This window comes from Streptomyces himalayensis subsp. himalayensis (genome assembly GCF_013778455.1).
In the GTDB taxonomy this organism is placed as follows: domain Bacteria; phylum Actinomycetota; class Actinomycetes; order Streptomycetales; family Streptomycetaceae; genus Streptomyces; species Streptomyces himalayensis.
Map to the genome: position 1 here is coordinate 1 of NZ_JACEHE010000039.1, position 57,070 is coordinate 57,070.

52 protein-coding genes and 2 pseudogenes (1 of these 54 cut by a window edge) are annotated in these 57,070 nt (G+C 69.6%); 26 read left to right on the top strand and 28 right to left on the bottom strand.

The genetic code is table 11. The features are described from left to right. Window positions 1-214 precede the first annotated feature (214 nt). The gene (locus H1D24_RS36450; protein ID WP_181662020.1) at window positions 215-1,522 is read right to left on the bottom strand and encodes a glycoside hydrolase family 32 protein; all 1,308 of its coding nucleotides are present in this window, start codon (window positions 1,520-1,522) and stop codon (window positions 215-217) included. 134 nt (window positions 1,523-1,656) lie between these two features. On the opposite strand from H1D24_RS36450, the gene H1D24_RS36455 reads away from it, so the two are divergent. From H1D24_RS36455 to H1D24_RS36520, 14 genes are all read left to right on the top strand, one after another. After that, a complete protein-coding gene (locus tag H1D24_RS36455) occupies window positions 1,657-2,685 on the top strand; it encodes a LacI family DNA-binding transcriptional regulator (protein WP_181662021.1) in 1,029 nt (342 codons plus the stop codon). A gap of 219 nt (window positions 2,686-2,904) precedes the next feature. Further along, window positions 2,905-4,200 (top strand): ABC transporter substrate-binding protein, encoded by a 1,296-nt coding sequence (locus H1D24_RS36460; protein WP_181662022.1) that lies wholly within the window; start codon window positions 2,905-2,907, stop codon window positions 4,198-4,200. 102 nt (window positions 4,201-4,302) lie between these two features. Further along, a complete protein-coding gene (locus tag H1D24_RS36465) occupies window positions 4,303-5,283 on the top strand; it encodes a carbohydrate ABC transporter permease (protein WP_181662023.1) in 981 nt (326 codons plus the stop codon). Then, window positions 5,280-6,212, top strand: a complete 933-nt coding sequence (locus tag H1D24_RS36470; RefSeq protein ID WP_258564613.1) for a carbohydrate ABC transporter permease — start codon at window positions 5,280-5,282, stop codon at window positions 6,210-6,212. The genes H1D24_RS36465 and H1D24_RS36470 overlap by 4 nt, the downstream gene beginning before the upstream one ends. A 113-nt stretch (window positions 6,213-6,325) precedes the next feature. Then, window positions 6,326-7,960, top strand: coding sequence for a glycoside hydrolase family 13 protein (locus H1D24_RS36475; protein ID WP_181662024.1), 1,635 nt, complete (start codon window positions 6,326-6,328; stop codon window positions 7,958-7,960). A gap of 286 nt (window positions 7,961-8,246) precedes the next feature. Next, the gene (locus tag H1D24_RS36480) at window positions 8,247-8,984 is read left to right on the top strand and encodes a hypothetical protein (protein WP_181662025.1); all 738 of its coding nucleotides are present in this window, start codon (window positions 8,247-8,249) and stop codon (window positions 8,982-8,984) included. A 51-nt stretch (window positions 8,985-9,035) separates the two neighbouring features. Further along, on the top strand, window positions 9,036-9,572 hold the full coding sequence (locus H1D24_RS36485; protein WP_181662026.1) for a GNAT family N-acetyltransferase: 537 nt from the start codon (window positions 9,036-9,038) through the stop codon (window positions 9,570-9,572). A gap of 89 nt (window positions 9,573-9,661) precedes the next feature. After that, entirely contained in the window at window positions 9,662-11,158 is a 1,497-nt protein-coding gene (locus H1D24_RS36490) for an ABC transporter substrate-binding protein (protein ID WP_181662027.1), read from the top strand. Between the two features lie 40 nt (window positions 11,159-11,198). Beyond that, entirely contained in the window at window positions 11,199-13,091 is a 1,893-nt protein-coding gene (locus H1D24_RS36495; RefSeq protein WP_181662028.1) for an ABC transporter permease subunit, read from the top strand. Further along, on the top strand, window positions 13,088-14,413 hold the full coding sequence (locus H1D24_RS36500) for an MDR family MFS transporter (RefSeq protein WP_181662029.1): 1,326 nt from the start codon (window positions 13,088-13,090) through the stop codon (window positions 14,411-14,413). Before H1D24_RS36495 ends, H1D24_RS36500 begins: the two co-directional genes overlap by 4 nt. Before the next feature lie 43 nt (window positions 14,414-14,456). Then, the gene (locus tag H1D24_RS36505; protein ID WP_181662030.1) at window positions 14,457-15,443 is read left to right on the top strand and encodes a phosphotransferase family protein; all 987 of its coding nucleotides are present in this window, start codon (window positions 14,457-14,459) and stop codon (window positions 15,441-15,443) included. 320 nt (window positions 15,444-15,763) lie between these two features. Next, complete coding sequence (locus H1D24_RS36510; RefSeq protein WP_181662031.1) at window positions 15,764-16,261, top strand: (2Fe-2S)-binding protein; 498 nt, start codon at window positions 15,764-15,766, stop codon at window positions 16,259-16,261. Next, on the top strand, window positions 16,258-17,250 hold the full coding sequence (locus H1D24_RS36515; protein WP_181662032.1) for an FAD binding domain-containing protein: 993 nt from the start codon (window positions 16,258-16,260) through the stop codon (window positions 17,248-17,250). Before H1D24_RS36510 ends, H1D24_RS36515 begins: the two co-directional genes overlap by 4 nt. After that, window positions 17,247-19,457: a xanthine dehydrogenase family protein molybdopterin-binding subunit gene (locus H1D24_RS36520; RefSeq protein ID WP_181662033.1), complete on the top strand. Its 2,211-nt coding sequence runs from the start codon at window positions 17,247-17,249 to the stop codon at window positions 19,455-19,457. The genes H1D24_RS36515 and H1D24_RS36520 overlap by 4 nt, the downstream gene beginning before the upstream one ends. Before the next feature lie 102 nt (window positions 19,458-19,559). Here H1D24_RS36520 and H1D24_RS36525 read toward each other — a convergent pair whose 3' ends face one another. Further along, window positions 19,560-20,180 carry an L-threonylcarbamoyladenylate synthase gene (locus H1D24_RS36525; protein WP_181662034.1) on the bottom strand — a complete coding sequence of 207 codons (621 nt, stop codon included), beginning with the start codon at window positions 20,178-20,180 and terminating at the stop codon, window positions 19,560-19,562. A 289-nt stretch (window positions 20,181-20,469) separates the two neighbouring features. Between H1D24_RS36525 and H1D24_RS36530 the strand changes: the two genes are divergently transcribed. After that, the gene (locus H1D24_RS36530; RefSeq protein ID WP_181662035.1) at window positions 20,470-20,763 is read left to right on the top strand and encodes a zinc-ribbon domain-containing protein; all 294 of its coding nucleotides are present in this window, start codon (window positions 20,470-20,472) and stop codon (window positions 20,761-20,763) included. 91 nt (window positions 20,764-20,854) lie between these two features. On the opposite strand, the gene H1D24_RS36535 is transcribed toward H1D24_RS36530, so the two are convergent. Next, window positions 20,855-21,331 carry a MarR family winged helix-turn-helix transcriptional regulator gene (locus tag H1D24_RS36535; protein WP_181662036.1) on the bottom strand — a complete coding sequence of 159 codons (477 nt, stop codon included), beginning with the start codon at window positions 21,329-21,331 and terminating at the stop codon, window positions 20,855-20,857. An 80-nt stretch (window positions 21,332-21,411) separates the two neighbouring features. Here H1D24_RS36535 and H1D24_RS36540 point away from each other — a divergent pair. Beyond that, window positions 21,412-21,906 (top strand): annotated as a pseudogene (locus H1D24_RS36540) (GTP cyclohydrolase II); the annotation flags it as partial. A 69-nt stretch (window positions 21,907-21,975) separates the two neighbouring features. Here H1D24_RS36540 and H1D24_RS36545 read toward each other — a convergent pair. The 6 genes from H1D24_RS36545 to H1D24_RS36570 form a co-directional block, all read right to left on the bottom strand. After that, a complete protein-coding gene (locus H1D24_RS36545) occupies window positions 21,976-24,414 on the bottom strand; it encodes a SpoIIE family protein phosphatase (protein WP_181662037.1) in 2,439 nt (812 codons plus the stop codon). Between the two features lie 153 nt (window positions 24,415-24,567). Then, window positions 24,568-25,827, bottom strand: coding sequence for an amidohydrolase family protein (locus H1D24_RS36550; protein WP_181662038.1), 1,260 nt, complete (start codon window positions 25,825-25,827; stop codon window positions 24,568-24,570). 3 nt (window positions 25,828-25,830) lie between these two features. Beyond that, entirely contained in the window at window positions 25,831-27,234 is a 1,404-nt protein-coding gene (locus H1D24_RS36555) for a glutamine synthetase family protein (protein WP_181662039.1), read from the bottom strand. 454 nt (window positions 27,235-27,688) lie between these two features. Continuing rightward, window positions 27,689-28,411 (bottom strand): FAD:protein FMN transferase, encoded by a 723-nt coding sequence (locus H1D24_RS36560; protein ID WP_181662040.1) that lies wholly within the window; start codon window positions 28,409-28,411, stop codon window positions 27,689-27,691. 1 nt (window position 28,412) lies between these two features. Next, window positions 28,413-28,871 carry an FMN-binding protein gene (locus H1D24_RS36565; protein WP_181662041.1) on the bottom strand — a complete coding sequence of 153 codons (459 nt, stop codon included), beginning with the start codon at window positions 28,869-28,871 and terminating at the stop codon, window positions 28,413-28,415. 10 nt (window positions 28,872-28,881) lie between these two features. After that, a complete protein-coding gene (locus H1D24_RS36570; RefSeq protein WP_181662042.1) occupies window positions 28,882-30,225 on the bottom strand; it encodes a ferredoxin reductase family protein in 1,344 nt (447 codons plus the stop codon). Between the two features lie 161 nt (window positions 30,226-30,386). Between H1D24_RS36570 and H1D24_RS36575 the strand changes: the two genes are divergently transcribed. Then, window positions 30,387-31,076: a response regulator transcription factor gene (locus H1D24_RS36575; protein WP_181662043.1), complete on the top strand. Its 690-nt coding sequence runs from the start codon at window positions 30,387-30,389 to the stop codon at window positions 31,074-31,076. Further along, on the top strand, window positions 31,073-32,509 hold the full coding sequence (locus tag H1D24_RS36580) for a sensor histidine kinase (RefSeq protein ID WP_181662044.1): 1,437 nt from the start codon (window positions 31,073-31,075) through the stop codon (window positions 32,507-32,509). The genes H1D24_RS36575 and H1D24_RS36580 overlap by 4 nt, the downstream gene beginning before the upstream one ends. Window positions 32,510-32,581: 72 nt before the next feature. On the opposite strand, the gene H1D24_RS36585 is transcribed toward H1D24_RS36580, so the two are convergent. After that, complete coding sequence (locus H1D24_RS36585; RefSeq protein ID WP_181662045.1) at window positions 32,582-33,436, bottom strand: LysR family transcriptional regulator; 855 nt, start codon at window positions 33,434-33,436, stop codon at window positions 32,582-32,584. A 216-nt stretch (window positions 33,437-33,652) separates the two neighbouring features. On the opposite strand from H1D24_RS36585, the gene H1D24_RS36590 reads away from it, so the two are divergent. Together H1D24_RS36590 and H1D24_RS36600 are read left to right on the top strand one after the other, a co-directional pair. Then, window positions 33,653-34,456, top strand: a complete 804-nt coding sequence (locus tag H1D24_RS36590; RefSeq protein WP_181662070.1) for an EamA family transporter — start codon at window positions 33,653-33,655, stop codon at window positions 34,454-34,456. A gap of 301 nt (window positions 34,457-34,757) precedes the next feature. After that, a complete protein-coding gene (locus H1D24_RS36600; RefSeq protein ID WP_258564614.1) occupies window positions 34,758-35,081 on the top strand; it encodes an Ldh family oxidoreductase in 324 nt (107 codons plus the stop codon). A gap of 80 nt (window positions 35,082-35,161) precedes the next feature. On the opposite strand, the gene H1D24_RS36605 is transcribed toward H1D24_RS36600, so the two are convergent. Continuing rightward, a complete protein-coding gene (locus tag H1D24_RS36605; RefSeq protein ID WP_181662071.1) occupies window positions 35,162-36,112 on the bottom strand; it encodes an alpha/beta hydrolase fold domain-containing protein in 951 nt (316 codons plus the stop codon). Window positions 36,113-36,305: 193 nt separating this feature from the next. Further along, window positions 36,306-37,379, bottom strand: a complete 1,074-nt coding sequence (locus H1D24_RS36610) for a maleylacetate reductase (protein ID WP_181662046.1) — start codon at window positions 37,377-37,379, stop codon at window positions 36,306-36,308. Window positions 37,380-37,713: 334 nt separating this feature from the next. Between H1D24_RS36610 and H1D24_RS36615 the strand changes: the two genes are divergently transcribed. Further along, window positions 37,714-38,442: a 4a-hydroxytetrahydrobiopterin dehydratase gene (locus H1D24_RS36615; RefSeq protein ID WP_181662047.1), complete on the top strand. Its 729-nt coding sequence runs from the start codon at window positions 37,714-37,716 to the stop codon at window positions 38,440-38,442. 183 nt (window positions 38,443-38,625) lie between these two features. Here H1D24_RS36615 and H1D24_RS36620 read toward each other — a convergent pair whose 3' ends face one another. After that, entirely contained in the window at window positions 38,626-40,080 is a 1,455-nt protein-coding gene (locus tag H1D24_RS36620; protein WP_258564615.1) for an MFS transporter, read from the bottom strand. Window positions 40,081-40,319: 239 nt separating this feature from the next. Here H1D24_RS36620 and H1D24_RS36625 point away from each other — a divergent pair, with 239 nt between their 5' ends. Continuing rightward, complete coding sequence (locus tag H1D24_RS36625) at window positions 40,320-41,798, top strand: MFS transporter (protein WP_181662049.1); 1,479 nt, start codon at window positions 40,320-40,322, stop codon at window positions 41,796-41,798. A 98-nt stretch (window positions 41,799-41,896) separates the two neighbouring features. Here the strand turns inward: H1D24_RS36625 and H1D24_RS36630 are convergent, their stop codons facing one another. From H1D24_RS36630 to H1D24_RS43145, 9 genes are all read right to left on the bottom strand, one after another. Further along, window positions 41,897-42,250 carry an STAS domain-containing protein gene (locus H1D24_RS36630; RefSeq protein WP_181662050.1) on the bottom strand — a complete coding sequence of 118 codons (354 nt, stop codon included), beginning with the start codon at window positions 42,248-42,250 and terminating at the stop codon, window positions 41,897-41,899. A 365-nt stretch (window positions 42,251-42,615) separates the two neighbouring features. Next, window positions 42,616-43,344, bottom strand: coding sequence for a maltokinase N-terminal cap-like domain-containing protein (locus tag H1D24_RS36635; protein ID WP_181662051.1), 729 nt, complete (start codon window positions 43,342-43,344; stop codon window positions 42,616-42,618). A 286-nt stretch (window positions 43,345-43,630) separates the two neighbouring features. Continuing rightward, window positions 43,631-44,233: a LysE family translocator gene (locus tag H1D24_RS36640; protein ID WP_220137642.1), complete on the bottom strand. Its 603-nt coding sequence runs from the start codon at window positions 44,231-44,233 to the stop codon at window positions 43,631-43,633. A 182-nt stretch (window positions 44,234-44,415) separates the two neighbouring features. After that, window positions 44,416-44,715: a hypothetical protein gene (locus H1D24_RS36645; protein WP_181662053.1), complete on the bottom strand. Its 300-nt coding sequence runs from the start codon at window positions 44,713-44,715 to the stop codon at window positions 44,416-44,418. Window positions 44,716-44,897: 182 nt separating this feature from the next. Next, window positions 44,898-45,518, bottom strand: a complete 621-nt coding sequence (locus tag H1D24_RS36650) for a hypothetical protein (protein ID WP_258564616.1) — start codon at window positions 45,516-45,518, stop codon at window positions 44,898-44,900. Window positions 45,519-45,600: 82 nt separating this feature from the next. After that, window positions 45,601-45,765, bottom strand: a complete 165-nt coding sequence (locus tag H1D24_RS36655) for a LuxR C-terminal-related transcriptional regulator (RefSeq protein ID WP_181662054.1) — start codon at window positions 45,763-45,765, stop codon at window positions 45,601-45,603. 71 nt (window positions 45,766-45,836) lie between these two features. Then, complete coding sequence (locus H1D24_RS36660) at window positions 45,837-46,604, bottom strand: class I SAM-dependent methyltransferase (RefSeq protein WP_181662055.1); 768 nt, start codon at window positions 46,602-46,604, stop codon at window positions 45,837-45,839. 503 nt (window positions 46,605-47,107) lie between these two features. Then, entirely contained in the window at window positions 47,108-48,913 is a 1,806-nt protein-coding gene (locus H1D24_RS36665) for a DUF2207 domain-containing protein (protein ID WP_181662056.1), read from the bottom strand. Between the two features lie 142 nt (window positions 48,914-49,055). After that, the gene (locus H1D24_RS43145; RefSeq protein WP_258564617.1) at window positions 49,056-49,427 is read right to left on the bottom strand and encodes a hypothetical protein; all 372 of its coding nucleotides are present in this window, start codon (window positions 49,425-49,427) and stop codon (window positions 49,056-49,058) included. Window positions 49,428-49,447: 20 nt separating this feature from the next. On the opposite strand from H1D24_RS43145, the gene H1D24_RS36670 reads away from it, so the two are divergent. Together H1D24_RS36670 and H1D24_RS36675 are read left to right on the top strand one after the other, a co-directional pair. Then, the gene (locus H1D24_RS36670; RefSeq protein WP_258564618.1) at window positions 49,448-49,951 is read left to right on the top strand and encodes a hypothetical protein; all 504 of its coding nucleotides are present in this window, start codon (window positions 49,448-49,450) and stop codon (window positions 49,949-49,951) included. A 95-nt stretch (window positions 49,952-50,046) separates the two neighbouring features. Continuing rightward, complete coding sequence (locus H1D24_RS36675) at window positions 50,047-50,880, top strand: LLM class flavin-dependent oxidoreductase (protein WP_181662057.1); 834 nt, start codon at window positions 50,047-50,049, stop codon at window positions 50,878-50,880. A gap of 277 nt (window positions 50,881-51,157) precedes the next feature. Here the strand turns inward: H1D24_RS36675 and H1D24_RS43150 are convergent. Further along, window positions 51,158-51,343, bottom strand: a pseudogene (locus tag H1D24_RS43150) (alpha/beta hydrolase); the annotation flags it as partial. A 431-nt stretch (window positions 51,344-51,774) separates the two neighbouring features. On the opposite strand from H1D24_RS43150, the gene H1D24_RS36680 reads away from it, so the two are divergent. Beyond that, entirely contained in the window at window positions 51,775-52,362 is a 588-nt protein-coding gene (locus H1D24_RS36680; protein WP_181662058.1) for a site-specific integrase, read from the top strand. A gap of 637 nt (window positions 52,363-52,999) precedes the next feature. Further along, window positions 53,000-53,326 carry a hypothetical protein gene (locus H1D24_RS36685; RefSeq protein ID WP_181662059.1) on the top strand — a complete coding sequence of 109 codons (327 nt, stop codon included), beginning with the start codon at window positions 53,000-53,002 and terminating at the stop codon, window positions 53,324-53,326. Between the two features lie 151 nt (window positions 53,327-53,477). On the opposite strand, the gene H1D24_RS36690 is transcribed toward H1D24_RS36685, so the two are convergent. The 5 genes from H1D24_RS36690 to H1D24_RS36710 form a co-directional block, all read right to left on the bottom strand. Beyond that, window positions 53,478-54,020 (bottom strand): NAD(P)H-dependent oxidoreductase, encoded by a 543-nt coding sequence (locus H1D24_RS36690; RefSeq protein WP_181662060.1) that lies wholly within the window; start codon window positions 54,018-54,020, stop codon window positions 53,478-53,480. Window positions 54,021-54,041: 21 nt separating this feature from the next. After that, window positions 54,042-55,022: an aldo/keto reductase gene (locus H1D24_RS36695; RefSeq protein WP_181662061.1), complete on the bottom strand. Its 981-nt coding sequence runs from the start codon at window positions 55,020-55,022 to the stop codon at window positions 54,042-54,044. A 184-nt stretch (window positions 55,023-55,206) separates the two neighbouring features. After that, entirely contained in the window at window positions 55,207-55,689 is a 483-nt protein-coding gene (locus tag H1D24_RS36700) for a nitroreductase family deazaflavin-dependent oxidoreductase (RefSeq protein ID WP_181662062.1), read from the bottom strand. A 10-nt stretch (window positions 55,690-55,699) separates the two neighbouring features. Next, window positions 55,700-56,545, bottom strand: a complete 846-nt coding sequence (locus H1D24_RS36705; protein WP_181662063.1) for an SDR family oxidoreductase — start codon at window positions 56,543-56,545, stop codon at window positions 55,700-55,702. Between the two features lie 111 nt (window positions 56,546-56,656). Continuing rightward, on the bottom strand, window positions 56,657-57,070 hold the 3' portion of the coding sequence (locus tag H1D24_RS36710; RefSeq protein ID WP_181662064.1) for an SDR family NAD(P)-dependent oxidoreductase. 351 nt of this gene lie beyond the right edge of the window; only the last 414 of its 765 coding nucleotides appear in the window; the start codon falls outside the window, past its right edge; it ends in the stop codon at window positions 56,657-56,659.

Here is a 57,070-nt window from a genome sequence, read left to right on the forward strand (position 1 = left end):
GCCCCTATGTCAACCACCTTGTCCTAGAGCCCGTTTGGAGAATTTTCGGGTGGTCAACCTGGCACCGCTTGGCGTGTCGGTGTCACCGTCGGCACCAGCCCTCGGCATGCAGGGGTAGTGATCGCCATGCCTCTGTGTGGGATGAACGCGGGGCGCAGTGGCGCAGGGGCGCGGTTGTCCCGCTCGCCCCTGCTCACCGCCGGTGTACGCACCCTTATCCGGCGTCGGGCCAGGCCGCCGGGCCGGCCAGGCGCTCCGGTCGGGCGAGCTCCCACACTTCGGCCAGGCCGCCCGCCGCAGCCGCGTCACCGTCCAGCCGCAGTTCGGCGACCTCGGTGACCCGCAGGTCGGACCACGTCCCCACCACGCCGCCGCGGAAGACCTCGACGATGCCCGCGTCCCAGAACAGCCGCAGTGGTCCGTCGAGTCCGGCGAACGCCGCCAGGTCGACGGTCATCTCGGCGCCGTCCGGGGCACGAAGGGCGACTGTCCCCATGCCCTCCGCCGCCGAGGCGTCAAGCACCAGCTCACCGGCAATCCTTCCCTCCTCGAGGCCGGATGCACCGGCCACCGGTACCGGCGTCGAGGTCAGCCGAAGCAGGCTCAGCTCGGCGGCGGGCTCGCAGTGCAGGCGCCCGTGTCGCAGCGAGAGCTCGCGCGGCAAGGTCATGAAGCCGGTCGCCGGGCGGCCGAGGCCGGCCGGGTCCTGATGGGTGCGTATCCAGCCGAACTGGATGCGTCGGCCGTCAGGCGCCCAGTACGACTGCGGGGCGTAGAAGCGGTCGCCCACATCCGCCACGCCCGTCTCGCGCACCTCGAAGCCGGCATCCGACGCGGTGCCGGTCATCCACCACACCGCGGGCCCCTCCTCGCCGTCCTCGTGGATGACCGAGACCAACAGTGCCCCCGCACCCTCCATGGCGAAGTAGTCCGGGCACTCCCACACCGCTCCCGGCACCTTCGAGGCGGCCCGGTCCACGAAGACACCGTCGTAGTCCCACGCTCGCAGGTCGGCTGAGGACAGCGCGAACACCGAGCCCCCGTGCTCCCGGCGCGCGCCCGCGACGAGCTGCCGCCAGCGGCCGCCCTCGTGCCACACGCTGTGGTCGCGGAATTCGGTGATGTCGGCGGCGGGCGGAGCGGGCAGGAGAGGGTTGGCCGGGTCCTTGACGAAGCCCGACAGCCCGTCGTCGGCGGCACGCGCCAGGCAGGGGAGCTGGGCGTCGCCGAGTACGCCGGTGTAGAGGATCGAGACACCGCCATCGTGTTCGAACGCGCAGCCGGAGAAGCAGGCCGTCGCGTCGTATGGCGCGGTCTGAGCCGGGCCGGGAAAGAGTGCCACCTCGTGCTCGGTCCAGGTGAGCAGGTCCGGGGAACTGGCATGGCCCCAGTGCTGGTTGGTGAACTCGGTGCCGTCCGGGTTGTACTGGTAGAAGAGGTGGTGCCGCCCTTGCCAGTGGACGAGCCCGTTGGGGTCGTTCATCCAGCCTTTCGCGGGGGCATAGTGGAGCCATGCAGGCATATCGAATGTTCCTCTCATTGCGTATGAAGTGTGATGAATGACGCACGGATTGATTGGCGCGGTGGACGGTTCTCAGGGGTGGGGGCGTCTCGTACTCTTGCGGCGTGTCAACCCATGAAGATCACCGACCGAAGGTGAGAAGACCGCGCCGTGCCGATGTCGCGCGCCTGGCCGGTGTCTCGCCCGCGACCGTCTCCTTCGTGCTCAACCGGACCGCCGGGCAGACGATCAGTGACGAGACGCGGCAGCGGGTCCTTCAGGCGGTCGCCGAACTCGACTACCGCCCGAACAGGGCCGCGCAGGGGCTGCGTCAGGGACGAAGCGCGACCATCGGCTTCGTCAGCCACGACGTGGACTTCGGCGTGTTCGCGGCCTCCGCGATCAAGGGGGCGCACGAGGTGTCCATACGCCACGGCAATCTGCTGCTCCTGGTCAACACCGGTGGCTCGAACCGCCAAGCGGCGCAGCTGGTCGGTGAGCTGCTCGACCGGCAGGCCGACGCGCTGATCTTCGCCGCGTCCGGCACCAGGTCGGTGGTGCTCCCGGAGGGTGCCGGGCGGGTCCCGACGATCCTGCTGAACTGCTTCGTCCCGGATGACCCCACTCCGGCGATCCTGCCCGATGAGGTACGCGGCGGACGGGAGGCCACCCAGGCGCTGCTCGACCTCGGGCACCGGGACATCGCCTACCTCACCGGCACGGTCAGCGCCTGGGCCACCAAGGCCAGGCTGCGCGGCTTCCGCGAGGCGCTGCGCGGTGCGGGACTCAATCCGCGCGATCACACCGTGCTGTCCGGCAACTACCACGCCGACTCCGGTCACGAGCTGGTGCGGAAGCTGCTGCGGCGCGGCCTCCGGCCGACCGCGATCATGTGCGGCAACGACCGGATGGCCGTCGGTGCGCTCCTGGCGCTGCTGGAGGCCGGAATCCGCGTGCCCGAAGATGTGTCGGTCATGGGGTACGACGACCAGTTCCAGCTCGCGGCGGAGATCCGCCCGGCGCTGAGCACCGTAAGGCTGCCGTACGACGCGATGGGCCGCCTGGCCGCCGAGCAGCTGGCTGTGGGCGGGCCCGGCGTGCAGACCGGGCGCACCCTCGTGCACTGCCCGCTCGTGATGCGCGACTCCACAGCGGCCCCGGCCGGCGGGCCCGCCGGGGCCTGAGCCAGGCCGGCCCGGCGAACACACGCGGACATCCACGGATAACTCCCTCGTAACAACTTCTTGACGCATGAACAGGGGGCGGCTAACTTTCGGGCCACTAACCCGAATTAGTAGCCCGCCCCGGTGGGCTGGTGCAAGACCCGCGCCCGGCAGGCGAGGTCACCTCAGGTGAACGATGACGGCTGCCCCGCTGCCAGTTCACCCGCCAAGGAGGAACACATGCCCACACGGAAGCTGGTTCTCGGCGTGAGCGCACTCAGCGCGCTCACGCTGCTCGCCACTGGTTGCTCATCCGGCTCCGACAGCAGCGCAAGCGGCCCGAAGACCATCACGATCTGGTCGAGTATGGACCAGCCGATCATCGACGGCCTCAAGGCCAAGCTCAATCCCCGGGCCAAGGCGCAGGGCATCACCGTCCAGTGGCGCAGGGTCGACAACATCAACCAGATCATCGTGCAGAAGGTGCAGGCCAACGACGCACCCGACATCGCGCTCCTGCCGCAGCCGGGCATCATCAAGGACTTCGCGGCCAAGGGCAAGGTCACCGCGCTGGACGACGTCCTCGACCTCCCGGCACTGCAAAAGAGCATGACTGCGGGCACGTTGGACGTCGCCAAGGTCAATGGCAAGACCTACGGCCTGATGGTCAGCATGAACGTCAAGGGCCTGGTCTTCTACCCGAAGAAGGCGTTCGAGGCCGCCGGCTACACCGCTCCGAAGACCCTCGACGAGCTCAACACCCTCACGACGAAGATCAAGGCCGATGGGAAGACGCCCTGGTGCCTGGGCATCGAGTCCGGCACGGCAACCGGCTGGCCCGCCACCGACTGGTTCGAGAACCTGGTCCTGAAGTACGGCGGCATCGACAAGTACAACGAGTGGATCTCACACAAGACCAAGTTCGACTCGCCGCTGATACGCCAGGCCGCCGCTCAGTTCCAGAAGATCGCCTTCACCGACGGCAACGTGCTCGGCGGCCGCAAGTCCATCGCCAGCAACGCCTTCGGCACCGCCGGCAACGCGATGTTCAAGAGCAAGCCCGGCTGCTACATGTACCAGCAGGGCAGCTTCATCACCGGCTTCTTCCCCAAGTCCGTCCAGAAGAACCTGGACTCCGAGGTCGGCGTCTTCGGTCTGCCTCCGGCGACGGCCGGCGGCGAGAACCCCGTCGAGGGCGGCGGCGACACCGCCTCCATCTACAAGGACAGTCCTGCCGCTCGGAAGGTCATGAAGCTGCTCGCGGCCACCGACCTCGGCACGACCGCGGCGAGCAACGGCTCTTCCTTCATCTCCCCGCACAAGGACTTCCCGCTCGGCGGCTACCCGCTGAAGACCACCCAGTCTATCGCCAAGGTCGCCTACGACTCCACCGGCTTCGCCTTCGACGCCTCCGACGCGATGCCTGCCGCGGTCGGTTCCGGAACATTCTGGAAGGAGATGACGGCCTGGATCTCCGGCCAGGAGTCGCTGGACGACGCCCTGAAGAACATCGACGCCAGCTGGCCGGCCAGCTGATCACCACGCGGAAGGGCCACGGAGGGCGGCCGCAGTCGCGTCCGCCCTCCGTGGCCGCCGAACCGACCCGACAACAACTGGTGTTCGAGGAAAGGAACCGCCGTGGTCAGCCAAGTGCTCTCGACGGTGCTCACGGTGCTGGCGGGCATCGCCGCCGCCCTGGCCGTCTACTGGGTGCTCAACAAGCTCGCCGAGGCCCTGCCGGGCCGCTGGGAGAACCTGGTCAAGCCCTATTTCTACGTCGCGCCGGCGGTCGCGGCGATCGGGGTCTACCTGGTGTACCCCACGGTCATCACCGTCATCAACAGCTTCAAGAGCAGCGACGGCTCGCGCCTCGTCGGCCTGGACAACTTCGGCAAGCTCCTCGAGACACCGGCCTTCCGTCAGACCCTCCTCAACACACTGCTGTGGATAGCCATCGTCCCCGCCGCCTGCATAGTGGTGGGCCTGCTCGTCGCCACGCTCGCCGACCGCCTGACACCCCGGGCCGAGAAGGCGGCCAAGACCATCATCTTCATGCCCATGGCCATCAGCGCCGTGGGCTCTGCCACGGTATGGCGCTTCATGTACGCTACCCAGCCCGCCGGCACTCCGCAGACCGGCCTGCTGAACGGCATCGTCACCGCCTTCGGCCACGACCCCGTTCCCTGGCTCCAGCAGAGCACCCTGCACGCCAACAGCCTGCTGCTCATGGTCATGCTGCTGTGGGGACAGGCGGGCTTCTCCATGGTGCTGCTGTCCGCGGCCATCAAGGGCGTCCCCGCTGAGACCCTTGAGGCGGCCCGCCTGGACGGCGCGGGCGAGCTGCGGATCTTCTGGCGGATCATCATCCCGCAGATCCGCGGGACGGTCATCACGGTGTTCGTCACCATCCTCATCACCGTCATGAAGATCTTCGACGTGATCTACGTGATGACCAACGGGGCCTTCAACACCAACGTCGTCGGCCTTGAGTTCTTCAACCAGCTCTACACGAACTACAACTACGGCTACGCGTCGGCGATCGTCGTCATGCTGCTCATCGCCATCGTGCCGATCATGATCTACCAGATTCGCCACTTCAGGGCGGAGGAGTCGGCATGACCACCCAGACGACCCCCACGATCACTCCGGCGGCACCGCGCCGCGGCCGCCTCATCCGGCGAGACGCCCAGGCGTCCCGCGGCATGACCGGCAGGCGCAGCCCCTTCCCGGTCAAGCTGAGCGTGCTGTTCGTGTGCGCCCTGTGGATCGTGCCCACCCTCGGGGTGGTCATCACGTCCTTCCGCAGCGTCGACGCCGCGAACTCCAGCGGCTGGTGGACCCTGCTGGCCCACCCCGGCGGACTGGCCGACCTGACCACTGGCAACTACTCGAAGGCCATCGAGCAGGGCGAACTCGGCTCGGCCTTCTTCAACAGCGTAGCCATCACGCTCCCGGCCGTCTTCCTGCCGATCCTCATCGCCGCCTTCGCCGCCTACGCCTTCACCTTCATGACGTTCAAGGGACGTGACGTCCTCTTCATCGTCATCGTGAGCCTGCTCGTCGTACCGAACTACGTCGCGTTCGTCCCGATCATCAAGCTCTACTCCTCCGTGCACCTGAACGGCACCTTCCCTGCCGCCTGGCTCGCTCACATAGGCTTCGCCATGTCGCTGGCCATCTACATACTGCGCAACTACATGGCGACCCTGCCCAAGGACGTCGTCGAGTCGGCCAAGATCGACGGCGCGAGCCACTTCCAGACCTTCTACCGGCTGATCCTGCCGATGTCGGCTCCCGCGCTGGCGTCCTTCGCGATCTTCCAGTTCCTCTGGGTCTGGAACGACCTGCTCGTCGCCCTGATCTTCGTGGGCCCCGGCGACAAGCAGCCGATCACGATCGCGGCCAACAGCCTGCTGGGACAGCAGGGCACGGGATGGGAGCTCGTGACGGCCGGCGGCCTGTTCTCCATGCTCGTTCCGATCCTGGTCTTCCTGACCCTGCAACGGTACTTCGTCCGCGGCCTCACCAGCGGAGCCGTCAAGGGCTGAGACGAGCCGTGGCTCCTGGCACCGAACGGACGGTGCCGGGAGCCACGTACGACGCTGCCGCAGTCTCCGTCCTCACCCCCACACGCACACCGAACAGTCAGGAACCCAGCAAAGTGCGCACCACAACCGACTCCTGGTGGCGCTCCGCCGTGATCTACCAGGTGTACATACGCAGCTTCGCCGACGGTGACGGCGACGGCACCGGCGACATCGCCGGCCTCCGCTCTCACCTGCCCTACCTGGCCCACCTCGGCGTGGACGCCATCTGGATCAACCCCTGGTACCCCTCACCGCTGGCCGATGGGGGCTACGATGTCTCGGACTACCGCGACATCCACCCTGACTTCGGCGCTCTCGACGAGGCCAAGCAGCTGATCGTGGAGGCTCACGAACTCGGCCTGCGCGTGATCCTGGACATCGTCCCCAACCACACCTCGGACCAGCATTTCTGGTTTCAGCAGGCGTTGGCCGCGAGGCCCGGCTCCCCGGAGCGGGAGCGGTACATCTTCCGCGAGGGGCGAGGCGAGGACGGCTCCCTGCCGCCCAACGACTGGCACGCGGCCTTCGGCGGCCCCGCCTGGACCAGGACTTCCGACGGCCAGTGGTACCTGCACCTGTTCGCCCCCGAACAGCCCGACCTGAACTGGGACAACCCCGAGGTCCGCGCCGAGTTCGAGTCGATCCTGCGCTTCTGGTTCGATCTCGGCGTCGACGGTTTCCGCATCGACGTCGCCCACGGCATGGTCAAGGACCCCGCCCTGCCGGAACTCGGCCTGCCGGAGTTCTGCGTTATGCCAGATGAGGGTCAGGAAAACCACCCGCACTGGGACCGCGACGGCGTCCACGACATCTTCCGCAGTTGGCGCGCTGTCGCCGACAGTTACCCCGACCGCCGCGTCTTCGTCGCCGAGGCCCACGTCCGCCCCGGCCGCCTCGCCCATTACCTCCGCCCTGACGAACTCCACATGGCCTTCAACTTCGACTTCCTCAAGTCTCCCTTGGATGCCGACAAGTTGCGTACGGTCATCGACCGCAGCATCAACGACCTCGCCGCCGTCGGCGCCCCCGCCACCTGGGTCCTGTCCAACCACGACGAGACTCGCCACGTCACCCGCTACGGCCGCGCCTACACCGGCGTGACGACGCGGATGCGCGACCAGGGACACCCCTCCTCCGACCGCACCCTGGGCACCCGCCGCGCCCGCGCCGCCGCCCTGCTCATGCTGGCCCTGCCCGGCGGCGCGTACATCTACCAGGGCGAGGAACTGGGCCTGTACGAGGTCGAAGACCTCCCCGAGTCGGTCCTCCAGGACCCCACATGGGAACGCTCCGGCCACACCGTACGAGGCCGAGACGGCTGCCGCGTCCCCCTCCCCTGGACCGGCGACACCCCGCCCTTCGGCTTCGGCCCAGCCGGGTCCACCCCCTGGCTCCCGCAGCCCGAGGACTGGAAGTCCTACACCGCCGAAGCCAACCAGGCCGACCCCACCTCCATGCTCCACCTCTACCGCGACGCCCTGCGTCTGCGCCGCACCAACGCGGGCCTGAGCGGCGAGGAGTTCCGCTGGCTGGACAGCCCGGACGGCACGCTCCTCTTCGGACGAGGCAACGGCCTGCTGTGCGCGGTCAACCTCTCCGACGAGCCGGTCCCGCTCCCCGGCGCCTGCAGTCCCCTCCTCGTATCAGAACCGCTCGACGACAACGGGCTACTGCCTCCGGACACCACGATCTGGCTGTACGAGGACTGATGAACCACAACGGCGGGGCGCACCTGCCGACATCCGCGCGCACCCAGATCTGGCCGAATCCGCCAAGGCCTGTCCGGTGTTCCTCCCTGCCCACGAACGGGGCATGCCCGCGGCGCCGGTAATTCAGTAGCTCATGCCCCACCTGGGCGATACGGTCCACCCATGCGCTGATCTCCTGGGCGGCGGCCGAGTGCCGCCGCGGACGGTGCGGGTGCGACCCCGGCAGACCGGGGCCGTCCCTGCAGGTACGCCCCCGTCGCCTTCCTTGCACTCCGGAGATCACCCGATGGCTATTCAGCAGCCCTTCACCTATGACTCATTCGTCGAACTCGCGACCGCCGACTCCGCAGTAGTCGGTCTCGTCCTCAAAGGTTCCCACGCCCACGAGGGCATGACGACGGAGCACTCGGACCATGACCTGTATGTGGTCGTCGCGGATGGCGCCACCACGGATCTCACTCGGTTCGCCGGCCACCGCACGGCCGCACTCGACCTCATCGTCCTCACCCTCTCCGAATTCCGTGAAGCCGGAATGCCAGGCTTCGAGCGCTACGCCCTCGCCCGCGCCCAGATCGTGCTGGACCGGCTCGACGGAGGAATCGCTCAGATCCTGGCCGCCAAAGCGCGGCTCGACGCCGATGAAGCATTCCGCGACGCGGACGGGTGGCTCGATGCCTATGCCAACTCCCTCTACCGCTCCGTCAAGAACGACCGTGACGGGCATGCACTCGCCGCCCGCCTCGACGCCGCCGACAGCATCCGGTTTCTGCTCGAACTGCTCTTCGCGCTCGACCGTCGCCCCCGCCCCTACAACAAGTACCTGGAGTGGGAACTCGCCTGGTATCCGCTGCCGGACTGGGGCGCCGACCTGCTGCTCGAGGCCGTGGACCGCATCTCTGCCACGGGTGACGTGTCTCTGCAACGGCGCCTCTTCGCCCGTGTCGAGGCAGCGGCCCGGGGCGCAGGACACGATGCCGTCCTGGACGCGTGGGGTGAGGACCTGATGCTGATGCGACCGCAGTAGCGCGCCCAAGCCGCCTATCGAACACACACCCTTAATGCATATGATGTGCAGGTGCGTGATTTCAGCATTAGAGCGGCGACCCTCGACGACCTCGACGGCGCGCGCGTCGTGATGCTCGACACCGTCTACCGCGACTTCGGCACGGGATACATCCCGCGCTGGCACCGCGACATCATCGATCTGCAGGGCGCATATCTCGCGCCCGCGCGGCACACTCTGCTGGTCGCGGTCGACGAGCGGAACGGTGCGGTCGTCGCGACCGGGGCGCTGGACTCCCGAGGGCCGGCCCATCCGCCGAATCCGCGGTGGCTGGCCGAGCGCTACCCGTCGGGGGAGACCGCTCAACTGCGGCGGGTGTACGTACGTCCCGAGCACAGGCGGCGCGGGCTTGCCCGTCAACTGGTGGGTGAACTGCTGGACTTCGCGGCTGCGGAGGGCGGCTATCGGGCGGTGTACCTGCACACGGATCCGGCCGTGCCGGGCGCCGAGGCCTTCTGGCGATCGCTCGGCAAGGTGGTGTGCGACGAGCGACAGGAGCAGCCCGACGGCGGGCAGCGGATCGTCCACTTCGAGGTTCCCATCGCTTGATGAGACCAACTTCCAAGCGTTCCGATGCCGGTTCGCCCTCCACAGCCGCTTCCCGACAGCGATCCCACCCCTGCAAACGAACGAGGACCATGCGCTCTGTCCGCCGTCGCCGGCTCATCGCCGGCCTGCTGCTTTCGCCACTTCCCTCCGGCTGTTTCGCCTCAGGCGGCGACGCCTCGTCAGCCGATTCCCCTGACGGCGGGCGCCTGCGCGTGGCGCTCGCCTTCCCGCCCGCCGAGCGCTTCTCCCCGTACGGCGCCGACGCCACTCTCCTCAGTCGGCTCGGCGTCACCGAGGGGCTGACCAAGCTCGACGCCAACGGCAGCGCGGCACCCGCACTAGCCGAGTCCTGGAAGCGGGAAAGCGACCGCACATGGGTGTTCACCCTGCGCGAGGCGACGTTCCAGGACGGCACCGACGTCACGTCGTCCACCGTCGCCGCCTCCCTCACCCACGCGACCCAGGCCAGGCCCGCACCCGCCGCGCTGGCCGGCGCCACGCTCACCGCGAAGGCCGCGGCCGACCAGCAGGTGCGGGTCACCACCGCGGATCCCGACCCGGTCCTGCCGCTACGGCTGTCCAGCCCCGGTCTGGCGGTGCTGTCGGCAGGGGCGTACGAGAAGAAGGGCGCCGTCAGTCCGGTCGGCACGGCCACCGGACCCTTCGAACTCACCAAGGTCAACGGCACGACCGCGGCCACCCTCGACCGCTTCGACGACTACTGGGGCGGCCGCGCCCAGGCCTCCGGGATCGACGCGACGTTCACCGCCGACGGCATGGCCCGTACGAACGCCCTCCGCACCGGCGAGGTGGACATCGCCGAGGCGATCCCTGTCTCCCAGGCCGCGTCTCTCGACGAGGGCACCGGCCGCGAGACGGCCACGATGCGCACCACGAGCCTGCTGTTGAACACCACGTCCGGCCCGTTCGCCGACGAGAAGCTGCGGGCCGCCGCCCGCGAGGCCGTCGACACCTCCGCGCTCGCCAAGGGCGTGTACGAGGGACACGCGGACCCCGGCCAAGGCATCTTCGGACCGGCCCTGACCTGGGCGGAAGGCAAGCGCGTCACGCCGTCCGGCCGCGTGCGGGCAGCGGACCCCAAGGGCACCTCGATCACCCTGGCCACGTACGACAACCGGCCCGAACTGCCCGAGGTCGCCCAGGTGCTCGAGCAGCAGCTGGAGGGGGCCGGCTTCACGGTGAAGCTGGAGGTCCGCGAGTACTCACGCCTCGAAAGCGACGTACTGGCCGGGAAGTTCGACGCCTTCGTCTCCGCCCGCAACACCATGCTCGACACCGGTGACCCCGTGTCGATCCTCGCCGGCGATTACACCTGCGACGGCAGCTACAACCTCGCGCTGCTGTGCGACAAGAAGGTCGACCAGGCCGTCGCCCGGGCCGAGGGTGAGGCTGACACCGCCAAGCGCCAGGACGCGACGATGGCGGCCGAGGCCGCGATTCTCAGCACCGACGCCGTCGTTCCGCTCGTCCACCAGCGGATCGTCACCGGCGTTCACGCCTCCGTGCGGGGCGCGATGCTCGACCCGTACGAGCGCACGCTCGTCGGCACCGGCACCCGACCCTGAGCAGCGCACACGACGAACAATGCGGATACGCGACGAAACCATGGGCATACGGACGACGCTGCGGACATGCGCCCGGGGTGGCGGGCCGGTACTGATCTGGCGCATCGCCCTCGCGACCCTCTTGTTGTGCGGCATCGGCCTGCTGCCCTGGCTGACGCGCACCAACCCGGCGCTCACGGTGCTCAAGGCACGGTCGGCGGAACGCGCCCCGACTCCTGAGGTGCTGACGGCCATCCGCGACGAACTCGGGCTCGACGCAGGACCGTTGCAGATACTCGGGCAGTGGCTCGGCGGACTGCTGCTGCACGGCGACGCGGGCAGCTCGTGGATCTCCGGCGCCGAGGTACTGCCCTCCGTCGTCCAGGCCCTCGGCGCGTCGTTGTTGCTGATGGCCGGTGCGCTGGCGGTCGCGGGCGCCACGGCACTCGTGCTGTGCGCTCGCACCCTGTGGCTCGGCTCGCGGGGCCGGCTCGCCCGGCGCCGGACCGGTGGGAGCGGAGCCGCTCTGCTGGCCGCACTGCCGGAGTTCCTGACCGCGTCCGTGCTCGCCACCATCGTCGGCGTCCAGCTGGGCTGGCTGCCCGCACTCGGCTGGTACGGGCCGCAGTGGATGGTCCTGCCTGCGCTCTCGCTCGGCCTGCCCGCCGGAGCGGTGCTCGGCCGCATGCTCGACGACCTGCTGCCGGGCGCCTTCGCCGAGCCGTGGGCCCTGGCCGCCGCCGCCCGAGGACTGCCCGGCCGGAGCATCGCCCGTCAGGCGCTGCGCCGCTGCGTCCCCGGAGTTCTGCCGAACCTCGGGCTGTTCGTCGTCGGCCTGACCGGAGGCGCGGTCGCCGTCGAGCAGATCTTCGACATCCCCGGGCTCGGACGGTCCACCCTGCAGGCCGCTGTCGCCCAGGACCTGCCCGTCCTCCAGGCCGGAGCCCTGGCCCTCGTCCTGCTGGCCGCGGCCTCCGGGGGACTCGTCCGCCTCGTGGTCCGGCTCCTGACCGGCCCGGCACTGCGGGACGGCGCCCTCCAGTCACTTCACCGCCCTTCCCCGCCCGCACCCCGGGTGCTGCCTCTGCTCTACGGCGCCGCACTGCTCGCCGTCGTCGCCCTCGGTCTGCCTCGCGATCCACTGGCCCTCGACACCAAGGCTCGCCTTCAACACCCTTCTGCGGAACACCCGTTCGGCACCGACGCCCTGGGGCGCGACGTACTGGCCCGCGTCGCCCACGGCGCCCTCGACACCCTCACACTCGCCCTCGCGATCAGCGCCGTCGCCCTCCTCACCGGCGTCGTGCTGGGCTTTCTGCCCCGTCTCTCCGGGCCACTCGTCGACACCGTCAACGCGATCCCGCCCGTACTCGCCGCACTTCTCGTCACCGCAGTCGCAGGCAGCGGCCCGGCGACGCCCGCCCTGGCCGTGGCGGCCGTCGCCTGGGGGCCCCTCGCCGCACACACCTCCGCCCTGCTGCAACAGGAGCGCGCCACCACGCACCTGCTCGCGACCCACGCCCTCGGCGCAGGCCCGCTCCACCTCCTGCGCTACGAGTTGCTGCCCGCCGTACTGCCGCCCGTCACCCGCCACGCCCTGCTCCGGCTTCCCGGAACCGCCCTGGCCCTCGCCGCCCTGGGCTTCCTCGGCCTGGGCGCCGGGCCGCCAACGCCTGAGTGGGGCCTGCTCCTCGCCGAGAACCAGCCCTACGCCGAACGTGCCCCCTGGGCGGTCCTGGCCCCGGCCGCCGTCCTCGCCCTGCTGGGCGCACTCGCGGTGACCGCGGCGGACGGCGTGCGGTGGCCGCGGCCGCCCCGGCGGGCAAGGCCACCCCGGGAGCGCCGCCCGGGCACCCTCCCCGACCGGATTCTGTCCGAGCCCGACCAGCCGCACGCCGGGGCGACACCGACGCCCCGGAAAGAAGCCGCCACCGTACGAGAGGGTGCCCGATGACCGAACAGCCCGCCCGAGCCCTTGCCCGCCTTCGGCCGGGACGCGGTGCGCCCGCCGCCACCACGCGCACGGCCGACCGCGCCAAGCCGCACCGCGAGCGCACCTGGCGCACCCTCTCACCCCTCCTGCGCCTGCTGATCCTGACCCAACTCGCCTTCAACATCGGCTTCTACGCCGTGCTGCCCTTCCTGGCCGAACACCTCGGCACGGCCATCGGGATGGCAGGCTGGCTGGTCGGCCTCGTGCTCGGGCTGCGGACCTTCAGCCAGCAGGGACTGTTCGTCGTGGGCGGCGCGCTGACCGACCGGTACGGTGTCCGGCCGGTGGTGCTGACGGGCTGCGTGCTCCGCATCGCCGGCTTCGCCTGGCTGGGATACGCGGAACAGACCTGGTCGGTCATCGGAGCCGTCCTGCTGATCGGCTTCGCCGCCGCGCTGTTCTCACCGGCCGTGGAGTCCGAGGTGGCGCGGCAGGCCCTGCGCCGGGAGGAGGCGGGCGGCGGCTCCCGTACGCACGTACTCGCCCTGTTCACCGTCGCGGGCCAGGCCGGCGCGTTCGTCGGCCCGTTCCTCGGCGCGATGCTGCTGTCGGCGGACTTCCTCGCGGTGTGCCTGGCCGGCGCAGGGGTGTTTGTACTCGTTCTGTCCGGGCACCTGTGGCTGCTCCCGCGGCACACTCCCGGACGGGCGGAGCGGCCGAAGGTGTCCGGCGGCACGGCGACCCTGCTGCGCAACCGCCGCTTCATGCGCCTGTGCGGCGCATACGGTGCCTATCTGCTGGCGTACAACCAGCTCTATCTCCTCCTCCCCGACGAGGTGGAGCGCGCGGCGGGCTCACAGGCGCCGCTGGCGTGGCTGTTCGCCCTGTCGTCGCTGCTGGTCGTCACCGCCCAACTGCCGGTGACGCGGTGGACGGCGGACCGGCTCGGCCTGCGCCGGTCCATGGCGGCCGGCATGCTGCTCATCGCCGCCGGGTTCGCCGTCGTGGCCCTGGCCCGTCCCGCCGCGTGGACGGGAACGGCGGGGCTGCTGCCCCTTGCGGGCTTCGTCGTCCTGCTCACCCTCGGCCAGATGCTCGTCGCGCCCGCCGCCCGCGCCTGGGTGCCCGACCTCGCCGAGGACGGCAGGCTCGGCCTCTACACCGGTGCGATGTCGTCCGTATCCGGCCTGATCGTGCTGGCCGGCAGCGCGGGAGCCGGATCCCTGCTCGACACCGGCCTGCCGCCGGCTGCGCCCTGGCTCGTACTCGCGGCCGTCGCCGCGGCGTCGATCGCACTGCTGCCGCACCGGAGCGAGCGGGGGCAAAGGTCCACAGCACGCTGAATAACCGTGCGCGCGTCGGCACGGAATTGAGTACGTTCCCCGGATGCGTAGATTCGCCGAAACCGAGGACCTGTCAGCAGTGGTGCGCGACGCGCTGGGGGCGGGATGCCGGATCGCCGGGGTGGACCGGTTGCGTGGGGGAAGCAAGAAGGGGGTGTACCGGGTCCGGCTCGACGGGGGCGGGAAGGCGAGTGTGATCGTCTACCGATGGGCGGAAGACGAGAACTTCTGGCCTGGGGCCGCCGTGCCGGATCCAGCGAACCCGTTCTCTTCGGCCTCAGGCCTGGAACACTTCCTCACCGCGCAACGCACGCTGGACGGCCTCGGGGTGCGGGTCCCGCGCGTACTGCTGGCAGATGACAGCAGACTGCGGTTCGCGGCGGACGTCGCCGTGGTCGAGGACATCGAAGGTGGCACGCTGGAAGCACTGCTCGAAACCGACCCTGGCCGCGCGGCGGCGACCCTGGACGACCTGGCTCGGACACTCGATCTGATGGCGCGCCACCAAGCGCCGCATTACGGGAAGGTGGGCCTGCTGGAGAAGGGCGGTGTCTCCCGAGGAAGCTCGTGCGAGCAGTTGGTTCTCGACCGCGCGCTCCGGCATCTGGAAGAGGCGGCGGGCCGCGACACCAGGATCAAAGCGGCCCGCAGCCGACTCGACGAGCGTCTGCAGGAGCTCGCGGCGCTGGTGACCGCGCGCAACGAATACGGGCTGATCCACGGTGAACTCGGCCCCGACCACGTTCTGGTGGACCGCGACGGGCGTGCCGTCCTCATCGACATCGAGGACCTGATGTACTTCGACGTCGAGTGGGAGCACGTGTTCCTCAGCCTCCGTTTCCACGAGCGCTACGAGACCCTTGCACGGCCCGGTCTCGACCCGCAGCGCCTCGGCCTCTACGCGTTGGCCATGCGTCTCTCCCTGGTCGCCGGCCCTCTCTGCCTCCTGGACGGTGACTTCCCCGACCGGGAGGCCATGCGGGGGATCGCCGAACACAATCTGCGGGAGGCTTTGGCCCTGCTCCCGTAGCCCCGCCACGCGACAGCGTGCGGTTGTCGCCCGTCCTCCCTGCATCCGCGTGAACCGACGGACCACTCGGAGCGGCGGACGGCCCGAGCGGAAGTGGCGAAACGATACTGACGACCCCGAGCACCAGTGCTCACCTCACACCACAAGGGACCGAAGGAAGCACAGTCATGGCGGTTTTCTCCCTGACGCCGGCAGAACAAGCGCTGCTGCCGTCGCCCGAAGAGGTCCGTTTCTACCGGGACCATGGCTGATACCTGTCCCGGCAACTGTTGTGTGCTGTCGAGTGAGCCGAGAGCGAACCGAATCGTGAGGAAGAGTTCATGGGTGGTGCGTCCGTCGTCGGCAGGACGACGGTGACCGTGCAGGTCAATGGGCAAGAGCGGCGTCTGGAACTGGACAGCCGCGTGACACTGCTGGACATGCTGCGGGAGCACCTGGAGCTGACCGGTACGAAGAAGGGCTGTGACCAGGGCGCGTGCGGTGCGTGCACGGTGTTGCTGGACGGGCGGCGGGTGGTGTCGTGTCTCACGCTGGCTGCGCAGTGCGACGGCCGTGAAGTGACCACCATCGAGGGTCTGGCGCCGGGGGGCGAACTGCATCCGCTGCAGGAGGCGTTCATCCGGCACGACGGCTTCCAGTGCGGGTTCTGCACGGCGGGGCAGATCATGTCCGCGGTGGCACTGCTGGCGGAGGAGCGGGCCGGTTCGGACGCGGAGATCCGTGAGTTCATGAGCGGCAACCTGTGCCGGTGCGGTGCGTATCCGAACATCGTCGCGGCCATCCGTGAGATCGCTCAGCAGGGCGGTGGGATGCCGTGAGCGTGCTGGAGTACCGGCGTCCGGAGCAGGTGGCGGAGGCGATCGCGCTGGTCAGCGCGGATCCGGGTGCGGCGTATCTGGCGGGCGGTACCACGCAGCTGGACCTGCTGCTCAAGGACGGGGTCGTGGAGTACGGCACGCTGGTGGACATCGGCCGGCTGCCCCTGCGGGGCACCAGCGTCGTCGACGGGGTGCTGCGGGTGGGCGCGGTGACCACGATGGAGGAGCTGGCCGCGGACGCGGTGGTGATCGAGCGGCTGCCGATGGTGCGGGAAGCGCTGCTGTCCGGGGCGTCCACGCAGTTGCGGAACATGGCGACGATCGGCGGGAACCTGCTGCAACGTACCCGCTGTCGCTATTTCCGCGATCGCGCCGTGGCGGCCTGCAACAAGCGCGCCCCCGGTTCGGGTTGTGCGGCGGTGCGGGGACCGGCGCGGATGCACGCGATCCTGGGGGCCGGCGAGAACTGCATCGCGCTGCACGCGTCGGACCTGTGCGTGGCGCTGGTGGCGCTGGACGCGGTGGTCGGCATCGAGGGCCCGGACGGGCAGCGCAGCGTGCCGCTGACCGAGTTCTACGTCATGCCCGGCGAGCGGCCGGATGTGGAGAATGTGCTCGCGCACGGAGAGATGATCACGCATGTGGATGTGCCGTTGCCTGCGGCGGGCCTGCGCGCGCAGTACGTGAAGGTCCGGGACCGGGCCTCGTACGAGTTCGCCCTGGTGTCCGCGGCGGCGGCACTGCGCATCGAGGAGGGTGCGATCACCGAGGCCCGTCTCGCACTGGGTGGCGTGGGAACGGTGCCCTGGCGGGCCTGGGCGGCGGAGGACCTGCTGCGTGGGAGGCAGGCGGACGAGGCGAACTTCCGGGCGGCCGCGGAGGTGGCGCTGCGGGATCCCTACACGGTCCCCGGTACCGAGTTCAAGGTCGGGTTGGCCCAGCGCCTGATCGTCCGCACTCTGAAGTACGTCTCGGGAGCGCAGACATGACCGCACCCTCGCCCAACAAGATCGTCGGTGAGCCCGTCGACCGCATCGACGGACAGCTCAAGGTCACCGGAGGCGCCCACTACCCGTCGGACGTCGGCTACCCGGACATGGCGCACGCCGTGCTCGTGCAGTCGACCATCGCTTCGGGCACGATCCGCGCCATCGACACGGCGGACGCGCTCGCGGCGCCCGGGGTCTTCGCGGTGATCACCCACGAGAACGTCCCCGAGCTCGTGCACGAGGTGATGACGCCGTTCGGTCCCTCTCCGCGGTTCCCGCTCAAGGACAACCGCATCGTCCACCACGGGCAGCACGTGGCCGTCGTGGTGGCGGAGACCCTCGAGGAGGCGAGAGCGGCCTCCCGGCTTGTGCGGGTCGAGTACGACGAGACGGCGGCCATCCTCGACATCGACGACCCGAGGGCGCAGGTCACGACGAACCCCTACGAGATGGACGTCGAGCGGGGCGATGTCGAGAAGGCCCTGGCCTCGGCCGACATCGTCTACGACGAGCGGTTCCACACGGCGCCGGTGACCAACAATCCGCTGGGACCGTTCGCCGCGGTCGCGCGCTGGGACGACGGCAGGCTGCTGATCCACAGTTCGACCCAGTGGCCCGTGATGGAGCGCCATGTCCTTGCAGGGATCTTCTCGTTGGACGAGTCGGCCGTACAGGTTCTCGTCCCGTACCTCGGCGGCGGATTCGGCGCGGGGCTGCGCACCTGGCCGCACACGGTGCTCACCGCGCTCGCCGCACGCATCCTCGACCGCCCGGTCAAGCTGGTCGTGCCACGGCCCCAGATGTTCACGTCCGTCGGCCACCGGCCGGAGACCGTCCAGCACCTGCGGATCGGCGCAACCTCCGACGGCCGTCTGGTGGCCATCGACCACGAGGGGACGTCGACCACCGGAGCCGAGGAGTCCAACCTCGAACCCATCACGGTGGTGACCCGCGAGGCATACGACTGTCCGAACCTCGCCACGCACGACCGGCTGGTGGCCCTGAACATCCCCAACCCGGGGGCCATGCGCGCCCCCGGCCACGCGGAAGGCAGTTTTGCGCTCGAGTCGGCGATGGACGAGCTGTCCCACCGCCTCGGAATCGACCCACTGGAACTGCGGCTGCGCAACTTCGCCGAGGTCAACCCGCAGACACGGTTGCCCTGGTCGAGCAACGCCCTGCGGGAGTGCTACCGGGTGGGCGCCGAACGCTTCGGCTGGCACCACCGCAACGCCGAACCCGGATCCCTGCGGGACGGCGAATGGCTGATCGGCCACGGCATGGCGGCCGTCTCCTACAGCTGGTGGGCGACGCCCTGTCGGGCGACCCTGTCCCTCGGCCGGGACGGCGGCGCACGGCTGCGCGCCGCGGCCACGGACATCGGGACGGGCACGTACACGATCGCCGCGCAGATCGTCGCCGAACTGCTCGGCCTCGAAGTCGACCAGGTGCACGTCGAGATCGGCGACAGCGCCCTGCCCCTCGCCCCGCCGTCCGGTGGCTCCGGCCTCGCGGTCGCGTTCGGCGGCGCCATCGAGGACGCCGCCGCCCATCTCGTACGGGCGTTCCTCGACCTCGTTCGCGACGACGACCGCTCGCCGTTGCGAGGAAGGGACCCCGACGAGGTCATCGCCACCAACGGACGCCTGCAGTTGTCGGACGACCCCGGCGTCGGCGAGTCGTACACCGCCATCCTCGAACGACACGGCAAGGACGAACTCAGCGCCGAGGGCGAGACGGACCCCACGCCGAAGGCCGAGGGCATGACGATGTCGCCCGCAGGTGCCTTCGCCGCCCAGTTCGCCGAGGTCCGGGTCCACGAGGAGCTCGGGCTCCTCAAGGTCACGCGGCTGGTAGCGGCGGTCGACGCGGGCCGGGTCCTCAACGAGAAGACCGCACGCAGCCAGGTCGCCGGGGGCATGGTGATGGCCATCGGCATGACGCAGTTCGAGGAGACGGCGTTCGACCCGGCGACCGGCCGGATCACCAACGCGACGTTCGGGGACTACCTGATCCCCGTCAGCGCGGACATCCCCGACCTCGACGTCGTCTTCGTCGGCGAGCCCGACCGCTACAACCCCATGGGCATCAAGGGCATCGGCGAGGTCGGCATCACATGCGCGCCGGCGGCGATCGCCAACGCGGTGTACCACGCGACGGGCAAGCGCATCCGCTCCCTGCCGATCACGATCGAGGAACTGCTGTAGTCGCCGCGTCGATGTGGGGCATCGGCGCCGAAGGCGTCTTCGCCTTGTTGTGGTCGGGTACGAAGGCGTCGGCGGGACAAAGGGTTGTGCGCGGCGCGGCGGCTATTCGAATGGCGTGGGGTCGCCGGCTCCCCGGCGGACGATCTCGGGTTCCCTGCTGGAGAAGTCGATGACGGTCGTCGGTTCGACGCCGCAGTCACCGGAGTCGATCACCGCGTCCACCACATGGTCGAGTTCCTCCTTGATCTCCCAGCCCTGGGTGAGCGGTTTGTCCTGCTCGGGCAGGAGAAGGGTGCTGGACAGCAGCGGCTCGCCGAGTTCGGCGAGAAGTGCCTGCGCGACGACATGGTCGGGAATCCTGACTCCGACGGTCTTCTTCTTCGGGTGCAGCAGCCTGCGCGGTGCCTCCTTCGACGCGGGAAGGATGAAGGTGTAGCTGCCGGGGGTCGACGCCTTGACTGCGCGGAACACCGCGTTGTCGAGGCGTACGAAATGGCCCAGCTGGGCGAAGTCCTGGCACATCAGTGTGAAATGGTGTCGTTCGTCGAGGTGACGGATCGAGCGGATGCGGTCGAGCCCGTCTCGGTTGCCCAGCTGGCATCCGAGTGCGAAACAGGAGTCCGTCGGGTAGGCGACAAGACCTCCGTCACGGATGATCTCGACCACCTGAGTGATGCTGCGTCGCTGCGGATTCTCCGGGTGCACGTCGAAGTACTTCGCCATGCGCCGAGCTTAGACCGGCCGGCAATTGGAGGGCGGCGTCGCGGGGCCTGGCACGCGCATCTGCCGCGTTGTCGTCGGTCGCGATGGCTCCGCCATCACTCCCTCCTCCGCCTTCGAGGCAGGCCCTCCTCGGTGATGTTCCCCCCGCTTCAGGGCCTTACGCTGACGACATCGCGCCGCGCCCTCCGCCGAACGCACCGACGTGCACGAGACTGGGCTCCGTGACCACACCTTGCGGCACGCCGGCACTGTTCCGGCAGCAGGCACTGACCCGGGAAGGACCAACAGCATGATCATCTTTGGCACCAAGGGATACCTGTACCAGCTCGCGATACTGACGCTGGTGTGCGGCCACTGCGGTAATCCCTCCGCGCACACGCTCAAAAAGCGCGTCACGAAGTTCACGCTGTTCTTCGTGCCGCTGTTCGCGTTCTCGACGAAGTACGCCACGCAGTGCACGTTCTGTGGCGCGGAGCAGAAGGTGACCAAGGAGCAGGCGGAACAGCTGCAGCGGCAGGGCGGCGCGCGCGGCCAGGGCGGTCAGACGTACGGGCAGCCGCACCAGCAGCCGTACCAGTCCTGAAAGGGGTGGGGGACAGCTGCTGGACAAATCCAGGCCGGCTGTCCTCGAAGTCCACGACCGCAAGCGGCCCGTTGTCGAAGCCGCGGGTCCCCTACCGGGGGCCGGAGGCGTTCCCGTCGCACATGCGCCGACTGGCCTCGCCGAGGCCGTCGGCGACGGCGATGAGCTGTTCCGGGGTGAGGACGTCGATGAGCAGCTCGCGGACGGTGGCGACATGGCCCGGGGCCGCCCGCTTGAGCATCTCCTGTCCGGCGTCGGTGAGGACCGCCTTGACCCCGCGAACATCCCAGGTGCAGGCGCGGCGCTGCACCAGCCCGGCCTTTTCCAGCTGGGTGATCTGGTAGGTCAGTCCGCTCTTGGTGTTGAAGAGGGAGTCGGCGAGTTCCGTCATGCGCATCTCGTGCCTGGGTTCGGCGGAGAGCCGGACGAGGATCTCGTACTGCAGGTGCGAGAGGCCCACCTCGTCCTTGAGCTGCTGGTCCAGGCGCCGGTTCAGCAGCGCGCCGGCAGCGAGGAAGGCATGCCAGGCCCGCGACTCTTCCTCGCTCAGCCATCTCGGGTGACCCATGTCTCCACCCTACATGGGTTGTTCAAATTCAAATATATGCGGTACCGTGGCGGCCCTCGTTCAAATTTGAATCGAGTTTCCTGGGCGACCCCACCGGCTCCGACACCCCTTTGGTGCGGCTGCACTCCGAGTGCCTGACCGGGGATGTGTTCGGCTCCGCACGCTGCGACTGCGGCCCTCAGCTGCGCGAGGCCGTCCAGCGCATCGACGCCGCCGGGGGAATCCTGCTCTACCTCCGCCAGGAGGGCCGCGGCATCGGTCTCTACAACAAGCTCGACGCCTACGCGCTCCAGGACACCGGCCTGGACACGTACGAGGCCAACACCGCCCTCGGCCTTCCGGAGGACGCCCGCGACTACACCGCCGCCGCCCAGATGCTCACCGCCCTCGGCGTCCGGAAGCTCAATCTGCTGTCCAACAACCCGGACAAGGCGCGCCAGTTGGACGACCTGGGAATCTCGGTACGCACCACCGTGCCGACCGGCGTCTTCGCCACCGGCAGCAATGTGCGCTACCTGCAAGCCAAGGCCCAGCACACCGGACACACCATCGAGCTTGCCTGCGTCGCCGGCTGACGGTGAGCCCCTGCTGTGCAGTGGTCTGGAGCTTGTTCGCGGAGCGCGTGCGGGCCGTTGCTCTGCTCGTCACGTCAAGGTCTGTTCCGCCCAGATTGTTTTGCCCTTGGCGGTGTGGCGGGTGCCCCAGTGCTGGGTCAGCTGCGCGACCAGGAGCAGTCCGCGGCCGCCCTCGTCGTAGGTGCGGGCGCGGCGCATGTGGGGCGCCGTGCTGCTGGCGTCCGTGACCTCGCAGATGAGGCTTCGGTCGTGGATGAGACGCAGTTGGATGGGCGGCTCGGCGTGCCGGATGGCGTTGGTGACCAGCTCACTGACGACCAGCTCGGTGACGAAGACGGCGTCGGTCAGACCCCACGCCTCCAGCTGGCCGACGGCGTCCTTGCGGGCCTGGGCGACGGCGGCTGGATCGGCGGCCACGTCCCAGGTGGCGACCTGGTCGGCGTTCAGCGCGCGAGTGCGGGCGACGAGCAGGGCCACGTCGTCGATCGGCCGCTGGGGCAGCACGGCTGCGAGCACCGTGTCGCACAGCGCGTCCAGGGATGCCGCGGGACGGGTGAGGGTCTGGCGCAGCCGGAAGATGCCGTCGTCGATGTCGTTCTCACGTGATGCGAACAGGCCGTCGGTGTAGAGGGCGAGCAGACTGCCCTCGGGCAGTTCGATGTCGCCTGCCTCGAACGGAAGTCCGCCCAGGCCCAGTGGGGGTCCCGCCGGAAGGTCGAGCAGCTCCGCTGTGCCGTCCGGGCTCACCACGGTCGGCAGCGGATGCCCCGCCCGGGCGAGCGAGCAACGGCGGGATACCGGGTCGTACACGGCGTACAGACAAGTCGCCCCGACGTCGCCGGTCTCCGGCTCCTTGGCGGGCCGCCCCGTGCCTTCCGCCTCGGGGGACAGGCGGGCGACCAGGTCGTCGAGGTGGGTGAGCAGCTCGTCCGGGGGCAGATCGATGTCGGCGAGAGTGCGTACGGCGGTACGCAGCCGTCCCATGGTCGCGGAGGCGTGGATGCCGTGGTCCACGACATCGCCCACGACCAGCCCCACCCTGGCTCCGGACAGCGGGATCACGTCGAACCAGTCCCCGCCCACACCGGGCTGGGCGCCGGCCGGAAGATAGCGGGAGGCGACATCCACCGCGGCCTGCTCGGGCAGCCGCTGCGGCAGCAGGCTGCGCTGCAGGGTGACCGCCGTGCCGCGTTCTCGGGTGTAACGCCGTGCGTTGTCGATGCAGACCGCCGCCCTCGCCACCAGCTCCTCGGCCAGCACGAGATCGTCCTGCTGGAACGGGTCGGGGTGGCGGTGGCGGACGAAGACCGCGACGCCCAGCGTGGTGCCGCGGGCCGACAGCGGCACGGTCATCACCGAGTGGACGCCGAAGTCGCGGACCCGGGCGGCCCGGACCGGGTCCCGGGCGACCCATTCGGTGATCGCGGGCTCGGTCACCTGGTGCAGCACGGCGCGTCCCAACCGGAGACACTCGACCGGCGGGGAGCCCTTCGGGTATTCGTCCACCCCGCCCTGATCGACGGCCGCCTCGGGGACTCCCGGGTGCACGGACCGGTGGGCGATGCGCCGCAGCGCCAGCGAGCCGTCTGTGGCCACCGCTCCCGGCGGCGGCTCCTGAACGTCGTCGAGGGAGGCCAGCAGGTCGACGCTGATGAAGTCGGCCAGTGCCGGGACCGCCACGTCCGCCAGCTCCTGCGCCGTCCGCGTGACATCAAGGGTGCTGCCGATACGCTTGCCCGCCTCTGCGATCAGCTGGAGCCGCTTGCGGGCCCAGTACTGCTCCGTCATGTCGTGCGCGGAGAGGCAGACACCGTGAATCCGGCCGTCCCGGTCCCGCAGCGGCGCCAGGAAGACCGACCAGGCGTGCTCACGCGTCTCACCGGCGGCGCGCAGATAGTTCTCGCGGTACTGCGGCTCGCCGGTCGCCAGCACCCGCAGCATGTCCTGTTCCGCCAGCTCACCCGCCTCGTTGTCCACGATCTCCGGCACGCGCAGCCCGCGCATGTCGTCCTCGGTGAGGGCCACGCTCCGTTCCATGGCCTCGTTGGCCCGCCGCAGGCGGAGCCCGGTGTCGTACAGCGCCAGCGCGCAGCAGGGGGACTGCGTGAAGCTCCAGCTCACCAGGGTTTCGTCGTCCGGCTGGGGGAGCCTCCCGGTCAGGGCGGAGAGCAGCAGCCATTCGCGGGTCCCGTGGTCCGGCGTCCTGTGGTGTGCCAGCACTTTGATCTCCAGGCGGTGGCCGTCCCGGTGCCTGGGCGCCAGCCTTCCGTGCCACCTCGGCAACTGGGCGAGTGGGCGCAGGTCCCGTGCCGTGGCCTCATCGGCGAGGAGAGCGGCCGCCGGGCGTCCCAGGGTCTGCGTCGAGGAGTACCCGAGCAGTTGCTCGGCACCACCGCTCCACCCGGTCACGGTTCCGTGTTCGTCGACTGTGGCGCGAGCCGTGAGCGCCTCATCGACCACATCTTCGAGGGGACTCGTCACCTGGTCGGCGGTGATGCGCCGGTCCATGGTCGCTCATCTCGCTCTCGCTGAGATCTTCGCCCCTGAGGGGACGTGACACCCGGATGGTGCTGCGCCTGCTGTGCTCGAAAGCGCACTCTTTGCCCCTATTAGGCATTATCCCGGTGCGCTGGCCGCGGCGGCCAGCAGGTGGTTCCGCGCTCATGCGTGGTCGCCGTCAGGGAGGGGATCGCGTTCGGGGAGTGCTTCAGGGAGCCCTGCGGGGAGTCCGTAGACGCGGAAGGCGTTGTCGCGTCCCGTCCACGCGGCGATCCGGAGCGCGTCCGGCAGGCTCAGGTCGTCGGTGTTCACCCGCTCCTGGAGCAGCCCGGCCATGCCCTGCCGGAAGGCCAGCGCGCCGAGCTGGTAGAACTCCGCCACCCCGTAGGCGTCCGAGCTGTGGAGCAGTTTGCGGAAGGGGGTGATCTCGAGCGCCTCCTCCAGGATCGCCCGGGCGCGGGCGGGGCCGACGTAGTGCAGAGTGAGCCCGACGTCGAGGTACACCTGCTCGAAGACCGTCGCCAGATAGGCGGCCTGGCGCTGGTAGGGCCAGCAGTGCAACAGCAGCACCGGGATGGTGCCGGAGGTCAGGTGCAGCCAGTCGGTCAGATGGGCGGGATCCACCCTGTGCATCCGGATGTCGTTGTCCCCGAAGCCGGTGTGCAGTTGGAGAGGAAGCCCGAGATCCACGGCCGTCCAGAGCAGGTGCCGCACGAGTACGGGGTCGTCCAGCCGGTGGCGGACAGGGGTCTCCTCATGGGGCCCGTGTGTCTTCGTGGCGATGTCCCCGGTACGCAGCCAGCGCCGGGCCGCTTCGGTGACGTCCGCGTCCGACGGGCGGCTCGGGTCCAGGTCGAACCCGGTGCGGTATGCGGCCACGGACTTCACCGCCACCACGCCCGGCCGCTCGACGGCCGCCTGCGAGGCCGCCACGAACGCCGCGGCGTACTCACCCGGCTCCACTCCCTCGCCCGCCACGGCCTCGGCGACGCTCTCCAGACGTACGACCTCGTACGCGGCGGCCGCACCGCCCGTGGCGGCGAGCTCCGCCGGTGTCGTGAGGCGGTCCGAGCCCGGGCTGTATCCGGTGTCGACACAGAGCACGCCGGTTCCCGCGGCGGCGACGAACCTCCGGTTCACCTCGCGCCAGCCTAGCTCTGTCCGCCGTGCCAGGTACTCCGCGGCGGGAGCGTGCCGCGGCAGGCCCAGCACCGGCGCGCAGTGCCGGCGGATGGCCACGCCGACCGGACTGTCGAAGGGCGTGATGCCACTGCCAGGCCATACGCCGCCCTCGGTGATCAGCGACTCGAACCTCTCCGGGCTCAGATCGGCGGTGACGACGCCGTGGCAGTGGTGATCCACGAGCGGAAGACCGGCGAGGAACTCGTGGACCGGTCCGTTGGTGGGAGATGGCGTGGTCACCGGTCAGTACTTCCACCGGTACGCCGCCGCCACCAGTTCGTCGTCCAGTCCGGCCACGGCCGCGATCTCCCCGAGGCGCACGGCGATCACGGCGTCGGCCAGGACCGGTCCGAGCGCGGCGCGGAGCCGCTCGTCCTTGCGGAACTCCTCCACGGCCTCGTCCAGCGACGTCGGCAGGCGGCGCACGCCCCAGGCCGCCGCTTCCGAGGCACTGAACCGTGCGGGATCCCCGGTGATCTCCTCGGCCAGGGGCGCGGACGACTCCAGTCCGTCGAGCCCGGCGGCGATGAGGCAGCCGAGCGCGAGGTACGGATTGGCGGCCAGGTCGACCGGCTTCACCTCCAGATTCGCCGCCTGCTCGCGCCGCCCCGCCGTACCGGTGATGACGCGCACCGCGGACTCGCGGGTCTCGCGGCCCCAGGCGGTGAACACCCCGGCCCACTGCGAGGGCTTGAGTCGCAGATAGCTGGCCGGGCTGGGGGCGGTCACGGCCGTGAGCGCGGGCAGGTGTGCGAGCACGCCGGCGGCGAAGGACTCGGCCTCGGCCGTCATGCCGTACCGGCGGTCACCACCCGAGTGCAGGTTCACCCCGTCGCGCCAGGCCGAGATGTGCACGTGGCCGCCGTTGCCGACGCCCTCGGCGAAGACGGCCGGCGAGAAGGAAACCTTGAGTCCGTGGCGCTGCGACACCGCCCGGATGGTCTGCCGCACCAGCACGCTCCGGTCGGCCGCGGCCACCGGGTCGAGCGCGCCCACCGAGATCTCGAACTGACCGGCGGCGTACTCGGGGTGGATCTGGTCGACGTCCACACCCTGTGCCGTGAAGGCCCCCATCAACTCGGCGGCGTAGTCGCTCAGTTCGACCTGCCGAGTGGCGCTGTAGGCCGGACCCGAGGTCGCGGGGACGAACTCGTCGCCGGCCGCCGACCCCTGCCCGATGGACCACTCGACCTCGATGCCCGCCTTGAACGTGATGCCGTGGTGCCGGGCCGCGTCTGTGACGATCCGGCGCAGGAAGGTGCGGCTGCACGCCGGATGCCGCTCGCCCTCCTGGGTGATCCGGTCGACGGGGGCCCACGCCCAGCCCGGCTGTCCGGACAGCACCACCAGCTGGTCGAGGGCGGGGTAGAGGCGCAGGTCGCCGTCCGGTGAGCCGAGCACATCGGTGGAGACGATGGAGTCGTTGGCCAGGAAGGTGTCGAACACCGGTGACATCCCGACGCCCCAGGCGGCCGCCGAGGCGAGCCGGGCCGTGGGGATGGTCTTCACCCGGCCGATGCCCGCGGTGTCGACATAGGCCAGCACGATGCCGCGTACGCCCTGCCCGGACAGCTCCACGCTCAGCGCGGTGGCCCGCTCGACATCACCGGGGCGTCCACCTGGGACGGGGTCGGCAAGGGTGGTCATACGTCCTCCTCGGCGAGCGGGGCAGACGGCGGCCGTCGGGCCGTCCTGGTGTTCACGTAGCTCTGTACCCGGGCAAGCCCATTCCGAGCACCAGATGATCGCTTCCGCCGCCGTCGTGGGCGTGGTTCCCGGTCCGGGTCGCGGCCGGGTCGGTGATCGGTCGCCTGACCGATCAGGGTCTGGTTGACCTGACGGGTGGTCTGCGCCGCGACCCGGGGATTGCTCCGCGGTTGTCTCGGTAGCCAAGAGAGGCTCCTGTGGTCGGCCCCGCTCCTTGCCCGGTGCCGTCATTTGCCGGTAAGCGGCCAGCGGACAGTCGCTCGCCGCTCCATTCGGCGGGTGCCGGACCATCACAGTCTGTCGCTGGGGCGGCCGTCGACCGGTTTTTCTCGCTATGGGGCGGCCCCTTGCCCGTAGCACTCGGCTCCGTTGCCCGTAGCCACTCAGGGGGCGATCAGGCGGCCACGGGAAGTCCCGGAGTCCGGACGACCCTGCGCTCGGCATCCACGGCGAACACCTCGCACCCTTCCCGTGCGGCGGCCCACTCCATGCCCTCCGCGCCCATGGCGAACGCCGCTGTCGCGGTTGCGTCGGCCTCGGTCAGCGAGGGCGCCACGACGGTGAGACTGAGCAGTCCGGTCGCCGGACGGCCGGTACGCCCGTCAAGGATGTGGTCACCCCGTTCGTACCGCGCGGAGGTCGCCACCGCGCCGTCGGTGATCTCCAGTACCGTGCACAGCCTGTCGGCCTGCTCGGGGTGCCGTACACCCACCCGCCACGGACCGCCGGCCGCGACCACGTCACCACCGGCGTTCAGGCAGAACCGCGTCGCCCCCGCGGCCGTCAGCAGCTCCGCCGCCCGCTGTACCGACCAGCCCTTCACCATCGCGCAGGGGTCGAGGCCGCGGCCCGGCAGCCGGGCGTCGAACGCACCGCCGGTCGCGACCCGGTACTCCTCGCAGAGGCCGAGGACCTCCACCAGATCCGCGCTGAGGTCGTCGTCCGACAGCTCGCCCCGGTCCAGCCGGGACACGTCGCTGTCGGGCTTGAAGGGGCTGAAACGCGCGTCGACCTCGCGCAGCCACGCGAACAGCGCGTCCGCCGCCTCCTCGGGGACGTCCTCGTCGTCGATCCGCAGCGACACCGGGAATCCCATGATGTGTTCGACGCGCCGCATCTCAGGCGTCCTTCGCGTCGATGGCGGCCTGGAGCGACTGGATGTATCCCTCACTGGTGATCGTGGCTCCGGACACAGTGTCGATGTCGGCGCTCTGCGCCTCCAGCGTTTCCTCGATCAGCTTCGGCACGGCAGCCGTGGTCTGCGGGTGGTTCGGCTGCTGGAGCATCCGCACGGAACTGATCTTGTCGCCTTCGAACGTCACCTCCACCTGCACGGCCCCCTTCGACGTGTTGACGGTGCTGCCGCGGACGACCTGCGAGGCGGCCGCCGACGCGGACGGCGAGGCCGCGGACGAAGAAGACGACGAAGGAGAGGAAGGAGACGGCGAAGAAGCCGGCGAGGGCGTCGGGACGAGTTCGGCGGCCTCGGTGGTCGTCGTGCCGGCAGGCGGTTCGTAACGCCAGAGCGGGATCAGGCCCGCGACGGTCAGGATGAAGACAGGCAGTGCTCGTTTCACGATGTCCCTCTCATCCCGCCAGGCTGAAGCGCTCGAAGTGGATCTGCTGCCTGGGCACTCCCAGCTCGCGCAGGCTGCGGAGCACCGCGCTGGTCATCCCGGGCGGGCCGCAGACGAAGACGTCCCGTTCGCAGACGTCCGGCACAAGCCGCGCGAGCGCCTCCGGTGCCAGCTTGTCCGGCGTGGCCGGGCCGGTGACGAGGTGCAGCTCGGTGCCCTTGGCGGCGGCGAGTTCCCGCAGTTCGTCGTAGAGCACGGCGTCCCGGTCGGTGGCCACCCGGTAGATGAGCACCGCGTGGCCGTGCAGCTCCTCCAGCAGGGCCCGGATCGGGGTGATGCCGACGCCGCCGGCGATGAGCAGGGTGTCGGGGCGGGTGCGGTGGAGGGTGGTGAAGGCGCCGTAGGGGCCCTCGGCGAACACTCGCGTGCCCACGGGGATGTGGCGTAGGGCTGCGGTGCCGTCGCCGGCCGTCTTCGCGGTCAGCCTGAGCTGCCGGCCGTCCGGTGCGGCCGACAGCGAGAACGGGTTGGCCTGCCACCACCGCTCCCTGGTCAGAAACCGCCACAGGAAGAACTGGCCCGCTCGCGCAGGCAGTTGATCCAGGTCGCGTCCCGTTACGTAGATGGACACGACGTTGTCGGACTCGGGCACCACGGCCGACACCCGCAGCTGGTGCCGCAGGTTCCGCCGCAGGGGAAGCACCACCCGTCCCAGGAACACCGAGCCCAGCGCCGCTCCCCACAGGGTCCACCAGTACGCGGTGGCCGTGGCCGACGTCGTGAAGGTCGTGCCCACCGCGACCTGGTGCGAGAACGCCAGCAGCACCGCCACGTACATGTAGAGATGGATGAAGTGCCACGTCTCGTACGACAGCCGGCGCCGGGCGAAGCGCGCCGACACGATGCCGACCGTGATGATCAGCGCCAGCGCGACCACGGCGCGCAGCACGTACTCGATGGTCGTCGCCAGCTCCACGAACTGGTCCACCGGCGGCAGCGACGACAGCTGCGCGTAGCCGAAGGTGATGAACACCATGTGTGTCACCAGGGTCCACAGCACGCCGAAGCCGACCCAGCGGTGCCAGGAGGTCAGCCGGTCCATGCCGATCCGGCGGTCTAGCCACGGCAGCCGGGCGACGAGCAGCAGCTGGAAGGCCATCAGGAGCGCGCCGTACAGTCCGGCCAGTCGGCCCAGCAGCATCAGGGCGTTCGAGCCGAGCCCGGCCTGGAAGAAGAACGTGGTCACCACGCACACGTTGGCGCCCAGGACGGCGTACAGGCCTGCGCGGGCGACGACCTTGGGGCGTATCGCCGCCGCAGGCGGGGGCGGCTGGACACGTTGGACAGTCGTCACGGTCGGCAACTCCTCGCTCGGGGGTGGGGACTTTCGAGCCTGCCTGGTGGGAGCTGTCGTTTTACTGTCGGTCGACTTTCAAGTCGTTATCGATACGGACCCGTCCGGCCGCACTGGGGGGCGGGTATGGCGTCATAAGACACGTGAAGCACCATGAGCACGTGGAAAGAGTGCGACTCCTCGTTGTGGACGACGATCCTCCCATCGCCGACCTCGTGGCGACGGTTGCCCGCTACGAGGGCTGGGAAGCGGTCACCGCGAACTCCGGCGAGGAGGCCCTGAGCCGGGCCGCCGGGTTCCAGCCCGACATCGTGGTGCTCGACCTGATGCTCCCCGACCTCGACGGCTTCGCCGTGCTGGACCGGCTCCGCCAGTCCGGGACGATGGTCCCCGTCGTGTTCCTCACCGCGCGCGACGGCGTGGCCGACCGGGTCGCCGGCCTGACCAGGGGCGGTGACGACTACCTCGTCAAGCCGTTCGCGGTGGAGGAGCTCATGGCCCGGCTGCGGACCGTGCTGCGCCGCAGCACCGGGCCGGGGTTCCAGCGGTCCGTGCTCAGGGTGGCGGACCTGACGCTGGACGAGGACACCCGTGATGTGCGGCGAGGCGACCGGCGCCTCACGGTCACACCGACCGAGTACGAGTTGCTCCGCTTCCTGATGCGCAAGTCACCGACCGTGATGACGAAGGCGCAGATCCTCGACCACGTCTGGGAGTACGGCTTCGGCGGCCGCTCCAACGTCGTGGAGCTGGTCGTCAGCCGCCTGCGCCGCAAGCTCGAGGACACCGGCGAGCCGCTGATCCACACCGTGCGGGGAGTCGGGTACGTGGTACGGCAGGTCACCCAGTGATCAGCCGGCTGAGGCAGACCTACCGCAGCCAGCGCCTCGGCACACGGCTGGCGCTGGGCCTTGCCGTGCTGTCGCTGATCGTGTTCGCCGTCGTCGGTACGGCGCTGTCGACGTATATGCGGGACTACCTGCAGCACCAGCTCGCCGACCAGATGAAGCTCGTCCAGGTCACACAGTCCAAGGACGCCCTGGTCCACGGCACCGTGCAGCGAAAGCCGTACTACGGCTGGTACACCGCTGTGTACGACATGCCGGACGGCGTGCCTGTGCTCCGCAAGTCCGCCGACGTGCCCGCGGACACAGGGGAACTCGCCGCCGTCGCCGCGGAGCTGCCCGACGCGGGCTCCCCGGAGATCCTGCGCACCGCGCACCTCAAGGGGGAGGGCACATACCAGCTGCGCGCCTGCGAGGTCGAACCCGGCGTGGTCCTCGTCACCGCAGCCCCCATGGAGGACATCGAGGACACCATGGAGCAGCTGGTCACGGTTCAGGTCGCCACGTTCGCACTCGCGTTGCTCGCCCTCGTCGTGGCCGGCCGTGCGGTGCTGCGGCGCGGCCTGAAGCCGCTCAGCGACATGGCGCACACGGCCCACGGCATCACCTCGCACGACTTCACCGACTCGGCGCGACTCCCCGTGCGCGTCGACGGCGAGAAGGGCGGCCCCGAGGTCGAGGAGCTGCGCACCGCGTTCAACACCATGCTGGAACACATCGACGACTCCCTCGCCGTCCGCACGGAGGCCGAACAGCGGTTGCGCCGGTTCGTCGCGGACGCCTCGCACGAGCTGCGCACCCCGCTGATGTCGGTGCGCGGCTACGCCGACCTGTTCCAGTACGCGGCGGCCAACGCGCCCGAGGAGCGCGAGAAGCACCTGGCCCGGCTGCGCGCCGAGGCGGCCAGGATGAGCGTGCTCCTTGACGACCTGCTTCTGCTCGCCCGCCTGGACGCCGCAGAGGTGGAGACACCGCTGCGGCCGGAGGACACGGACCTGATGGACCTGGTGCGCCAGGCCGCGGACGCGTTCCGCGCGGGCCGGCCGGACCACCCGCTGACCGTGGCGGCCGGGCCCGAGCCGGTGATGCTGCGTCTCGACCCCCTGCGTATCCGGCAGGTGCTGGACAATCTGCTCACCAACGCCGCCGTGCACACCCCGGCCGACACGAAGGTGTCCGTGGAGACGTCCGTCTCGTCCGGGGAGGCGATGGTGCGGGTCGCCGACTCCGGGCCGGGCATACCGGCCGCCGATCAGGAGCGCGTCTTCGACCGCTTCTACCGCGTCGACAAGGCCCGCAGTCGCGATCGTGGCGGCAGCGGCCTTGGCTTGGCGGTCGCACGGTCACTCGTACGCGCGCATGGCGGCACCATCGAGCTGGCCAGTCGGCCTGGTTGCACGGCCTTCACCATCAGGATTCCGCTGGGCCGGACGGAGTGAGCTGGACGGGGTGATCTGGATGGAGTGAGCTGAACGGAGTGAGCCGCATGGAGTGAGCTTGGTGGCCGGGATTCAGGCCTTGCGATAGAGCTCCGTGAGGAGTTCGATCGCGGACTGGGTGGCCGGATGCGGGTCGTCCCGCCACCAGGCGAGCCGCACCGCGATCGGCTCGGCGTCGCGCACCGGCCGGTAAGCGATGCCGGGCCGCGGGTACTGGTTCGCGGTGGACTCGGCCGTCATGCCCACGCAGCGGCCCGTGGAGATCACGGTGAGCCAGTCGTCGACATCGTGCGTTTCCTCGGTCGCCGGGCGGGAGTCCGGGGGCCACAGATCCGTGGTGGTCGTCCCGGTCCTCCGGTCGATCATCAGCCTGCGCCCGCCGATGTCGGCGAGCCTGATCGAGCGGCGCCGGGCCAGCGGGTCGTCGGCGGCCATGGCGCACAGGCGCCGCTCCAGCCCCACGATGGCGGAGTCGAAGCGGCGGTCGTCCACCGGCCTGCGTATCACGGCGAGGTCGCAGGCACCCTCCGCGAGTCCGGCGGTGGTGGAGTTGACGCGGATGAGTTGCAGGTCCGTCTCGGGGTGCGCGCCCGCCCATCGGCGCTGAAAGGCCAGAGTGTGGCGGCCGATCGCCGACCAGGCGTAGCCGATGCGCAGGCACGTATGACCGGACGTGGCCTCGCGGACCAGGTCGTCCACTTCGCCGAGCACACGCCGGGCCTGCGCCACCACGCGCAGCCCGGTCGCCGTCGGAGTCACCTCGCGCGAGGTCCGCCGCAACAGCCGTACGCCAAGGGCCTGTTCGAGCGAGGCCAGTGTCCGGGACACGGCTGCCTGAGAGACACCGAGCGCGATGGCGGCATCGGTGAAGGTGCCCTCGTCGACGATCGCGACGAGGCAGCGCAACTGCCGCAGCTCCACATCCATGAGTGAAGCGTATAGATGCTTCTGCGGATGCATTTTGTGCAAGAGCAGCGTGGTCCCACGATGCGGGGCATGCATGCAGCATCCGAACGTTCAGCAGCTTCCGCACGCCGGTCAGCCGGGGTGCCTTCGTCCTCCGTGCCGTCGTCGCCCGTGCCGTCGTCCCCGGCGCCTTCGTCCCCGGAGGTCGGGGGAAAGCACCTCGCCGGTGTGGTCACCATGGTCGGCAGCGGACTGTCCAACCAGATCGGTGCCGCGATCGGGTCCCTCGCCTTCCCCGTGCTCGGACCCGTCGGTGTCGTCGCGGTACGCCAATACGTCGCCGCGATCGTCCTGTTCGCGGTCGGCCGGCCGAATCTGCGGACCTTCACCAGGCGGCAGTGGTGGCCGGTCGCGCTGCTGGCCCTGGTGTTCGGAACGATGAACCTGTCCCTGTACAGCGCGATCGACCGCATCGGTCTCGGGCTGGCGGTGACCCTGGAGTTCCTCGGCCCGCTCAGCATCGCCCTGGCCGCCTCACGCCGCCGACTGGACGCGTGCTGCGCGGTGATGGCCGCGGCGGGCGTCGTCACCCTGATGCGCCCGGGGCCTTCCACCGACTACCTCGGGATGGGCCTGGGTCTGCTGGCCGCCGTCTGCTGGGCGTCGTACATCCTGCTCAACCGCACCGTGGGACGGCGCATCCCCGGAGCGCAGGGACCGGCTGCCGCGGCCGGACTGTCCGCCCTGATGTTCCTGCCCGCCGGACTCGTCATCGTCGTCGAACGTCCGCCGACCGCGGGGGCCGCCGTGTACGCCGTCGCCGCCGGCGTCCTCTCCTCGGCCGTGCCCTACCTCGCGGACCTGTTCACCCTGCGCCGCGTACCGGCGCGGGCTTTCGGTCTCTTCATGAGCGTCAATCCGGTCCTCGCCGCCGTGGTCGGATGGGTCGTCCTCGGGCAGAGCCTGGGATGGACGGAGTGGGCCGCCATCGGGGCCGTCGTCGCGGCCAACACCGGCAGCATCCTCACGTCGCGCACCTGACGGAGGGCCGTGGCCGGAGCTCTCGGCAATAAGAGAGAACGAAATTGTTGACAATCTTGTTGCCCACGTGGGGCGCCGGCTGCAGAACACGAAGACCGCGCCGGAAGCGGGCCTTTCCGGACAGCTGGAGCAGCGTCGAGGCCTCCGCGCCGGACACGCCCGGAAGGCGCGCCGACCTGCCGACGGGTGAGGTCTTCGCGGACCGGCTCAGCCCATCTGGTCCTCGACCGACACGTGTTCCACCGTCTTGCCGGTCTCCGTGAACGTCCGCGTCACATGGCCCGACGTGTACACCCACAGGATGCGCAACCGATCTTCTCCGCCTTCCACTCGGACGACCACCCAGGGCCGCAAGCGCCGCCAGAACGCCCTGCTCATCGCCCTCGACCCGGCCGCCTTCGGCGACCCGGACGGTTTCACCGCGGCCGTCGACACCACCCTGAGCACGCTCAAGGGGCTGCCGGCGGCGGACGGCGTGGCCGGTGTGTACTACCCCGGCGAGCGCAGCGCAGCGGTGGCCGCGGAGCGCTCCGCGAAGGGGCTGCCGGTGGCGCCGAAGGTGCGGCGCGACCTGACGGAGCGCGCCGACGAGCTGGGCGTCGTGCTGCCGGAAGCTGCTGGATAGGGGACAGCGGCTTCGGTAGTGACGGCTCCTGGGGGACGGCCGGGCGTCCGGTGCGGCGGACGTGTCGGCCGTCCGTGCCCTCAAAGGGCCTTGGGGGCTTCGGCCCCGTTCACTCGTCGTATGTGACGGGCGATCAGGGCGTAGGTCTCCCGGGCTTTCTCGTCGTCCTTGGAGTCGTATCCGTGGTCGGCTCCGCGCACGTCGTGGTGCTCGGCGAGTGCGCCCGCCGCACCCAGCCGCTCGGCGTAGCGCGTCGCCTCGGTCCTGAGCAGGTCGTACTCGGCCGTGATCACCACAGCCGGGGCGATGCCCTTCAGGTCGGCGGTGTCCGACGGATGGGCGGGCGAGACGAGCCGGTCGGCGCGCTCGCTCGGATCCGGCACGTACGACGTGTCGAAGACCTCCGCCATCCACGGCCGCAGCATGGGCTTGGCGACGGCGGCCTGCTTCTCCTTGGCGCTGGTGACGAGGTCCAGCGGGGGATAGTGCAGCACCTGGAGCGCGATCGACGGTCCGCCCTGCTCCAACGCCTGGCGGGCCACGGCCGCCGCGAGCCCGCCGCCGGCGCTCTGCCCGCCCACGGTGAGCCGGCCGCCGTCCCAGCCGTGCTGTGCGCCCTGCTCGGCGACCCAGCGCACCACCTCGAAGGCCTGCCTGGGCGCGGCCGGGAACGGGTGTTGCGGGGCGACGACATATTTCACGTTGACCACGACAACCCCCGCCTCGGCGGCGAGGAACCTGCAGAGCCCGTCGTCCATCTCCGGCATCGACATGACGTAGCCGCCGCCGTGGAAGTTGACGTGGACGGGCGGATTCGCCGCCGGACCCGGGGGTCTGTACACCGTGACCGGGGCCGGCGCGACGGACGTCGGGACCGTCAAGGGGCGAGCCTGTCGTGGGAATTCAGGGAATCGGGCGTACCAGGAGACCGTCGAACCGGGTCCGCTGGAGCGTCGGCCCGCGAGCCCGGTGAGGCTCTGCATCGTCTTGGCGGCGAAGGAGGCCACCGCCGGCCTGGCGAGGAGGGACATACGGCTCCGATCGGTGTAGGCCACGCCCGCACGTGACGGGCTCCCGCGCCACGGACAGTACCTCCACGAGCCATCGCATCATCAAGTTTCCTGTCGATTGATGGCTGATCGTAACAACGCCGCGGTGACAGATCGAGCTGCGCCGGACGGCCGAGGAGCGACAGAACAGAGTGCTGGTCCGCGCGAGTTTGGGTTACCGACCCTCGCCGCCGGGGATCCGGCCGTGCCAGGCGTCGTCGAGCAGGGCCGCGACACCGTCGACAGTGAGCGGCCGCGGGTTCGGATACGGAGCCCCCGCCACCCGCTCCGCGATCGTGCGTAGTTCGTCGGCGGGAACGCCCAAGTCCGCGAGGGTGGTCGGCCCGCCGTAGGCGCGGGCCAGCTCGGACACGGCGGCGACCGGGTCGCCGCCGATGGCACGCGTCATGCGGGCGAACGCCTCCGGCGCGGCGGGCCGGTTGAAGGCCATGATGTGCGCCAGCAAAAGGGTGTGCAGCTCCGCGTGCGGCAGATCGAAGGCGCCGCCGAGAACGTGCGCGAGCTGGTGGTGCAGGCCCATACGCGCCTGGGCCAGGCAGATGCCTGCAAGCCAGGCGGCGGTTTGCAGGCGCCCGCGGGCCTCGGGATCGCCCGGGTTGTCGAGCACCGCCGGGAGCGCGGACAGGATGCCGTCCACCGCCTCGGTGGCAAGCGCGTCCGTGATCGGGCTCGCGGTGGGCGACCAGAGGGCTTCCACGGCGTGTGCAAGGGCGTTGACCGCGCTGGTCCTGGTGAGGCCTGGCGGAAGAGTGAGGGTGAGATCGGGGTCGTAGACGACCGTGCCGGGCATCAGCGCGGGATCGCGGCGGGTGGTCTTCACGCCGTCCTCGGTCTCGCCGAGCACCGGGGTGACCTCGGAGCCCGCGTACGTGGTGGGAACCGCGATCTGCGGCATCCCGGTGCGCGCGGACACCGCCTTGGCCAGACCGATCGCCGAGCCGCCGCCGATCGCCACGACGCAGTCGGCGGCGGCCGCCTCGACGACCGTCATCGCCTCGTCCGTGACGGCCACCGGGGTGTGCGCGGCGGGACGGTCGAAACGGGCCGCGAGACGCGCGCCCAGTGCGTGGGCGATGCGGTCGGCCGTCGCCTTGGCCGAGGGCGTCGCGACAAGCAGGACTCGCCCTGCCCTCAGCCGTTCGACTTCCTCAGGAACGTGGTCGACCGCGCCGCGCCCCGTCAGTACGCGGCTGGCGATGGTCTCGTGGATGGTGATGGGTGTACTCATGCGGTGGTCTCCGATAGGGGGAACGGGGCTCGGACGGCGCTTCGTGCCCGTGCCGGGACGCGGATCGGCGCGCTGCCGTGGAACGGTACCTGCGTGCGATGGCGCCGCCCGGGCGCTGTCCGCACGGGGCGTCCGGGGACAGGCACAGTGGCCGCACGATCACACGCGCCGCTCACGGTGTCCGGGCGATCGTCCCGGCGGCCTTCGCTTGGGGCTGCGCCTCCTGGGCGCCTCTGAATGATCGATCGCAGCCTGGCCAGGCGCCGCCGCCGCTACGCGCAGCCTGCCTTCCTGTGAGTGCTGAATTGTCAGACGTGCTCGCTACGTTGAGTGCATGACTCATGCTGAGGGCAAGACCCAGCGGATCTCTCCGCGGCAGTTCCATGAAGCCGTCGGCGTCGAGGATTGGCGTGTACTGGGCGAGGGAGCGTGTACGCACTTCCGTACCGGCTCGTTCGCGGCCGGCGCCCGGCTCGTGCACGAGATCGGCGAGCGGGTCGGCCTCGCGGACAATGTCCCCGACATCGACCTGCGGTCCGAGGGCGTGACGGTCCGGCTGATCACGATCACGGACGACTATTACGGGCTGACCGAAGGGCACATCGAACTGGCCCGGCAGATCTCGGCCGTGGCGCGTGAACTGGGCGTCAGCGCCGATCCGTCCGCTGTGCAGACCGTTCAAGTCGCCATTGACGCTCTCGTCGGCCCCGACGTGATCCCGTTCTGGCGCGCCCTCCTCGGCTACCGGGACCGCACCGACAGCGAGGAGGACCTGATAGACCCGCACCGTCGCGGGGCACCGCTGTTCGTCCAGCAGATGGACGCGCCGCGCCCGCAGCGCAACCGGCTCCACGTCGACGTCTTCGTGCCGCACGACCAGGCGGAGGCGCGCATTGCGGCAGCGATAGCAGCCGGCGGCCATCTGGTGACCGATGAATTCGCGCCGTCGCACTGGGTGGTGGCCGACGTCGAGGGCAACGAGGCCTGCGTCGGCACGTGCGGCTGGCCCGGCCCTGAACCGGAGAGGCAGATGAAGCCCTCACAGCAGACGGCCTGCGGTTGATCATGTGCTCTGACGAGATCGAGGACCGCTCACCCGCCCACCGTCGGCGCCGGACGCCATCGGACCGGCGCCCCGACGTTCACAGGCACGGCCAGATCAGGGTGGCGGACGACCGCGACCGCCGACGGCGCCCCCGGGGGCTGCGAGGCGCCGGGCCGCCGCGCCGGGCCCAGCCGTCCGTGATCACGCTCGATGGCGACGCAGGGCCGGCATCGTGGCGGCCAGGACCAGCATCGTGGCGATGACCAGCAGGCCGCCGCCTACGACAGCCGTACGTACTCCCAGGGCCGAAGCAGCAGTGCCATGGAGGACGTCAGCCAGGCGTGGGCCGCCTGCGACCACCACCGTGAACACCCCCTGCATGCGGCCGCGCATCTCGTCGGTGGCAGCCGACAGCAGGATCGCTCCACGGAAGACCATGGAGACCATGTCGGCGATGCCGGCGGCGGCGAGGAACACCACCGCAATCCACAGACTGGTGCTCAGCCCGAATCCCGTGATGGCCGCTCCCCAGGCCACCACTGCCGCGATGACCATCAGTCCGTGCCGGCGTGCGCGGGAGAACGTGCCCGACATCAGGCCGCCGACCACAGCACCGATCGGGATGGCCGCGAACAGCAGCCCGAGCGCGAGCCCTTCTCCGTACGGCGCGTACGTTTCTGCGGCGAGCTGGGGGAACAGTGCCCGAGGCATGCCGAAGACCATGGCGATGATGTCGGCGAGGAAGGACAGCAGCAGTACCTTGCGCTGCGCGATGTAGCGGAAGCCTGCGATGATCTCGCGCCATCCCGCCCGCCCGGTCGCCGCTGTGGTGAGCGGCGGTAGCGCGGGGAGTTGCCAGACCGCCCACACGGTGACGCACAGGGCCAGGGCATCGATCAGATAGAGCTCGGCCAGCCCGATGACGGGGATCAGGGCACCGGCGAGCAGCGGTCCGGCCACCAACCCCGTCTGCATGACAGTGGATCCGAGCGCGTTCGCAGCGGCCAGTTCCTCCTTGGGAACCAAGCGGGCGATGGACGCGTTGCGGGCGGGGGAGTTGAGGCCGAAGAATGCCTGCTGAAGAGCGAGCAGCACCATCAGCACCAGCACGGAGTCCAGACCTGTGACGGCCTGGACCCAGAAGAGCAGCGAGGTGACGGCTATACCGCCGTTGGTGAGCAGCATCAGTTTGCGCCGGTCCATGCTGTCCGCGATCGCGCCGCCCCACAGCGCGAAGACCACCAACGGCACAAGCCCGGCGAGGCTCGCGTAGCCCACCCACGCCGATGAGCCCGTGATGTCGTAGATCTGCTTGGGCACCGCGACCGCGGTGAGCTGGCTGCCGACGGCGGTGACGATGGTCGAGGACCAGAGCCGGCGAAAGGCCGGGCGCTGCAGCGGCCGAGTGTCCATCATCCAACGGCGCCACCCGCGCCCGTGGGGTCTCGCCGGACCTGTTGTCGTGGGGTGCGATGCCGAGCGGGCGTCGGCGCTGCTCTTGTCCGTGCTGGCGTCACCGGTACTGCCTGCGTCGGCGCTGCCCTCGTCCGTGCCGTCGTCACCGGTACTGCCTGCGTCGGTGCTGCTGTCACCCGTACTGCCGTGATCGGTACTGCTGTTACTCGTATCCACATTCGTCCTGGCTGCTCGTTGCATCTATCTGTTCAGGACTCACTATCTCTGACGTGTCGTGGCCGCTCTTCGCTGGCTCATCCCTGTTCGGCCGGTATGCCTGCGGTGTACCGGGCGCCGAGACACAACAGTTAGCGCTTCCCCATGTGATCTCTATTGACGCTTGATCATCCTGCTGCGACCTTAGCAAGCGCTTACTTAAGTCGCTTCGTGGTGACCGATCGACAGCCGGTCCCACGGGGCACTCGCGTCAAGGGGAATGCATGCGCGACCTACTTGGGTCGGGACGGCCCGTAGCCGCCTCCGTCGCCACCGCCGAACCACGCCCTGTCTTCAGCGGCCGCTACCAGCAGTTGTGGATGTTCCTGCTGCTCGGCTGGCTGATCAGCTACGCCGACCGGACGGTCACAGGCCCCGTCATCGCCTGGATGATCGAGAACAAGGCGGGGTTCATCGGCGACGCCGCCAACCCCGCCACCCTCGGCGGGCTCATCGGCTCGATGTTCTTCACGGGCTACATGCTCACACAGTACGCCGGCGGACGGCTCGGAGACCGCTACGGCCACCGCGAGATGCTCGTCCTGTCCCTGGTGTGGGCGGGCGTCATGACCTTCGTCTCCGGTGTGGTCACCGGACTGGTCGCCTTCGTCGTCGCGCGCGTGCTCACCGGCCTCGGTGAGGGTGTCTTCTACTCGAACGACCGCACCCTCGTCATCGGCCACACTCCGCCCACGCGGCGGACGATGGGCCTCGGCGTCGTCATCTCGGGACTGTCGATCGGCCTGACCGTCGGCGTCGTAGCCACCCCGTACCTGATCGACTGGGGCAGCTCGCTCGGCATGGGCGGGCGCGCCTGGAGCATGCCCCTCTACGTCCTGGGCATCGTCTCGCTGCTCGTGGCCGCGGCCACGTGGGCCTTCTTCCGGGCTCGCGGCGACCGGCCCCTTCGGCTCGGACCTCCGCTGGTGCGGCTTCTCGCGTACTCGGTGCCGTCCGCCGTCGCCATCACCGGCCTGTTCCTGCTCACCGAGCGGCTCGGCTGGCCGGACTGGCTCACCGCCGTGGGCTCCGGCGTGCTGGCAGCCGCCATGATCGCTGTGGTGGTGCGCGAGATCATTCGCACCGGTCGCTCCGGGGTGCTGCTCACCAAGAACATGTGGCTGCTCTACATCGCCTTCATCGCCGTGATGTGGAACCTGTGGTTCTTCTCGTTCTGGTCCGTACAGATCGTCAAGGAGAGCACGCACAGCAGTCTCATCGCGGCCGCCCTGACCGCCGCGTTCAACGCCGGTGCCGGAATCATCGGCTTCCCACTCGGCGGCTGGCTCGCCGACCGGCAGGTGCGGCGCGGCAAGGGCCGCAAGTCGCTCGCCATAGCCTGCGCCGTCGCACACACGCTGCTGGCGGTGGCATTCGGCCTCTCCCTGCTGGCCGGGCGCCCGTCGCTGTGGCTGCTCGGGCTGATCCTGTTCGTCTCCGGACTGTTCTTCAACGCCCTGCAGCCGATCGTCCACAGCATGCTCGGTGACCAGGTGCCCGACGAGCAGCGCGGCTCCGCCTTCGGTGTGTTCAACCTGGTCGCCGAGATCGGCGCGGTGGCCAGCCCGGTCGTCAGCGGCGTGATGCGCGACGCGACCGGCAGCTGGGCGCCGGGCGTGTTCACCGCCGCCGGGATCATGGCCGTCTCGGTGGTGCTGTACGCCCTGGTACGGGAGCGCGTGCCAGGCGGCGCCGCGGCCTGACCCCGCACGAACGCCAGTGAGCGAACTCCGGTCCGGCGGGCTTCTACCCGCCGGGCCGTCGACTGCTCCCGTCGGTCACGGCGTCCGCGCGCGTGCGTTCAAGGGGAGGTCAGCGCGGCGTCGAGCGAGTCGTAGATGGGGAAGACGCCGTACAGGCTGGTGAGGTCGAAGATCTTTCGGACCGTCTGACTGGCGATCACGAGCCGCAACTCACCGTCGCGTTCGCGGATGCGTTTGAGGATCCCGACGAACACGCCAAGGCCGGTCGAGTCGATGAAGGTCACCCGGCGCAGATCGAGAATGATGCGGCGGCGGCCTTCGTCGATTCTGCTTACCACGTGATCGCGGATCTGCGGCACGGTGTACACGTCCACCTCGCCGTGGATCTCCACCACGGTCCAGTCGTTCTCGTCACGGTGGCTGATCTGGAACTTCGGCTGTATGGCTGACATAACGGACATTATGCGGGCAAAGGTTTCGGCCTGTACCGCCCGGCGGGGGTCCCCACCGGGCGGCCGCAGTCTCGTCCGCGCGGGACGGCACTCCCTCGAGCGCCGGGCGCTCGAAGTCCGCCGTGGCGATCTGGGTGTCACGGTGCACGAGGCCTGAGGAGCCGACCCGGCGACACGGGTTCGACGTCAGGGCGCTCGGGAAGGCCGCACGCGGTTGAGCCCGGATCCGTAGGTGGCGGGAGTAGAGCGGCGACGCCGAGCCCGGCTCGGACACTGCCCGGGTGGCTCGGTGACCGCGACGACGCCGGCGTACGTGGGTCCGGACGCGATCCGCGCCATGGTGTGGCTGCCGGAGCGCTCCGTCTTCACGGTGAAGGTGGCAACCTGGTTCCTCGAGCCGTCGCGGCGTCGTGAACGACGGAGAAGAAGTCCTGCGCCCTGGTGCCGTCCGGCTGAAGCCAGTTGGCGGTGACGTGTCCCAAGGGCTTGGCCCCGTGGGCTGACGAGACGTCCCGACCCGGCTCAAGGATCCGAATGACTCGGACGATCAGTTGTCCGCCCGGTCGAGTCCCCGACCCGGGGACGTCATCTGTCTGCACGAGGAGATCGGTGTACTCCGGCCCGTTGGTCACGGCCGTGAGACTGATCGCTGCTGTGTGGCCGGTCTCCGAGAAGTGGCTTGTGACGGACGTGTCGGGGGCGTTGCTGGTGCTTTGGGCTTGCGGCTCGCTCTCGCCGGTGATCAGGGCGAACAGCTGGGTGACGAGAACGGGATCCTGTGTTCCGTCATAGATCCACCGTCGTCCCAGCACCCCGTGTTCGGCAGTGCCGATGAGCGCGTGATCGGCTCCATCCAGCGGTTGCCCACGGTAGCTGAGCGGTACGTGGTACGTGACGGGCTGGTCTCCGGACGCGTCGGTGACCGCCATGAACTCGATCCCGACCTCGCCCTGGGGATCGTCGAGGCGGAAGCCGCCGGCCTTGGTCAGTTCCGGCTTGGACCCTCTGCCCCGGTACCAGGACTGCTCAGGCAGCCATGAGCTGAGAAGCTCCAGCTTGCTGGGGGTCAGCGTGGTGCGGTGGATGACTGCCATGCCCCGTTACCCTTCCCGTGTCGGTGCGCCTATCGTGCCACTCCCGCCGACGTGCCTCAGCACTGCCAGAGGAACGCGGCCTCGCCACAGGGGCGGCAGCTGAACACGTAACCGCGGCTGCCGCCTCCTGACCTGGCTTTGAGCACTCCAGTGGGCCAGACCCGTCAGAGGCTTCCCTTGGGCGACGGCGATGCCAGGCATCGCCGAGTCGGTCTGCTGGCCCCCGTTCATGCGTGGGACGACGGCGTGGCACGGCTTGAGTTTCGGTGCGCTCACGAGAGTGAGGTCAGCGTTCGACGGCGAGGGTGACGCCCAGGCCGATGAACACGCTCCCGGTCGCGGCGTCCATCCGGCGGCGAACAGCCTCACGGCCGCGCAGCCAGCCGCCGATCCGCCCTGCCAGGACACCGACCGTCCCGTCGGCCAGGAACTCCAGGACGATCAGGACGCCGCCGAGGATGGCGAACTGCAGCCAGACCGGCCCTGCCGTGGGATCGACGAACTGGGGAAGGAAGGCGACCATGAACGCGAACGTCTGCGGGTTGGCCATGGAGGACACCACGCCGTTAAGGAAGGCACGCCGACCCGACATCCCGCTGGCGACGGGATCGTCGGCCTGACTGCTCTTACGGTTACGGATCATCTGGACACCGAGATAGACCAGGTACGCGGCGCCCGCGATCCGTAGCGCCGTGAACACGACAGGGAACGCCGTCAGCAGCGCGGCGAGCCCGGCGGCCGCCGCGGCGATGTACAACGCGTCCCCCGTGATCACGCCCACCGTGGCCAGCAGCCCGGCGCGGGCACCGCCCCGCATGCCGCACCCGAGCACGAACAGCATGTCGGGCCCCGGGGTGACCAGGGCGACGATGGTGCTCACTGTGAACACGGCGAGAACGTGCGGATCGACCGGCATCGAGCGATGTTCTCACCTCCCCCACGCCAGGAGACATCGAAATACCCCAACTGCCGTGGCTCGGCTCAGAAGAGGAACAGTCACCAACCAACAGCCACCGGCCACCTGGCGTGCTCAGTCACCGCCGTTACGCGCACAACTTCTGGACACACGCTTCAGCTCCGGGTCTGGGGACCGGGGCCCACGGGGTGGCGGCGGGCGCCGAGCGGGCTGAGTTCGAAGACCAGCCGTCCCAGCGCAATGAGGGTGCCCTGCCCGAGGACGAGGATCAGCCTCGACCCGTCGTCCCAGTACCAGTTCTCGGTCCAGGGCTGGGTGATCGCCAACGTCGCGGTGAGGTGCGAGACGGCGATGACGGTGCCTGCCCGCCGCTGCCGGAGATAAAGGAGTGGCAGCATCGCCCAGAGCGCGGAGAGCAGCACCAGCCAGGGGGCGACAAACGGCAGACCGGACATGGCGGGCCTCGATATCGGTAGAAGGCGCAGTCCGGCTACCGTCGCACCGGCGGGCCCGCGGTACCAGCCCGGCTGGGTATCGCCCGGATCTCGATGTGGCTCTGGCAGTCCGCCCCGCGGAGCCGACGTTCTCGGAGTGACCCGGTGGCACGGCCCCGGCGAGGCGGCGGATTCCAGGGTCCTCAGGATGTGGGCGCGTCCAGCTGCGGCTCCAGCCGCACTTCGGTCACGCTCACGCCCTCCGGAGCGCCGAACGCCTCGACCATCACGCCCAGGTAGGTACCGGTGACATCCAGAGCCAAGTGGTCGGCCCCCACGCGCAGGTCGAGCCTTGCCACGGGCTCGCCCGAGAAGTCCGGCATGCGATAGATCCGCGCAGCCGGGTAGCCCAGGCCCGTCAGCTTCTCCTGCATCCCCTCGTACGTGGCCGTGTCCGTGCCCGAGAACGCCCTGCTGATGCGCAGTGCGTGCCTCTCGGCGGCGCACTCCTCTTCCGCGGTCAGCGGCACCTCCTCGACCAGGATGGGCATGGTGGAGTAGGGGGTCGGCTCCCCTGCCGTGGTGTCGGCCGTGGAAGCCGATGCCACATCATCGGTGCCGCTGGAGACGTCCGGAGCGCAGCTCTGCGAGATGAGGTTCGCCAACTCAAGGAACCGCATCTCCGCATTGTCGTCGCTCGCCGTGGCGACGCTGACCGTAGAGGATTGATCGGCGGTGGCGTTCTGCGCGCCGAAGCCGGCCAGGACGACGACGCCGCAGAGCGCAGCCGCCAGCAAGGACTTCGGGAGGAGATTCGATCGCATGTCCGTACCGTGCAGGCTACTGGCCACCGCCCACATGAGTACCCGTACTCAATCCACCAGAGCATCAGCTCACCAGCGATCCTCAGTCCACCAGATCCGCCGCCGTCAGCAGCCGCGTCAGGTCCGTCCGCGAACGTGCCTGCAACTTCCGGTAGACACACGGCAGATGGGCTTCCAACGTCTTCCGGGACACGAACAGCGAGGCCGCACCGCGATCGACACCGGCAGCTTCGCCAGGAAGTCGCACTGAGCCTTACCGCTTCCGGGCGACGGAGGCCGAACGCCAGACCTGTCCGACGCGGTGACCTCGATGGCCTGTCAGCCTGCCAGCCGTGCTTTCCAAATCTCCTCACTGGGCCATTGCTGGGCCCAGCCGGCGGGAACTTCGGTGTAGTCCCGGTGTGCGGGCTGGGGTGCCTGGATCTCAATCAGGTCCTCAACGACAAAGCCGGAGGACCGCAGCAGACGAAGCATCTCGCCATGCGGCAGGATGAACTGCACGTGATTCCCCCAGTCCAGCCGAGTAAGGCCAAATTGTGCGCGAGACAGGATGGTGGATGCCGACCCCTCGGGCCGTACGCACAGCGCGAACAGCGGTGAGTAGCGCATGAACACCAGATGGCCTCCAGGAACGAGAAGCCTGGCCGCCTCCGGGATCCACTGATAGGGGTCGCACCACAACGAGGCGCCATACTCGCTGATGGCCAAGTCGAACGTGTTGTCGTCATAGGGCACCTTCTCGGCCTTGCCCAGGACGAGGGGGAAGTCGATGCCGAACTCCGCCTGCATCGCGCGAGCAGTGGCGAGCTGCTTGTCCGATAGGTCGATCCCGATCGGGTGGGCCCCTGCTCTGGCCAGCCAAGCGGAAACGTAGGCAGTACCGCAGCCCAGCTCAATGGTGCGCATCCCGGCCAAGTCGTCGGGAAGTACGGAGACCTGTGACTCAGGGGTGGCCCACAAGCCCCAACGCGGTTCCGCCTGTGACCAGTGATCGCGGGCGAGCGGCCCGTGCCACGCAGACGCCTCGTCATCCCAATAGCGTCGGTTCTGCTCCACATGGTCCGCACGGCAGTCATGAGCAGTCATGGAGGCATTCGACCGAAGATGCTGATGCTCCGGCAACGGATTTACGACCTCACCGGCGTCCCTCGAGAACGCGTGGCTGGCACAAAGGTCAAGTCCCGGAGGCGTGCAGCAACCTGCACGCCGGCTTCGTCGGAGCGGACTGCGAGGTCGTTATGAGCCTCGATGTCTGTTTCGCCTGTGAGGTTGGGTGAGGTTTGCTGGTCGCGGTTTCGTAGCTGGTGCTACGGGTGGAGACGGCGGCATCCGGCGACCATGCACCACGGCGTTCGAGGCGTGCGCGGAGGGTACCGGTCACCGCCGCTGGCTCGGCTGGCCCCCTTCACCTACCCGTTCGACATGACCCAGCAGCCGGCCGCGACGTCCGCATCGGCGCGGCCGGGGACGGCCTCCCGGTCAGCCTCCAGCCCGTGAGCGCCCAGCACCGCTGCGACCAACCTGGTGCGGCGGGCGGCGCACGCGCTGTACGAGGCGGGGTGGCGGGGGTCAGGCCGGGTTCGCCGCAGTCACCATGAGCCGCCGCCCCCGCCACCGTCTCCGCCGCCGACCCCTCCGCTGTCGCCTCCGCCGCTGTAACCGCCCGACGAGGAACCCGACGGGGAACCCGAGCCGCCGGACGACGGCTGGGTGGCGGCGGACACGGCCGCCAGCGGAAGGTATGTGGCGAGGTGGGGCCGGAGCGTCGCGTCGTCCCCGGGTATGGCCGTCCGTGCCCGCGTGCGGGACGCATACGCGTTCGCCTCGTCGGCCGCTGCCGCCGCGGCCGTCCATGCCTCGGCCTCGCCGAGGGCTACGGCCCACGCGGTGATCTCGTCCTCGTCACGCTTCTCCCAGCCGTGCCGCCCGGGTTCGGCCAGATGGCGCCGGTAGGCCTCCGCCTGGCACCACAGGTGGGAGCCGCGCACGGTGCGTGCCCGCAGTTCCCAGGCCCGTACGAGGGCCGCGAGCCCGGCGCCGGCCAGCGCCGCGCCGACTGCCAGCGGCGTCCGCCAGTCCGCGCCCGGATCCGCCACGTCCGTCGCCGTGATCCCCACGACGACCGTTCCGGCGGCCGCGGCCACCGCGCCGCCGCACAGGGCGATCCGGCGGCGTCGCTCCCCGGACGGCTCCCACAGCCCGTCGCCACCCGTGCGCCGCCAGTCCTCGAGCCGGTGCCGCAGCAGCTTCCAGGCGGTGGCGAACGCCGTGTTGTACTGGCCCAGCGGGACGCGCGGCTTACGGGCGAACACGGCCTGGAGCACCTCCGTCGTCAGCGGGTCGGCGGCGCCGGCCGGCCGCTCGCCGGCCTGGTGCAGCACGGGCTTCTTGTTGCCGCTGATGGTCAGATGCCCGTCCGCCGCCGCGGTCAGCAGCCACGCCGCCAGGTGTTCCTGGCGTACCCGGTCGGTAAGCAGGATGCCGACGTGGGCGGGAGCGATGCCCGCGGGCGGCTCACCGTTCGGTGTGACCGATGCACCCAGCCGGCGAACGTCCATCCGCCGGGTCCGGCCGTCCGCCCCCTGGACCCGCTCCCGCCCCGCCAGCCGCACCAACTCCGCGACCACGGCCGTCGCGGCGAGGGCGATCACCGTGGCCCACAGCCACCCCGTTGGCGCACTCTCCCCGGCCTCGACGGCAGCCGCCCGTCCGCCGGGCGCCTTTGGCAGCGACGCGGCGCCGCCGCCGTCGGCATCTCCGACCTCCGCGTAGAGCGTCAGACCCTCGTGCGCCTCCAGCCCGTCCTGGGCCACGTCCAGCTGCCCCGGTACGGGCTGCCGCTGCGTCGCACAGTCCTCGTGTGAACCGGAGGATCCCGACACGCAACTCGGCCGTTGCAGGGCGAACGGGACGGCCAGGTGCACGTCGACGTGTCCGACGGGCACGTCCCACTTCGTGCCGACGGCATCCCACGCCAGCCACTCCTCGTCCCCGAGGTGCGGCAGGGTGTACTCGATGCGGTACCGGTGGGTCCCGGTCACCGTCGTGTCGGGGTCACCGATCACGATCCGGGTGCCCGCCCTGTCCTCGACGCGGTATGGCACCGGCTCGCCGTCCGCCGTGACGGATACCTTGCTGACGTCTCCGGGAACCGCCCCCGGCACGTCACGGTAAATGCCGTGCCGCTGCTCACCGTTGAAGTCGTAGTCGATCACCTCGGTGATCCGGGCCGTCCCGTCGGTACGTATCTCGGCGCCGACCCACATCCGGGCGATCCGTTCCCCGGGCTCCCCGAGCACCGCGCCCAGCAGCCCGACCAGCCCCACCAACACCGCGCCCACGAGCAGCAGAACGGCATCCCGCCGCCTCCGCCACCCCACCGACCTGGCCCTCACCCGGGCCCTCCTCACCGTCACCCGTCACCGTCAGGGGAGGAGAATACAGACCACGTATTACGCAACAGAGGTGCGAGAAACCGCAGTTCGGCGTCCGCGATCTATCCGTCGCCGAGACTGGGCGAGACTGAACAGACCGGCTTCAGTAACGGGACAGGGGCGGTCGAGGTGCCGGCCGGCAACCGCCCTGTGCATGCTCCGCCCGGCTACACGACCCCCGGGAGCAACGCGGCCTGAGGATCCCCCGGCTGACCAGGCGCTTGAGCTTGGAGCGGATGCCCTCGGTGTTCTTCGGCAGGATGGGCAGGTCGAGGGCCTCGCACAGGTCCCGGGCCCGCATCGGCCGACCGGCGTGGGCGAAGACGGCCAGGATCTGCTGGTAGGCCGGATTGTCCGGCGTGGCGGGCTGCGGGGCCGCTTCGGTGACGGGGAGTCCGTCGGCGACGAGGGCATCAGCGCCGAACACGTCGCCCTGCTTCACGGAGCCGACCTCGAAGTGACCGCCGCCGGGCACGCCTGTCGGACCTGCGCACCATGGCCGGCGCTGGCCGCGACTACTGGGACATCGCCTGGGAGAGCTTCTGCTTCTATCAGGCAGGCGACTGGGCGTTCCTGATGTACCACGAGACTCCGCCGGGCACCCGGGCCGATAGTGCGGCTCTCTCCCGGCTCGGAGTTACAGAGACCGTGCAGCTGAGCGCCTGCGCCGCGAAGGCCATCTACACCTTCGACGACACGCGCGACGGCCGCCGCATCGACGACGACTGGGGTGCACTGGAACTGATCGGGTACAAGCGGGGCCGCGCCCCCTACTACCGGGGCGGCCAGCTCGACTTCCTCAACCAGGCCATACGCCGTGCCGAAATGGACCACCCCGAACTGACCGGCGAGTTCGAACTGTACTTCCACGCTTTGGACGACGTACTTGCCTTCAACTGCCCCAGCAGGACATCCAGGAGGGAACGGTCCAGGCCGCACAGTGGGCACGCGGCAACCCAGGCAGTGGGTATCGCTGGTCGGTGCTGCGTTGACCGGTGACCCAATTCACACGCCGTGAGGTGGGCCCGCCAGACTGAGCGGGGATTGCCATATATCCGCCTCAGCCCACCAGCCGACCCTGGAGAAGGTCCCTCGTGAACGAGAACTTGCGCTTCGGTATCTACCTGCCGCCGTTCGGCCCGTTCGGCGACCCCAACGTCCTCGTCGAACTGGCAGTACGGGCGGAGGCCGCCGGGTGGGACGGTGTGTTCCTGTGGGACCACGGGGTCACCGATGCGATGCCGATCGCCGACCCGTGGACCACGCTGGCGGCCATCGCGTACGCCACCGAGAATCTGCTGCTAGGCCCGACCGTCACGCCGCTGGCCCGGCGTCGGCCCTGGATGGTCGCCCGGCACGCGTCCACCGTCAGCAGGCTCTCCCAGGGACGGCTTATCGTCGGGACCGGAGTGGGCGTCGACGAGTCCGGTGATTTCAGCATCTTCGGGGAGCCCACCGACCTGGCGACCCGCTCGGCGATGCTGACCGAGGGCCTCGAGTTGATGCGCGCGATGTGGGCCGGTAGGGCCATCGAGCACAGCGGCCCGCATTACCAGGTGAACCTGGCGGCCACGAAACCGGAACCGCACCGCATTCCGGTCTGGATGGCCAGCTCCACCAACCACCCGCGGGTGATCAGCCGTGCCTCTGGCTGCGACGGCATTTTCCCGAACCCTGACGACCACGAGCTGATCCCGGAGGAGATCGCAGACATCCGCCAGAAGTTGCACCGCGCCGGTCTGCCGGCCGACCGGCCGTTCGACATCGCCGTGCGCGGTAACGCAAGTCCTGCATGGCAGGAACACAAGAACGTTGATCTCAAGGGGCTCGCCGAGGCCGGCATGACGTGGTGGCTGGAGTCGCTGATCCATTTCGACCCGCTGGAGCTGTCTATGGCGGTCGTCGACGCCGGACCGCCTCGCATGTGAGCGCATCGAACTGGGCTGGCGTTTCAGTGATCCCTCATCGTTCTGGGCGGTCGCCGAAGCGCAGGCCTTGTTCACGGCCGCCCTGGTCATCAACCAAGCGCTCCGCGCGGACCTGGGAAAAGGCTGATCTCCGACCCGGCCTTCCGAGCGGCCGCCGCGGTCGGGGCGGTCGTGCATCTGCCGGCTACCGCCATCGAGGAGGGTCGGGACCTGTCCTCGATGAGCGGCATCCTGGCCGACACCGCCTACCGTCTGCTGCCGGCCTGACGGCCCCGCTTCACTGCAGGTGCCGGGTGAAGAACCGGTTCCCGTCGTCCACCTCGAACCACGGGGTGCCGACGTGCCCGCCCATATTGGCGTGCAGCGTCTTCTCCTTGGTGCCGAAGGCGTCGAACAGGTCCAGGGCGCGCTGCCGGGGGTTCCCTTCGTCGTCCCACTGCAGCAGGAACAGCAGCGGAATGGTGCCCCCTGCCTGTTCGTGATGACCTTAGGAGGGCCCTCTGACATCTCAGCCGCCCCTCGGCCTGTCCTGTTCCGCTCAAGTTGGCAGGTACTCAACCTTCTGCCACTGATGTTTGCCCAGGGGGTTCGGCAGCTTCCCGCTGCCGTCATTGCAGGGCTGCCGCGAAGGGGCGTGCTCACGCTCGGACCAGCAGATGCGCTCGGTGATCTGATGGTCGTCGGCGACGCGGGGTCCCGGGTGCGTGAGGTGGCTGCGCCACCATTGGGCATTGCGGGCCTGGCAAAGCCTGCGCGAAATACGGCAAAGCCCGCCTGATCTACGTCCCCGAGGACGCCGTCGCATCCGCCGACCTGTTCTGCCTGCTCGAGCGTCCGGACATCGTCCGCAGGGCGGCCCGAGGGCTGGAGCGCAAGGCCCGCGACCTGTTCGTGGTGGGTGAGGTCGACGTCGTCGGCGGCCGGGTGAGGGGTGTCCTGGACGGCGTGGTGCGCGAGTTCCAGATGTCGGCCATGGACGCCAAGCTGCGGCGGATCACCGTCTACGAGGGCGAGTTCGGCCTGGAGGCCCTGACTTTGTTCGTCTGCCGCGGCGGTCTGATGCCGGGGGCGGACGCCTGGAAGAGCTACCGCCACCGGGCCTGGACGCGCATGACGAACCTCGCCGACCGATCCACGCCACTGCTGCCGGGCCGACGCTGGCGCTGGCCCGACCTGCGGCACACCTACGCTCTGCGGCTTTTGACCTATCTGGAGAACATCATGGACGGTGAGGAGCCGGACCTGCAGGCTCGTCGCCGGCACCGGTCGTACTTGACCGGGCACATCCGGCACAACCCGCTGCTGATCGTCAGCCGAAGACTCGGGCACGCGAATCCGGAAACCACCTACGAGTACCTCCAGTACACGGACGACCTGATCAACGAGTTCGAGGCCGCGTTCTCCAGCTGGATCGGCGACGACGAGGCGTCCAACGCCGACATCGCATCCCACGCGATCAACGGCGCGAAGGGCGGTCGCTGATGCCGAACGCGCGCCGGAAGGGCCGGAACAACGAAGAACGCGACCGCCTGCGGGCAGCCCTGGCGAACCCCGTCCCGCCGGGCGGCATCGGCCCTCGGGTTGTCGAGCTCCCCCGACAGCTCGTGGCGGTGGACCCATCGGACTTCCGCTGTTCGCGTTTGGCCATGCAGCTGGCCGATGAGTGGGTTGAGTACGTGGCCGCCACCGCCATCACGACTCACGCGAGGACCTACCACATGGCGATCACCCGGCTCTGCAAGTAGGCGGACAAGGAGCTCGGACCGGCGGCGGAGACGGCGAGCCTGACCGATCCAAACCTCCTTGACCTGCTGGTGAAGTGGGAGCTGTCACTGCCCGAGAGCTACGCTCTGAGCTCCACCTATCCCTGGGTTTTGGCGGGCGCCGTGCGGGTGCTGATCGTCCGCCGGGACGACCACTCCGACCGTCCGGTTGCCCCGGACCTGGCCCGGCTGGCCCGCGGTCCCGCTCTGCTGGGCAGTGGGGAGAAGACGGAACGGGACGAGTTCAAGCGCCAGGAGAAGCAGGCCCTGGTCTGCGCCGCCTGGCAGAGTGTTCACGCCACCCGCAAAGGCCTGCAGACGCTCGGCGCAGGCCCGTCAGGGTCTTCGTTGCTCAAATGGCACGCAGGCATCTGGCTCGCACGCTGTTCGCGATGTTGTATCCGCACAACCTCGACCTCCACGCGTTCCGCATCCTGCTGATGGACGCCACCGGCCACGCCTCGGAAGAGGTCACCGGCTTCGGAGAGGCGGATGTGGAGTTCCTCCCCAAGGGCGTCCGGCTGACCCTCCTGAAGAACCGAGCCGAACACCGGACGTCGCCACTACCGTCACGCCCATTCGCCCCCGCGGTCCTCGGCAACGCCACTGAGCCCTTCACCTCGCATGTCACACGGAAGGGAAGGCACGGCAGGCGGCAGATGGAGCAGGCCATGTCCCGGTAAGTCGTCGGGACCGCCGGCGTTGTGAACCTTGCGGTTGCGCGGTCACTCTCCGGCCGCTCGACGTCGATACGGCGAAGAGCGGCCGGAGACTGGTGTGACCCAGCACCACCGCGTCACCTTGAGGGCAAGGGGCCGCGGTGGTGAGAGCGCGTCAGGCGGCGTAGGAGGCGAGCAACTCGTTGTACTGCTTGGCGGCGGTGGCCAGGTCCTCGTCGGAGAGGCCGAAGGCGGTGCCGTACACCTTGACCATCGGCTGCTGGATGTCGAACTGGCACAGCCGCAGGGTCGCGTGCCAGTTGCTGAGGAGGGTCTCGATGGTGGCCTTGTTCGCGCCTTCGGGGGTGTAGTGCTCGCCGGGGACGCCAGTGGTGACGGCGACGACGGCCTTCTTGTCGGCCAGCTGCGAGGGAGAGCCGTCCATGGTGAAGGCCCAGCCGAGGGTGAAGACCTTGTCCTGCCACTGCTTGAACAGCGGGGTGGTGTTGTACCAGAACACCGGGTGCTGGAAGACGATCACATCGTGGTCGGCCAGCAGCGCCTGCTCTGCGGCGACGTCGATCCGGAAGTCGGGGTAGGTGGCGTAGAGGTCGTGCACGGTGACATGGGCCAGATCGCGGACGGCGTCCACGAGCGCCGCGTTGGCCTTCGACTGGGACAGGTCGGGGTGGCCTACGACAAGGAGAACCTTGGACATGATGAGAAACCTTTTCAGTGATCAGCGGTCGATGCTGGCCATGTTGGCCTCGTCGTGGCGTTCGCCCGCGGCGGGTGTGAGGTTGTTGAGGCGGTCGAGTTGCGTGGGGGTGAGTTCGATGGCGTCGGCGGCGGTGTTCTCCTCGACGCGGGAGACCCGGCGGGTGCCGGGGATGGGGGCGATGTCGTCGCCGCGGGTCAGCAGCCAGGCCAGCGCGGTCTGGGCCGGGGTGGCTCCGATCTCGGCGCCGATGGCCCGCACCTCGTCGACGATGCGCAGGTTGCGCTGGAAGTTCTCGCCGGTGAAGCGCGGGTTGGTCTTGCGCCAGTCGTCGTCGGCGAAGTCGTCGACGGTGCGGATCTGTCCGGTCAGCAGGCCGTGGCCGAGCGGGGAGTAGGGCACGAATCCGATGCCCAACTCGCGCAGCAACGGGAGGATCTCGGCCTCGACGTCCCGGGTCCACAGGGAGTACTCGGTCTGCAGCGCGGCCACCGGATGCACGGCGTGTGCCCGGCGGATCGTGTCGGGGCCGGCCTCGGAGAGCCCGATGTGGCGCACCTTGCCCTCGGCGACCAGCTCGGCCAGCGCGCCGACCGTTTCTTCGATGGGTGTGTTGGGGTCGACGCGGTGCTGGTAGTAGAGGTCGATGTGGTCGGTGCCGAGCCGCAGGAGTGAGCCTTCGACGGCGGTCTTCACGTTGGCGGGGCTGCTGTCGATGACGCCGGGGCCGTCGCCGGCGTGGGAGACGAGACCGAACTTCGTCGCGATGACGACGTCATCGCGTCGGCCCTTGAGGGCATTGCCGACGAGTTCCTCGCTGTGGAAGGGGCCGTAGATCTCGGCGGTGTCGATGTGGGTGACCCCGAGGTCCAGGGCCCGGTGGATGGTGCGGATCGACTCGGCGTCGTCGAGTCCTCCGCCTGTGGTGTACGTGCCGGCCATGGTCATGGCTCCCAGGCCGATGCGCGAGACATCGAGCCCGCCCAGTGATACGTGCTTCATCAGGTACTCCTTGTCGTAACGGCCGTCAGGCCCGGTCAGCGGTCGCGATGAGTGCGGTGCGCCACCAGTCGGCAGACCGTGGAATGTGGGGTGTGTGTTGCTCAGGGCGGGGGGTTGCCGTAGGCCAAACCGGTGTGTCAGTGACAGGCGGCGGGGATCGGTGGGCTGAGCCGGCTGTGCCGGGTCAGTGCTCCTGGGCCGCCGGCTCCAGAACGAAGACCGGGATCTCTCGGTCCGTGTTCCTCTGGTACTCGGCGTAGGGCGGGAATGCCTCGACGGCTCGGGCCCACCACACGGCCTTCTCGTTGCCGGTCACCTCGCGTGCCAGCATGTCCTGGCGCATCGGGCCGTCCTGGAGTTCGACGCGGGGGTCGGCCACCGCGTTGTGGTACCAGACCGGGTGCTTGGGGGCTCCTCCGGCGGAGGCGACCACGGCGTAGTTGCCGTCGTGCTCCACCCGGATGAGCGGGGACTTGCGGATCTTGCCGCTCTTCGCGCCCAGGGTGGTCAGGATGACGACGGGCACGTCCTCCAGTTTCTCGTCTTCTTCACGTGTGACCAGGACACCCAGCGTCGTTCCTTGCGCACCGCCGGAGCTTTCGTACAGCTCGACCTGGTCACGCACGAACTGCGCGGTGCTCGGCTCGTACTCGCCTTTCAGTGGCATGGTGCCCCCCTCAGACGGTGGTGTCGTCGTAGGCGAGGTTGTCGCCCAGTTCGCGGGAGGCTTCGGCCTGGGCGAGGAGTAGCTTCGCCTTGGCCTCGGCGGCCTCGATGGCGTCCGCACCGGCGACGAAGCGCTGCAGGGGCTCGTCCTGGCCGGCGATGGTGAGCAGGGCGCGGGCGAGCTTGGCGGGGTCGCCGGGCTGCTTGCCGTTCATGCTCTTCATACCCTCGATCGTCGGGGCGGTGCGCGGGGCGTAGTCGTCGATGGACAGCTCAGGCCAGGTGGTGGAGCCGTCCACGAGGAGTTCGGTGCGGAAGAATCCGGGCTCCACGACCGTGGTGCGGATGTTGTACGGCTCCACGTCGTAGCGCAGCGACTCCATCCAGCCCTCTTCAGCGAACTTGGAGGCGGCGTAGGCGGAGGTGAACTCCATACCGACCAGGCCGGCCGTCGAGGTGATGGTGATGACATGGCCGTCGCGCTGCTTCCGCATGATCGGCAGGACGGCGCGGGTGACGTTCATCGGGCCGAAAAGGTTGGTCTCGAACTGCCGGCACATCTGCGCGGGTGAGATCTCCTCGAAGAAGCCGGTGAACAGGTTCCCGGCGTTGTTGACCAGGACGTCGACGCGGCCGAAGCGCTCGACGGCGGCCTGCGCGGCGGCCTCGGCGTCCTCCAGGCTGGTGACGTCGAGCTTCGTGACCAGCAGATTGTCCTGCGGTCCGCCGAGGGTCTTCTCGACCTCTTCGGGGCGGCGGCCGGTGGCGACGACCTGGTGGCCGGCGGCGAGGGCCTCGCGGGCGATGTCCGTGCCCAGACCGCGTCCGGCGCCGGTGACGAGAATGACCTTGCTCATGGGTTTCCTTTCAGGCGCCGTTCATCCGGCATCTGGTGTGTGCGGTGGTGATGGGTCGTGCCGTCCCGGCGGCCGACCAAGCGGGGATGGGTCGGCCGGGCCGGACGGCCGTCAGGCTTGGTCGGTGGGCATGATCCACAGTTCGGCGATGGAGGCGTGCCGGGGCCGGGTGACCATGTAGGTGACGCCGTCGGCGATGTCCTCGGGGGCGAGGATCTCGGTCGTGTCGAGGAACGGCTGGATCATCTCGCTGTGGATGTCGGGCTTGTTGTGCGAGTCAAGTTCGGTTTTCACACCGCCCGGCTCCAGGACACCGACGCGCACGTGCCGCTGGGTGACTTCCTGGCGCAGGGACTCGGTGAAGCCGTTCACCCCGAACTTGGTGAGGTTGTAGACGCCGTAGCCGTTCCAGGCCACGCGGCCCGCGATGGAGCTGATGTTGACGATGTCGGCGACCCGGCGCGTACCGTCCTCGGCGGCCTTGAGCATGTGCGGGAGGGCGGCGCGGGTGGTGTAGAGCAGGCC

Excerpts from the sequence above, each read along its gene's own strand:
- H1D24_RS36450 (WP_181662020.1), bottom strand. The coding sequence starts at position 1,522 with ATGCCTGCATGGCTCCACTATGCCCCCGCGAAAGGCTGGATGAACGAC.
- H1D24_RS36460 (WP_181662022.1), top strand. The coding sequence starts at position 2,905 with ATGCCCACACGGAAGCTGGTTCTCGGCGTGAGCGCACTCAGCGCGCTC.
- H1D24_RS36470 (WP_258564613.1), top strand. The coding sequence starts at position 5,280 with ATGACCACCCAGACGACCCCCACGATCACTCCGGCGGCACCGCGCCGC.
- H1D24_RS36480 (WP_181662025.1), top strand. The coding sequence starts at position 8,247 with ATGGCTATTCAGCAGCCCTTCACCTATGACTCATTCGTCGAACTCGCG.
- H1D24_RS36490 (WP_181662027.1), top strand. The coding sequence starts at position 9,662 with ATGCGCTCTGTCCGCCGTCGCCGGCTCATCGCCGGCCTGCTGCTTTCG.
- H1D24_RS36495 (WP_181662028.1), top strand. The coding sequence starts at position 11,199 with ATGGGCATACGGACGACGCTGCGGACATGCGCCCGGGGTGGCGGGCCG.
- H1D24_RS36500 (WP_181662029.1), top strand. The coding sequence starts at position 13,088 with ATGACCGAACAGCCCGCCCGAGCCCTTGCCCGCCTTCGGCCGGGACGC.
- H1D24_RS36505 (WP_181662030.1), top strand. The coding sequence starts at position 14,457 with ATGCGTAGATTCGCCGAAACCGAGGACCTGTCAGCAGTGGTGCGCGAC.
- H1D24_RS36510 (WP_181662031.1), top strand. The coding sequence starts at position 15,764 with ATGGGTGGTGCGTCCGTCGTCGGCAGGACGACGGTGACCGTGCAGGTC.
- H1D24_RS36520 (WP_181662033.1), top strand. The coding sequence starts at position 17,247 with ATGACCGCACCCTCGCCCAACAAGATCGTCGGTGAGCCCGTCGACCGC.
- H1D24_RS36525 (WP_181662034.1), bottom strand. The coding sequence starts at position 20,180 with ATGGCGAAGTACTTCGACGTGCACCCGGAGAATCCGCAGCGACGCAGC.
- H1D24_RS36530 (WP_181662035.1), top strand. The coding sequence starts at position 20,470 with ATGATCATCTTTGGCACCAAGGGATACCTGTACCAGCTCGCGATACTG.
- H1D24_RS36535 (WP_181662036.1), bottom strand. The coding sequence starts at position 21,331 with ATGGGTCACCCGAGATGGCTGAGCGAGGAAGAGTCGCGGGCCTGGCAT.
- H1D24_RS36545 (WP_181662037.1), bottom strand. The coding sequence starts at position 24,414 with ATGGACCGGCGCATCACCGCCGACCAGGTGACGAGTCCCCTCGAAGAT.
- H1D24_RS36555 (WP_181662039.1), bottom strand. The coding sequence starts at position 27,234 with ATGACCACCCTTGCCGACCCCGTCCCAGGTGGACGCCCCGGTGATGTC.
- H1D24_RS36560 (WP_181662040.1), bottom strand. The coding sequence starts at position 28,411 with ATGCGGCGCGTCGAACACATCATGGGATTCCCGGTGTCGCTGCGGATC.
- H1D24_RS36585 (WP_181662045.1), bottom strand. The coding sequence starts at position 33,436 with ATGGATGTGGAGCTGCGGCAGTTGCGCTGCCTCGTCGCGATCGTCGAC.
- H1D24_RS36590 (WP_181662070.1), top strand. The coding sequence starts at position 33,653 with ATGGTCGGCAGCGGACTGTCCAACCAGATCGGTGCCGCGATCGGGTCC.
- H1D24_RS36600 (WP_258564614.1), top strand. The coding sequence starts at position 34,758 with ATGCGCAACCGATCTTCTCCGCCTTCCACTCGGACGACCACCCAGGGC.
- H1D24_RS36605 (WP_181662071.1), bottom strand. The coding sequence starts at position 36,112 with ATGTCCCTCCTCGCCAGGCCGGCGGTGGCCTCCTTCGCCGCCAAGACG.
- H1D24_RS36610 (WP_181662046.1), bottom strand. The coding sequence starts at position 37,379 with ATGAGTACACCCATCACCATCCACGAGACCATCGCCAGCCGCGTACTG.
- H1D24_RS36615 (WP_181662047.1), top strand. The coding sequence starts at position 37,714 with ATGACTCATGCTGAGGGCAAGACCCAGCGGATCTCTCCGCGGCAGTTC.
- H1D24_RS36620 (WP_258564615.1), bottom strand. The coding sequence starts at position 40,080 with ATGCAACGAGCAGCCAGGACGAATGTGGATACGAGTAACAGCAGTACC.
- H1D24_RS36625 (WP_181662049.1), top strand. The coding sequence starts at position 40,320 with ATGCGCGACCTACTTGGGTCGGGACGGCCCGTAGCCGCCTCCGTCGCC.
- H1D24_RS36630 (WP_181662050.1), bottom strand. The coding sequence starts at position 42,250 with ATGTCAGCCATACAGCCGAAGTTCCAGATCAGCCACCGTGACGAGAAC.
- H1D24_RS36635 (WP_181662051.1), bottom strand. The coding sequence starts at position 43,344 with ATGGCAGTCATCCACCGCACCACGCTGACCCCCAGCAAGCTGGAGCTT.
- H1D24_RS36645 (WP_181662053.1), bottom strand. The coding sequence starts at position 44,715 with ATGTCCGGTCTGCCGTTTGTCGCCCCCTGGCTGGTGCTGCTCTCCGCG.
- H1D24_RS36650 (WP_258564616.1), bottom strand. The coding sequence starts at position 45,518 with ATGCGATCGAATCTCCTCCCGAAGTCCTTGCTGGCGGCTGCGCTCTGC.
- H1D24_RS36660 (WP_181662055.1), bottom strand. The coding sequence starts at position 46,604 with ATGACTGCTCATGACTGCCGTGCGGACCATGTGGAGCAGAACCGACGC.
- H1D24_RS36670 (WP_258564618.1), top strand. The coding sequence starts at position 49,448 with ATGGCCGGCGCTGGCCGCGACTACTGGGACATCGCCTGGGAGAGCTTC.
- H1D24_RS36685 (WP_181662059.1), top strand. The coding sequence starts at position 53,000 with ATGGCACGCAGGCATCTGGCTCGCACGCTGTTCGCGATGTTGTATCCG.
- H1D24_RS36690 (WP_181662060.1), bottom strand. The coding sequence starts at position 54,020 with ATGTCCAAGGTTCTCCTTGTCGTAGGCCACCCCGACCTGTCCCAGTCG.
- H1D24_RS36695 (WP_181662061.1), bottom strand. The coding sequence starts at position 55,022 with ATGAAGCACGTATCACTGGGCGGGCTCGATGTCTCGCGCATCGGCCTG.
- H1D24_RS36700 (WP_181662062.1), bottom strand. The coding sequence starts at position 55,689 with ATGCCACTGAAAGGCGAGTACGAGCCGAGCACCGCGCAGTTCGTGCGT.
- H1D24_RS36705 (WP_181662063.1), bottom strand. The coding sequence starts at position 56,545 with ATGAGCAAGGTCATTCTCGTCACCGGCGCCGGACGCGGTCTGGGCACG.